Genomic DNA, 57,671 nt, shown 5'->3' with positions numbered 1-57,671 from the left:
TGCGGCGGGCGAGCCGGGTCCAGTCCTCGTCGGTCATCGTGCCGGAGCGCATGTGGTGCAGGGCGACCCGCGCCTCTGCGGACAGCAGACGCATCGCGATCTCGTTGCGGCCCATTTCGAGGGAGAAGATGACGCTGGGCAGGTTGTGCTTGATCGAGGCGGCCCGGGCGAAGTCCAGGGCGAGGGTCGACTTACCCATGGCGGGGCGGGCCGCGATGATGATCATCTGGCCGGGGTGGAGGCCGTTGGTGAGCGAGTCGAGGTCGCTGAAGCCGGTGGGCACACCGGTCATCTCGCCGCTGCGGGAGCCGATCGCCTCGATCTCGTCGAGCGCGCCCTCCATGATGTCGCCGAGCGGCAGGTAGTCCTCGGTGGTCCGCTGCTCGGTGACCTTGTAGATCTCCGCCTGGGCCGAGTTCACGATCTCGTCGACGTCGCCGTCGGCCGCGTAGCCCATCTGCGTGATCTTGGTGCCGGCCTCCACGAGACGGCGCAGCACGGCCCGCTCGTGGACGATCTCCGCGTAGTACGAGGCGTTCGCCGCGGTCGGCACCGACTGGACGAGGGTGTGCAGATAGGAGGCGCCGCCGACGCGGTTGATCTCGCCGCGCTTGGTGAGCTCGGCGCCGACCGTGATGGGGTCGGCGGGCTCGCCCTTGGCGTAGAGGTCGAGGATCGCGCCGAAGACGGTCTCGTGCGCGGGCTTGTAGAAGTCGTGGCCCTTGATGATCTCCACGACGTCGGCGATGGCGTCCTTGGAGAGCAGCATGCCGCCGAGGACGGACTGCTCGGCGTCGAGGTCCTGCGGGGGTACCCGTTCGAAGCCGACGAGGCCGCCGTCCCAGGGGCCGTCACTGCCGCGCTCGTGCTGCTCCTCACGGCCCCGGCCGCGCCCGCGGCCCTCGCCGCGGCCCTCACCGCGCCCTTCGCCCCGGGTGCGGACGGGCAGTCGGTCGCTCGGTCCGCCGTCTGCCCAAGGGTCGTCCATGGGCTCGGGAACGCTCACCCGCCACCTCTTCCCGTCCGCTCAGCGGACCTCGCCGTGCCACTCCTTCTTACGCCACGGCCTTGGTCAAAGAGTGGCTTTTGCGTCCGGTTCTGGCGCGTCGGGCGCCGGTCCACGGTAGGCCCGCGAGGGGCGTCAGCCAATCTGGTTATCCACAGGCTCTGTGGGTGAAGCCCCCAATGCTGTGGATAAGCCGCCGGATCCTGTGCACGGACCGGGGGACAGCCATGTGGACAAACTCATAAGACCCTCCCCGATCACGCTCTGACCTGCACCTTTTCCATCCACGGGCTGTGGGGGAGAAAAACTTTTGCGCCAGGGCCACGATCAGAACAAACAGCCCACACCCGAAGCCCCGATCCCCTTGAAAGTAAGGATCACCCATACATTGCATCACTTACCTGTGGACGATTAGATTGGCCTCATGACCCAGGCCCCCACGAGCTCCAAGGCCACGCTGCGCCGGCACGACCGCGAGATCCTCTCGCTCGCCCTGCCGGCCTTCGGCGCCCTCGTCGCCGAGCCGCTCTTCCTCATGGTGGACAGTGCCATCGTGGGCCACCTCGGGACCCCCCAACTCGCGGGCCTCGCCATCGCCGGCGCCCTGCTCTCGACCTTCGTCAGCGTCTTCGTCTTCCTCGCCTACGCCACCACGGCCGCCGTCGCCCGCCGGGTCGGCGCGGGCGACCTGCCCTCCGCCCTCCGCCAGGGCATCGACGGCATCTGGCTGGCCCTCCTCCTCGGCCTCGCCCTCATCGCGGTCACCCTCCCCCTGGCCCCCTGGCTGGTCGAGGCCTTCGGCGCCTCCGACACCGCGGCCCCCCACGCGACCACCTATCTGCGGATCTCCCTCCTGGGCATCCCCGCGATGCTGATCGTCCTGGCCGCCACCGGAGTCCTGCGCGGACTCCAGGACACCCGCACCCCGCTCTACGTGGCCATCGGCGGCTTCGCGGTCAACGGCGCCCTCAACCTCGGACTGGTCTACGGCGCCGGGCTCGGCATCGCGGGCTCCGCCTGGGGCACCGTCATCGCCCAGTGCGGCATGGCCGCCGCGTACCTCGTCGTGGTCGTCCGTGGCGCCCGGCGCCAGGGAGCCTCGCTCCGGCCCGACGCCGCCGGGATCCGGGCCTCGGCTCAGGCGGGCGTCCCGCTCCTGGTCCGTACGCTCTCGCTGCGCGCCGCCCTGATGATCGCCACCGCCGTCGCCGCCCGCCTGGGAGACACCGAGGTCGCGGCCCACCAGATCATCCTCTCGCTGTGGAGCCTGATGGCCTTCGCCCTGGACGCCATCGCCATCGCGGGCCAGGCCATCATCGGCCGCTACCTGGGCGCCGACGACGCCGAGGGCGCCCGCCAGGTCTGCCGCCGGATGGTCCAGTGGGGCGTCGTCTCCGGAGTGGCCCTCGGACTGCTGCTGGTCCTCACCCGCCCGCTCTTCATCCCGCTCTTCACCGGCGACCCCGCCGTCCAGTCCACCCTGCTGCCGGCCCTGCTCGTCGTGGCCCTCTCCCAGCCGATCTCCGGCGTCGTCTTCGTCCTCGACGGCGTCCTCATGGGCGCGGGCGACGGCCCCTACCTCGCCTGGGCGATGCTGCTCACCCTGGCGGTCTTCGCACCGGTCGCCCTGCTCGTGCCCGCGCTCGGCGGCGGGCTGACCGCGCTCTGGTGGGCGATGACGCTGATGATGACGGTCCGGCTGGCCACCCTCTGGTACCGGATGCGCTCCGGCCGCTGGATCATCACGGGCGCCACCCGCTGACCGAGGGCGGTGTTTCACGTGAAACACCGCAAAGAGCCAGAAGCGCATGTTTCACGTGAAACGGCGGATGGGCCGCCCCCCAGCGGGGAGCGGCCCATCCGTACTGCTGAGCGCAGCGTTACGCGGCAACGACCTCGATGCCGAGCTTCGCGGCAACCTCGGGGTGCAGACGCACGAGCACCTGGTGCGAGCCCAGGGTCTTGATCGGCGAACCGAGCTCGACGCGACGCTTGTCGACCTCGGGGCCACCGGCGGACTTGATCGCCGTGGCGACGTCGGCCGGGGTCACGGAGCCGAAGAGACGGCCGGCGTCGCCGGAGCGAACGGCCAGACGGACCTTCGTGCCCTCGAGCTTGGCCTTGATCTCGTTGGCCTGCTCGATGGTCGCGATCTCGTGGATCTTGCGGGCGCGGCGGATCTGCGCCACGTCCTTCTCGCCACCCTTGGTCCAGCGGATCGCGAAACCACGCGGGACCAGGTAGTTGCGAGCGTAGCCGTCCTTGACCTCGACGACGTCGCCGGCCGTACCGAGGCCGGAGACTTCCTGGGTGAGGATGATCTTCATTTTTCGGTCACCCTTCCCTTATCGCGCGGTGGACGTGTAGGGCAGCAGCGCCATCTCACGGCTGTTCTTGACGGCCGTGGCGACGTCACGCTGGTGCTGCGTGCAGTTGCCGGTCACGCGGCGGGCACGGATCTTGCCGCGGTCGGAAATGAACTTCCGCAGCATGTTCGTGTCCTTGTAGTCCACGTACGCGGTCTTGTCCTTGCAGAACGCGCAGACCTTCTTCTTAGGCTTGCGCACAGGCGGCTTCGCCATGGTGTTTCTCCTGTGTGATCAAGAAGTGTGGGGTACGAGCTGCTTCCGGGGCCAGGCCCTAGAAGGGGGGCTCGTCCGAGTAGCCGCCGCCGGAGTTGCCACCCCAGCCGCCACCGCCGCCGGAGGCCTGCTGGCCGCCGCCGGAGGAGCCGCCGGAGGCCCAGGGGTCGTCGGAGGGAGCTCCGCCGCCCTGCTGCTGGCCGCCGCCGGAGTTGCCACCCCAGCCGCCGCCACCCTGCTGGCCACCGCCACCGCCGCCGCCGAAGCCGCCGCCGCCACCCTGGCCACCGCGGCCGGTGGTCTTGGTGACCTTGGCCGTGGCGTTACGCAGGCTGGGGCCGACTTCCTCGACGTCCAGCTCGAAGACCGTGCGCTTGACGCCCTGGTTGTCCTCGTAGGACCGCTGCTTCAGACGGCCCTGGACGACGACGCGCATGCCCCGCTGAAGGGACTCGGCGACGTTCTCCGCCGCCTGACGCCAGACCGAGCAGGTCAGGAAGAGGCTTTCGCCGTCCTTCCACTCGTTGGTCTGACGGTCGAAGGTGCGGGGAGTGGACGCGACGCGGAACTTCGCGACCGCCGCACCGGACGGGGTGAAGCGCAGCTCGGGGTCGTCGACGAGATTGCCGACGACCGTGATGACGGTCTCGCCTGCCATGGGTGAACCTCTCGGCGTTGCTTCTGGCTGCTTGCTGCTACTCGGACCCGATTACCTCTGAGCGGAAGCTCAGTGGGTCTCGGGGCGGAGGACCTTGGTCCGGAGGACCGACTCGTTCAGGTTCATCTGGCGGTCGAGCTCCTTGACGACCGCAGGCTCGGCCTGCAGGTCGATGACCGAGTAGATGCCCTCGGGCTTCTTCTTGATCTCGTAGGCGAGACGACGACGGCCCCAGGTGTCGACCTTCTCGACCTTTCCGTTGCCCTCACGGACGACGGAGAGGAAGTTCTCGATCAGCGGGGAGACAGCGCGCTCCTCGAGATCGGGGTCGAGGATGACCATCACCTCGTAGTGACGCATGTGGAACCCACCTCCTTTGGACTCAGCGGCCACGGTCGTTCCGTGGCAGGAGGGTCGTGATGCGTGAGCGACGGCGTCCAGACTGGCAGGACCAGGGCAGACACCGGCGCAGACCGTACAGAGTACCCGCACATCGCCTTGCGGTTGAAATCCGGCGGGGAGGGGACGCAATCTGTACACATCGGACGTCGGCGGCGCTAGGATGCGCCGCCCTCCGCACGGCACGCCAGGAGGTGCCCCATGGCACAGGCAATGCGACCCGACCCCGGCCACTCCCTCTTCGCGACGGACGGCAAGCCCCACCCGCTCGTGGACACGCTGCTCGCCGTCACGCTGGCGCTGGGCATCCTGTCCTTCGTCACGGCGCAGTTCCACAACCTGCACCTGCTCAGCTCGTGGTCGGGCCTGATCGGCATCCTGACCGGGGCCTACGGACAGTTCATCTCCGTCACCACCCGCGAACGCTTCTTCCTGATCGTCGGACTCGGCGCCTCGGCGGTGGGCTTCTTCCTCGGGATGGCCCACGGCGGGCTCTTCGGCGGCGTGATCAGCTGACGCCGAGCACGTCAGGGCCCACGTGGCCCTTCGGGGCGCTCCCCGGTCGCAGTAGGCTTCGGCGCGAGAGCCGGAGCCCCTGACCGATGGGGACACACCTGCCGAGGAGCGCCCCGACATGAGCCTGACCCTGAGGACCATCAGCCGAGAGCAGCATCTGGCGTACATCCAGAGCCTGCCCGGCGCGAGCCACTGCCAGGTCCCGGCGTGGGCGGACGTGAAGACCGAGTGGCGCTCGGAGAACCTCGGCTGGTTCGACAAGAACGGCGAGCTCGTCGGCGTGGGCCTGGTGCTGTACCGCCAGCTCCCCAAGCTCAAGCGCTACCTGGCCTACCTCCCCGAGGGTCCGGTCATCAACTGGCACGCCCCCAACCTCGACGAGTGGCTCCAGCCGATGCTGGCCCACCTCAAGCAGCAGGGCGCCTTCTCCGTGAAGATGGGCCCGCCGGTCGTCATCCGCCGCTGGGACGCGGCCGCGATCAAGTCCGGCATCCAGGACCCGGACGTCAAGCGCCTCAAGGACGTGCAGGCCACCGAGGTCATGCCGCAGGCCTTCGAGGTCGCCGACCGGCTGCGCAAGATGGGCTGGCAGCAGGGCGACGACGGCGGCGCCGGCTTCGGCGACGTGCAGCCCCGCTACGTCTTCCAGGTCCCGCTGGCCAACCGCTCGCTCGACGACGTCCTCAAGGGCTTCAACCAGCTGTGGCGCCGCAACATCAAGAAGGCCGAGAAGGCCGGCGTCGAGGTCGTCCAGGGCGGCTACGAGGACCTCGCCGAGTGGCAGCGCCTGTACGAGATCACCGCCGTCCGCGACAAGTTCCGGCCGCGCCCGCTCTCGTACTTCCAGCGCATGTGGACGGTCCTCAACAACGAGGACCCCAACCGGATGCGCCTCTACTTCGCCCGCCACAACGGCGTGAACCTCTCCGCGGCGACGATGCTCGTCGTCGGCGGCCACGTCTGGTACTCGTACGGCGCCTCCGACAACATCGGCCGCGAGGTCCGGCCGTCCAACGCCATGCAGTGGCGGATGCTCCGCGACGCCTACGCGATGGGCGCCACCGTCTACGACCTGCGCGGCATCTCCGACTCGCTCGACGAGACCGACCACCTCTTCGGTCTGATCCAGTTCAAGGTCGGCACCGGCGGCGAGGCCGTGGAGTACGTCGGCGAGTGGGACTTCCCGCTGAACAAGCTCCTGCACAAGGCGCTCGACATCTACATGTCGCGCCGCTGACGCTCCCCGCGGGGCTTGCGTAACCTCGTAGTTCCACGAGTAGTTCCGCGAGTCTCGTACACACCTGCGAAACCCCCCACCGCAGCCATCAGAAAGGTTCCGGGCCGGCCATGGCGCTCTCCCTCTACGTCGACACCGCTCGCTGGCGGGCGCACCAGAAGTCCGTCATCGACCAGTTCCCCGGTCTGATCCCGGTCTGCAAGGGCAACGGCTACGGCTTCGGCCACGAGCGGCTCGCCGAGGAGGCGGCCCGCTTCGGCGCCGACATGCTCGCGGTGGGGACCACGTACGAGGCCGCGAAGATCAAGGACTGGTTCGGCGGCGACCTGCTGGTCCTCACCCCGTTCCGGCGGGGCGAGGAGCCGGTGCCGCTGCCGGACCGGGTGATCCGCTCCGTCTCCTCCGTCGACGGGGTGCACGCCCTGGTCGGCGCCCGGGTCGTCATCGAGGTCATGAGCTCGATGAAGCGGCACGGCGTCCGCGAGGACGAGCTCGCGCGGCTCGCCTCCGCGATCGAGGACGTGCGCCTGGAGGGCTTCGCCCTGCACCTGCCGCTCGACCGCCCGGACGGCACGGACGCCGTCGAGGAGGTCATCTCCTGGATGGACCGGCTGCGCGCCGCCCGGCTGCCCCTGCACACCATGTTCGTGAGCCATCTGCGGGCCGAGGAGCAGGCCCGGCTGCAGCAGCAGTTCCCGCAGACCCGCTTCCGCGCCCGGATCGGCACCCGGCTCTGGCTGGGCGACCACGAGGCCACCGAGTACCGCGGTTCGGTCCTGGACGTCACCCGGGTCGCCAAGGGCGACCGCTTCGGCTACCGCCAGCAGAAGGCGGCCTCGGACGGCTGGCTGGTCGTCGTCGCCGGCGGCACCTCGCACGGCGTGGGCCTGGAGGCCCCGAAGGCGATGCACGGCGTGATGCCGCGCGCCAAGGGCGTGGCCCGGGCCGGTCTGGCCACGGTCAACCGGAACCTGTCGCCGTTCGTCTGGGCGGGCAAGCAGCGCTGGTTCGCCGAGCCGCCGCACATGCAGGTGTCGATCCTCTTCGTGCCGGCCGACGCCCAGGAGCCGCAGGTCGGCGACGAGCTGGTGGCCCACCTGCGGCACACCACGACCCAGTTCGACCGGCTCGTGGAGCGCTGAGCCGGTCGTCCGAGCGTCGTCGGATCACCCCCGGGAGCCCTCGGCCCCGGGGGTTCCCCATGTCACGAGGAGTTCGCCCTCGGCGGGCTCGGGGGCCGCGTGGCGGGCCGGGCGGGCGGCCCCGCCCACCACGAAGGCGTCCCGGGCGCCGTCCAGGACGCCGCCCGAGGGGTCGTCGGCGCCGTCCCTGCGGACCGGGTCCTTCTCGGGCGCGAGGATGTCCCGTACGACCACGGCGCACAGGTACAGCGTGCCCAGCAGGTGCAGCACGATCGCGAAGTGGTAGCCGTCCAGCGGCAGTCCCTGCTTGTTGCCGCTGCCGGTGAACGCGAGGTACATCCAGATCCCGAGGTAGTACAGCACCTCGCAGGACTGCCAGATCAGGAAGTCGCGCCAGCGCGGCCGGGCGAGCGCGGCGAGCGGCACCAGCCAGAGGACGTACTGCGGCGAGTAGACCTTGTTGGTGAGGACGAACGCGGCGACCATCAGGAACGCCAGCTGGGCGAGGCGGGGGCGCCGGGGCGCGGCGAAGGCCAGCCAGCCGAGCCCGCCCGCCGCGAGCAGCAGGAGCAGCAGCGCGTACAGGTTGGCCCGCTCGGGCGGGATGGTCTCCCCGGCGCGCTGGCTGACGAGCAGCCAGACCGAGCCGAAGTCCACGTTCCGGTCGCGGCTGAAGAGGTAGAACTGCTTCCAGCCCTCGGGCGCGAGGAGCATCACCGGCAGGTTCACCACCAGCCAGGAGCCCGCCGCGCCGAGCAGCGCGGTACCGAAGGCGCGCATGCGCCCGGCCCGCCGGCAGAGCAGCAGCAGCGGCCACAGCAGGAGCACCGGGTAGAACTTGGCGGCGACGGCCAGGCCAAGCAGGATGCCGGCGGCGAGCGGCCGGGAGCGGGCCCACATCAGGATCGCGGCGGCGGTGAGGGCCACGGCGAGCAGGTCCCAGTTGATGGTGGCGGTGAGGGCCACGGCGGGCGCCAGGGCGACGAGCAGACCGTCCCAGGGACGGTTGCGGTGCGTCCGGGCCACACAGACCGCGAGGACGGCCACGCAGACCATCAGCAGACCGGAGTTGACGAGCCAGTACGCCTGGCCGCGGGCCTGGAGGTCGCCACCGGGCGTCAGCCAGGCCGCCACCTCCATGAACAGCCCCGTCAGGACGGGGTACTCCAGGAACGGTATGTCGCCGGCGAGCCGGTCGAAGTAGGGCACCAGGCCCTCGGAGAAGCCGCGCCCGGCGAAGAGGTGCGGGATGTCCGAGTAGCAGGCGTGGGTGTACTGGGAGGTGGTGCCGCGGAACCAGGCCCAGTTGTAGCAGGGCAGTTTCTGCACCATGCCGAGGGCGAACATGCCGATGGCCACGAGCGCGATCACCCGCACCGGGGTGAACTGCCCGCCCGCGGGCCCGCTGCCGGGCAGGGCGCGGCGGCCGTACCGCCCGCCGATGAGCGCGCTGCCGGCGGCCGCCACCTCGTCGCGCCGGGTGGGGGCGACGACGGGCGGGACGACGGGGGCGGCGTCGACAGGGGCGTCGTCGAGGGGGCCGTTCGTCTTCTTCAGGCTCGGCATGGGGGACATCCTGCCGTACGCCCCTGGGAATCCGGCCGTGCGCGGGACGGCAACGCGGAGGGCCGCCGCGCTCCGCCCCGTACCGCGTGGGTACGGGGCGGGCGCGACGGCCCTCGTGGCGCCGGTCGCCCGGCGGGTCTTCCCGGCGGGTGGCCGGGTCGGCCGCCTCAGTCGAAGAAGCTTCCGGTGGAGGAGTCGGTCGGGTCTCCGCCGCTGCCTCCGCTGTTGTTGCCGCCGCCGTTTCCGGGGCCGCCCGGATCGGTCGTCGTGCCCGTCGGCGTCGGCTCCGTGCTGCCGGTCGGCGTCGGCTGGGTCGATCCGCCGTCGGCGCCGCCCGTGTCGTTGCAGTCCCAGCCGTCCCAGATGCTGCAGGTGGTCTTGCCGGGCTTCGGCTCCTTGGTCGTCGGACGGCCGCTGTCGGTGGGCGTCGGCGGGGGAGTCGTCGTCGGGGCGGTGGTGGCCGTCTCGGTCGGCGTGGGCGTCTCGGTCGGCGTCGGGGTGGCCGTCGGCTTGGGCGTGGCGCCACCGCCGTAGACCGCCTTGGCGTCCGCGAGCTTCTCCGGCTTCGGGAACTTCTCGACCGGCAGGTCGGCGACGGCGTCCGTCATGTAGTCGTTCCAGATCTGCGACGGGAACGACGAACCGTGGATCGACTTCTGGCCGCCCGTGCCGTACATCTCCAGGAACTCGCGGCCTTCCTTGGTCTCGTCGTCGTCGAAGCGGTACATGTCGATCGCCGTCGCGAGCTGCGGGGTGTAGCCGACGAACCAGGCCGACATGTTGTCGTCGGTGGTACCCGTCTTGCCGGCCACGTCGCGGCCGGGGATGGCCGCGTTGTTGCCGGTGCCGTCCGGGTCCTCGACGACGCTGCGGAGCACGTCGGTGACGTTGGAGGAGATGGCCGAGGAGAACGCCTGCTTGGAGGCCCCCTCGTGCTTGAAGATGACCTTGCCGCCCTTGACCACCTTGGTGACCGAGTACGGCTCGTTGCGCACGCCCTCGTTGGCGAAGGTGGAGTAGGCGCCGGCCATCCGGATCGCGCTCGGGCTGGAGATGCCGAGCGAGAAGGACGGGACCTCGCCCTTGACCAGGGAGTCGGGGCGCAGACCGGCGTCAACGGCCGCCTCACGCACCTTGTCGATGCCGACGTCCATGCCCAGCTGCACGAAGGGGGAGTTGGCGGAGACGATCATCGCCCGGCGCAGGCTGATGTTGCCGTAACTCCGGTCGCCCTCGTTGTCCTGCTCCCACTCCTTCCCCTTCTCGTCGTGCCAGATCTCGCCGTCGTACTTGCGGACCTTGAGGTCGTCCTTGCCGGAGTAACGGCTCTTGTCGGGGTCGAGCAGCGTGCGCGTGGAGGCGTCCTGCACCGCATCGCCCTCCGGGTCGCGCACGCCGTCCCTCATCGCGGCGGCGAGCACGAAGGGCTTGAACGTCGAACCGACCTGGGCACCGGTGGTGTCGGCGTTGTTGGTGTAGTGCTTGGTGGCGTCCTGGCCGCCGTAGATCGCGACGATGGCGCCGGTCTTGACGTCGACGGAGGCGCCGCCGAACTCGACGTGGGTGTCGTCCTCCGGCCGCTTCTTCTCGTCGATGTACTCGTCGTAGACCTTCTTGACCGAGTCCGACATCGCCTCCACCTTCTTCTTGTTGAAGGTGGTGTGGATCTCGTATCCGCCGAGGTTCAGGGCCTCTTCGCTGATGTCGTACTTGCTGCGGAAGTTGGCCTTGGCGGTCGCGACCAGGTAGCCGATCTGGCCGCTGAGCTGCGCGTCCGTCTTCCTCTTCTGGATCTTCGGCAGGGTCTTGTACTTCGCCCGCTCCTCCGCCGTGATCTTCCCGTCCTTGACCATTTCGTCGAGGATCCAGGCCCAGCGCTCGGTGAGGCGCGCCAGGTTCTTCTCGGCGGTGGCGTTGGGGTCGTACTCGGGGTATCCGGCCGGGTCGTAGTACGTCGCGCCCTTCAGCACGGAGGCGAGGACCGCCGACTCGGAGGCGTTGAGGTCCCGGGAGTCCTTGTCGAAGTACGCGCGGGAGGCGGCCTGGATGCCGTAGGCGTTGCGGCCGTAGTAGGCGGTGTTGAGGTAGCCGGCCAGGATGTCGTTCTTCTCCAGGTCGTTGCCGACCTTGATGGAGATGAAGAGCTCCTTCACCTTCCGGGAGAGGGACTGCGTCTGGTCGTTGAGCAGGCCGTTCTTCACGTACTGCTGGGTGATGGTCGAGCCGCCCTGGGTCTCGCCGCCCTTCGCCATGTTCCACACGGCGCGGCCGATGCCCATGGGGTCGACGCCCCAGTCGTCCCGGAAGGTCTTGTTCTCGGCCGAGATCACGGCCTCCTGCATGACCGTCGGGATCTGGTCGATGCCGACGATCTGGCGGTTCGCGCCGGCGCCGGTGGCGACCATCCGCGAGCCGTCGTCCCAGTAGTAGATGTTGTTCTGGGAGGTCGCGGCGTCGGCCACGTTGGGGACGACCACCTGCGAGTACGCGATGACCGAGGCGCCCATGAGGAGGCCCACGAAGAGCAGGAACGTGCCCGTGACGAGCTTCCAGGACGGCATCCAGCGACGCCAGCCGTCCTTGTCGTGCCGCGGGTAGTCGATCAGGCGCTTCTTGCCCGGCGGACGACCGCCCGGGCCCCCGCCGCGTCCGCCGCCACCGCCGCCTCCGCCCCGGCGGCCACCGCCGCCGGGACCGTTCGGTCCTCCGGGGCCGGCCGCGGGCCCGCGCCGGCGGCCACCGCGCTGGGCGGCCCGCCGGGCCTCCGCGCGGCCACCGTACGGACGTGCCTCCTCCCCGGGGGAGGAAGGGGCCCCGTGGGAACCGGACGACCCGTACGCGTCGGACGACCCGTAAGGGGCCGGCGATCCGTACGGGGGCGTCCCGCCACCGGGGTTCTGGGCCGGGGCCGACCTGCGGCCGACCGGCTGCTGGGCGGCGCGTCGTGCCGCCGCGCGGCCGCCCGTCGGCGGCTCCTGCGACGGCATCCTGCGACGGTGCTCGCTCATCGAACGACTACTCCTCGGGCAGGCGCGTACGCCTGGAAGCGGCAGTTGAGTTCCGGTCCCCCCGAAATGCGTACGACCGGAGCCCATCGGAGGCCCCTTTCGTACCGCAGCCGGTCACCCGCTGCACTGACGCCCCAGCGCGGCTCCTGGTTCCCGGTGGTGTGCATGCCGCACAGACTACGCACGGCCAAAACCCCTCTTGCGCCGGAGTTCACCCCAAATCAGGCAAGTCGCACGCTGTGAATTGACGATGTGACGCCGGTCACCACACCTCCACTTGTCGGACCTCTCGGGCCGTTCTATCGTGCTGATGTATCGAGTCGATACATCAGCACGGCATAAGTGTTTCGGACAGGGACCGCAGGGCGGAGGAGGCGACCTATGAGCAGACGCTCCGGCATCCTCGAGTTCGCCGTTCTCGGCCTGCTGCGCGAAGCCCCGATGCACGGATACGAGCTGCGCAAGCGCCTCAACACCTCGCTCGGCATCTTCCGGGCGTTCAGCTACGGGACGCTCTACCCCTGCCTCAAAACGCTGGTCGCCAACGGCTGGTTGATCGAGGAGCCGGGCAGCGCCCCCGAGGAGGCCCTCGCCTCGTCACTCGCAGGACGCCGGGCCAAGATCGTCTACCGGTTGACGCCCGAGGGGAAGGAGCACTTCGAGGAGCTCCTCTCCCACACCGGCCCCGACGCCTGGGAGGACGAGCACTTCGCCGCCCGCTTCGCGTTTTTCGGCCAGACCGAGCGCGAAGTGCGGATGCGGGTCCTCGAAGGCCGCCGCAGCCGGCTGGAGGAGCGCCTGGAGAAGATGCGCGCCTCGCTGGCCCGGACGCGCGAGCGACTCGACGACTACACGCTTGAGCTCCAGCGCCACGGAATGGAGTCCGTGGAGCGCGAAGTGCGCTGGCTGAACGAGCTCATCGAGAGCGAGCGGGCGGGACGCGACCAGCGGCCCGAAACCGACGCTCCGCACGACAACGATTCTGGAGAGACGGGCGGCCTGCCCCGGCACGGGGGCAGTACCCGGCCGGATCCGTCCGACGACACCGCCAAGTGAAACCCTGCGCCAGCAGGGCTTCCACGATCACACAGGGAGCAACCGGAATGGGTTCGGTTCGCGTAGCCATCGTCGGCGTGGGCAACTGCGCCGCCTCGCTGGTGCAGGGCGTCGAGTACTACAAGGACGCCGACCCGGCGACCAAGGTGCCCGGCCTGATGCACGTCCAGTTCGGCGAGTACCACGTCGGTGACGTCGAGTTCGTCGCCGCCTTCGACGTCGACGCGAAGAAGGTCGGCCTGGACCTCGCGGACGCCATCGGCGCCAGCGAGAACAACACCATCAAGATCTGCGACGTGCCCGCCTCCGGCGTCACCGTCCAGCGCGGCCACACCTTCGACGGTCTCGGCAAGTACTACCGCCAGACCATCGAGGAGTCCGCCGAGGCGCCGGTCGACGTCGTCCAGATCCTCAAGGACCGCCAGGTCGACGTCCTCGTCTGCTACCTGCCCGTCGGTTCCGAGGACGCGGCGAAGTTCTACGCCCAGTGCGCCATCGACGCCAAGGTCGCCTTCGTCAACGCCCTCCCGGTCTTCATCGCCGGCACCAAGGAGTGGGCCGACAAGTTCACCGAGGCCGGTGTCCCGATCGTCGGTGACGACATCAAGTCCCAGGTGGGCGCCACCATCACGCACCGCGTGATGGCCAAGCTCTTCGAGGACCGCGGTGTCCGTCTCGAGCGCACCATGCAGCTCAACGTCGGCGGCAACATGGACTTCAAGAACATGCTCGAGCGCGAGCGCCTGGAGTCCAAGAAGATCTCCAAGACGCAGGCCGTCACCTCGCAGATCCCCGACCGCGAGCTGGGCGACAAGAACGTCCACATCGGCCCGTCGGACTACGTGGCCTGGCTGGACGACCGCAAGTGGGCGTACGTCCGCCTCGAGGGCCGCGCCTTCGGCGACGTCCCGCTGAACCTGGAGTACAAGCTCGAGGTCTGGGACTCCCCGAACTCCGCGGGTGTCATCATCGACGCCCTGCGCGCCGCGAAGATCGCCAAGGACCGCGGCATCGGCGGCCCGATCCTCTCCGCGTCGAGCTACTTCATGAAGTCCCCGCCGGTGCAGTACTTCGACGACGAGGCCCTGGCCAACGTCGAGAAGTTCATCAAGGGCGAGGTCGAGCGCTGACCCCGAGCGGTCCGATGCGTTTCACCTGACGAGGGTCCCCGCGGCACTGCCCGGGGACCCTCGCCGTATGTGAGTCTTGCTGCCATGTCCGTCGTACGTGATCTGCGCGTACTGCTGCGCCTGCGCGACTTCCGGCGCCTGCTCACCATCCGGCTGCTCTCCCAGTGCGCGGACGGGGTCTACCAGGTGGCCCTGGCCACCTATGTCGTCTTCTCCCCCGAGAAGCAGGCGACCCCCGCCGCCATCGCCTCCGCCATGGCCGTGCTGCTGCTCCCGTACTCCCTCGTCGGCCCCTTCGCCGGCGTCCTCCTCGACCGCTGGCAGCGCCGCCAGGTCTTCCTCTACGGAAACCTGCTCCGCGCCCTGCTCGCCGGCGGAACCGCCGTGCTGATCCTCGCCTCGGTCCCCGACTGGCTCTTCTACGCCTCCGCCCTCTCCGTCACGGCCTTCAACCGCTTCGTGCTCGCGGGGCTCTCGGCCGCCCTGCCCCGGGTCGTCGACGAGGAACGGCTGGTCGTGGCCAACTCGCTCTCACCCACCGCGGGCACCCTCGCCGCCACCGTCGGCGGCGGACTCGCCTTCGGTGTCCGGCTCCTTGCCGACGAGTCCGACGCCGCCGTGGTCGCCTTCGGTGCCGTGCTGTACCTCTGCGCCGCCCTCGCCTCGCTGCGGATCGCCCGGACGCTGCTCGGCCCCGACCCCGACCCCGACCAGGTACCGGACCGGCTCTCCGCGGCGCTCGCCACCACCGCCCGGGGCCTCGCCGCCGGTCTGCGCCATCTCGCCGCACGCCCACGGGCCGCCCGGGCGCTCATCGCCGTCGGGCTGATGCGCTTCTGCTACGGCGCTCTGCTCGTGACCGTGCTGATGCTCAGCCGGTACGCCTGGAGCACCACCGAGTCCGAGGGGCTCGGGCTGCTGGGGATCGCCGTCGCCGCCTCGGGCGCCGGCTTCTTCGCCACAGCCGTCCTCTCGCCCTGGGCGGTGGGCCGGTTCGGGCCCTTCGGCTGGATGATCCTGTGCTCGGCCGCGGCCGCCGTCCTCGTCCCGGCGCTCGCCCTGTCCTTCAGGCCCACGCCGTTCCTCGTCGCCGCCTTCGTCCTGGGGCTCATCACCCAGGGAGCGAAGATCGCGACCGACACCGTGGTGCAGACGAGCGTGGACGACGCCTACCGCGGCCGGGTCTTCTCGCTCTACGACGTGCTCTTCAACGTCGCCTTCGTGGCGGCGGCCGGGGTCGCCGCCCTGATGCTGCCGCCCGACGGCCGCTCGCCGCTGCTGATCGCGCTGGTGGCCGCCGGATACGCGGGCATCGCCCTGCTGCTGCGCGGGGCCGGGCAGGAACGGTGATGTTTCACGTGAAACACCGCTCGGGGTGTTTCACGTGAATCGGGGTGTTTCACGTGAAACAGGGGCGCGGGGTCAGTCGCGCGCGGCCCACCATTCCTTGAGCGCGGCGACGGCCTCCTCGTACTCCATCGGGCCGTTCTCCAGGCGCAGCTCAAGCAGGAACTTGTATGCCTGGCCGACGGCGGGACCCGGCTTGATCTCCAGGATCTCCTGGATCTGGTTGCCGTCGAGGTCGGGCCGGATCGAGTCCAGCTCCTCCTGCTCCTGGAGCTGGGCGATGCGGTCCTCCAGGCCGTCGTAGGCGCGGGAGAGCGCGGACGCCTTGCGCTTGTTGCGCGTGGTGCAGTCCGAGCGGGTCAGCTTGTGGAGGCGCGAGAGCAGGGGGCCGGCGTCGCGGACGTAGCGGCGCACGGCCGAGTCGGTCCACTCGCCCGTGCCGTAGCCGTGGAAGCGCAGATGCAGCTCCACGAGCCGCGAGACGTCCTTGACCAGCTCGTTCGAGTACTTCAGCGCGGTCATGCGCTTCTTGGTCATCTTCGCGCCCACCACCTCGTGGTGGTGGAAGGAGACCCGGCCGTCCTTCTCGAAGCGGCGGGTGCGCGGCTTGCCGATGTCGTGGAGGAGCGCGGCGAGGCGGAGCACCAGGTCCGGGCCGTCCTCCTCCAGGTCGATCGCCTGGTCGAGGACGGTCAGGGAGTGCTCGTACACGTCCTTGTGCCGGTGGTGCTCGTCGCTCTCCAGACGCAGCGCGGGCAGCTCCGGGAGGACGTGGGCGGAGAGACCGGTGTCGACGAGCAGGCCGAGGCCCTTCCGCGGGTGGGCGGAGAGCAGCAGCTTGTTCAGCTCGTCCCGGACGCGCTCGGCGGAGACGATCTCGATCCGGTCGGCCATCTCCGTCATCGCGGTGACGACCTCGGGGGCGACCTCGAAGTCGAGCTGGGCCGCGAAGCGGGCCGCCCGCATCATGCGCAGCGGGTCGTCGGAGAAGGACTCCTCGGGCGTGCCCGGGGTGCGCAGGACCCGCTCGGCGAGGTCCTCCAGACCGCCGTGCGGGTCGATGAACTCCTTCTCGGGGAGGGCCACGGCCATCGCGTTGACGGTGAAGTCACGACGGACGAGATCCTGGTCGATGGAGTCGCCGTAGGAGACCTCGGGCTTGCGAGAGGTGCGGTCGTACGCCTCGGAGCGGTACGTCGTGACCTCGATCTGGTAGCCGTCCTTCTGCGAGCCGACGGTGCCGAAGGCGATCCCGACCTCCCACACGGCGTCGGCCCAGGGGCGGACGATCTTCAGGACGTCCTCGGGGCGGGCGTCCGTGGTGAAGTCCAGGTCGTTGCCGAGCCGGCCGAGGAGGGCGTCCCGTACCGAGCCGCCGACCAGGGCGAGGCGGAATCCGGCCTCCTGGAAACGGCGGGCGAGGTCGTCGGCGACAGGGGCCACGCGCAGCAGTTCGCTGACGGCGCGGCGCTGCACCTGGCTCAGTTCGGTCGAGGTGTCTTCGTTGGCGTTCGGCACAACAGAAAAGGGTACGTGCCCCGCTCCGCCCCAGCGCCCTCGTTTTCCCGTTGCCCGCCCCGTCCAGGGGGGAGCCCGTCTGTGAGCTTCTTGTGAAAAGGGCCTCTTCCGACGTCATCGGCTGGAGGACTCCCCGGCACTCGGCCCCTCCATGCCTCGTTACCATGCCTGGACACAGCAACCGGGAACCACTGGCATCACGGGCACCACCGACAACGACGAGGACGGGCGAACGCGTGGCTGAGGCGGCAGCTTTCCAGGGAACCGGTCCCTCACCTGCCCGCCGATGGCTGCGGCGCACCCTCACCGTGGCCGTCGGGGCACCCCTCCTCGCCGGTCTGCTCCAGAACCCCTCACCGGCCCAGGCCGCCGAGGAGACCCCGGTCTCCCGAACGGTCGATGTGTCGATCGACACGCTGACGCCGAGCGCCCCCGTCGAAGGGGACACCGTCACCGTCACCGGCACGCTGACCAACCGCGGCAAGCGGACCATCACCGACGCGACGGTGAACCTGCGGGTCGGTCCACGGATGGACAGCCGCAGCGAGATCGATCAGGTCGCCCGTCGGAAGGGCTTCCGCTCCGACAGCGACCCCCAGCCGCTGGACGCCCCCGAGATCAAGGTCCCGCGCCTGGCCGTCGGCGTCTCCCAGGACTTCCGGATCTCCGTGCCCGTCGCCGACCTTGACCTCGACGACGAGGGCGGCGTCTACCAGCTGGGCGTCTCCCTCAGCGGGCAGACCTCGGACGCACGGTGGGACCGCGTCCTCGGCATCGAGCGGACCTTCCTGCCGTACCAGCCCGAGCCGACCGCCAAGCGGACCCAGCTCACCTACCTCTGGCCGCTGATCTCCTCGGCCCACGTCTCGGCCGACACCGCCTCGGACGAGCAGCAGAGCGCCGTCTTCCAGGACGACGAGCTCGTCGAGGAGCTGCGCCCCGGCGGCCGGCTCGACCAGATGGTCACCCTGGGCAAGGACCTCCCGGTCACCTGGGTGATCGATCCGGACCTGCTGGCCTCCGTCGAGGCCATGGCCAAGGGCTACCGGGTGAAGGACGGCACCGGGCACATCGCCGGCACCGAGGCGAACCGCGAGCTGGCCGAGAACTGGCTCGGGCAGCTGGAGAAGGCCGTGCAGGGCCGCAAGGTCGTCGCCCTGCCCTTCGCCGACCCCGACCTCGCCTCCCTCGCCCACCACGGCAAGGCCGTCCCCGGCTCCCTCGGCCATCTCCAGTCGGCGACGGCTCTGTCCGCGTCGACCGTGGAGACGATCCTCCACGTCCAGCCGGCCACCGACTTCGCCTGGCCCGTCGAGGGCGCCGTCGACCCCTCGATCATGGCGGTCGCGACCTCGGCCGGCGCCCGCAAGGTGATCGCCCGCAGCGACAGCATCCAGGACGACGACCTCTCCTACACCCCCACGGCGGCCCGCCCCATCGGTGGCGGCGCCACGGCGGTGGTGAGCGACGCGGAGCTGTCGACCGCCTTCCAGGGCGACATGGTCCGCGCCGAGACGTCGACGCTCGCCGTCCAGGAGTTCCTGGCGCAGACCCTCGCGATCACCCTGGAGCAGCCGCAGGACCGCCGCAGCGTCGTCGTCGCCCCGCAGCGGCAGCCGAGCGTCTCCCAGGCCCAGGCGATGGCGGCCGCGGTGCGCGGGCTCGGCGCCAAGCGCTGGACCGAGCCGCTCGACCTGGTCGCCGCGGCGGCGGCCAAGCCCGACCCCGACGCCTCCACGCGGGTGCCGCGCGCCTCGCAGTACCCGAAGAAGCTCCGCGACAGCGAGCTGCCGGTGGACGCCTTCCGGGACATGAAGACCACGGGCGACGAGCTGGACGACTTCAAGGTCATCCTCAGTAAGCCGGACCGGGTCGTGCCGCCGGTGCTCACCGCGATCAACCGCGAGATGTCCACCTCCTGGCGCGGGCGGACCACCGCGGCGGCGATCTACCGGGTCGACGTCCAGGACGTCCTGCGGCGCCTCACCAAGAGCGTGGTGCTCGTCGACAAGTCCGCGCTGACCCTCTCGGGGCGCAGCGCCACCATCCCCGTCACGGTGCAGAACAAGCTCCTCCAGGATGTGGAGGGGCTCGTCCTGCGGCTGACCTCCAGCAACGGCACCCGGCTGAAGGTCGACGGCGACACCTCCGCCGACCTGCCCATCACGGTCCGCGCCGGGCACAGCCAGTCGGTGAAGTTCCCCGCCTCGGCCAACGCCAACGGCCAGGTCTCGATGACCGCCCAGCTGTACACGGCGGACGGCACGCCCTACGGCACGCAGATGACCTTCTCCGTGAAGGTCTCGGAGATGACCCCGACGGTGATGCTGGTCATCGCCGGCGGTGTGCTGCTCCTCGTCCTCGCCGGCGTCCGCATGTACAGCCAGCGCAAGCGCCTCGCCGCCCGCGCCGCCGAAGCCGAGGCCGACACCCCGGCCGAGAGCGAGGCGGAGGCCGGGACCGAGGGCGAGACCGATGCCGCGGGCGACGCCCCTGCCGGGAGCGGCACGGCGGACGGAGCCGGGCAGCCGAGTGACCCGGACCCGGACACCGGCTCCGAAAGCGGCGACCCGTCGGGCCCGGGTGAGAAAGTGGACCGTTGAGCGATGTCGTGGCCGGTCGGCCGGGGACGATGAGGTGGGGTAACCATGAACGCGCCGTACGACGCTGACCGCGGCCAGGGTGCGGGCGGCGCCGCACCGTCCGGCGGCATGCCCGTTCCCCCCGTCGGGCCGGACGGACAGCCGCTCCCGCAGGGGCAGCACCCCGGGTACCCGCCGCAGGTCCCGTACGGGCAGGAGCCCTACGGCGCGCAGCCGCAGGACCCGTCCGCGCACCCCGGGAACGCGCACGCGGAGAACCCGTACGCCCAGGACCCCTACGTCCAGGACGCCTACGCCCACGACCCGTACCAGGGGCGCGACCTGTCCGCGCAGGACCCGGTGGGCGAGGCGCTCTACGACCGCGCCGCCCACCCGCCGCCCCCGCCGGGCACCTACCAGGACCCCCAGGCCCTCTACCAGCAGCCCGCCACGCCCCAGCACGCCCCGGACCCGCGGGTCTGGGCCCAGACGCCGGCGCCCGAGCCCGACGGCCCGTCCCGCCACCTCCCCTACGGCGACGACGCCCGCACGGTGCAGTTCACCGGCGTCGACGACCTGGTGACCCGGGCGAGCGAGGACGAGCGGCCCGAGCAGGACGCCTTCGCCCACCTCTACCGTGACCAGCAGGGCCAGGGCCAGGTGCCCGCCCCCGCCGCGGAGCCCGACCCGCTGCCCGCCCCGCCGAAGAAGGGCGGCCGTGCCTCCGGGCTGCTGAAGTCGAGCGCCGTGATGGCCGCCGGCACCCTCGTCTCCCGGCTCACCGGCTTCGTCCGCTCGCTGGTCATCACCGGCGCCCTCGGCGCCGCGCTGCTCGGCGACACCTTCACCATCGCGTACACCCTGCCGACGATGATCTACATCCTCACCGTCGGCGGCGGCCTCAACTCGGTCTTCGTGCCGCAGCTGGTCCGCTCGATGAAGAACGACGAGGACGGCGGCGAGGCCTACGCCAACCGCCTGCTCACGCTCGTCATGGTGGCGCTCGGCCTGATCGTGGTCGCCGCCGTCTTCGCGGCGCCCGTCCTGATCCGGCTGATGTCGAACACCATCGCCGACGACGCGGCCGCCAACAGCGTCGCGGTGACCTTCGCCCGCTACTGCCTGCCCACCATCTTCTTCATGGGTGTGCACGTGGTGATGGGCCAGATCCTCAACGCCCGCGGCAAGTTCGGCGCGATGATGTGGACCCCGGTCCTCAACAACATCGTCATGATCGTCACCTTCGGCCTGTTCATCTGGGTCTACGGCACCTCCGCCGAGTCCCACATGGGTGTGCAGACGATCCCCGACGAGGGCATCCGCCTCCTCGGCATCGGCACCCTGCTCGGCCTGGTCGTCCAGGCCCTGGCGATGATCCCGTACCTGCGCGAGACGGGCTTCCGCTTCCGGCCCCGGTTCGACTGGAAGGGCCACGGCCTCGGCAAGACCGTCAAGCTCGCCAAGTGGACCGTGCTCTTCGTCCTCGCCAACCAGGCGGGCGTCCTGGTCGTCACCCAGCTCGCCACCGCGGCCGGCGAGGAGTCCGGCAAGAACGGCGCCGGCTTCCTCGCCTACTCCAACGCGCAGCTGATCTGGGGCATGCCGCAGGCCATCATCACGGTCTCCGTCATGGCCGCCCTGCTGCCCCGGATCTCCCGCGCCGCCAGCGACGACGACCCCGGCGCCGTCCGCGACGACATCTCCCAGGGCCTGCGCAACTCCGCCGTCGCCATCGTCCCGGTCTCCTTCGCCTTCCTGGCGCTCGGCGTCCCGATGTGCACCCTGCTGTACGCCTCCAGCGGCGTCGAGGCCGCCCAGGGCATGGGCTTCATCCTGATGGCCTTCGGCCTCGGCCTGATCCCCTACTCCGTGCAGTACGTCGTCCTCCGCGGCTTCTACGCCTACGAGGACACCCGCACCCCCTTCTACAACACGGTCATCGTCGCCGCCGTCAACGCGGCGGCCTCCGCCCTCTGTTACGTCCTGCTCCCCGCCCAGTGGGCCGTGGTCGGCATGGCCGCCTCCTACGGTCTCGCCTACGCCGTCGGCGTCGGCATCGCCTGGCGCCGGCTGCGCAACCGCCTCGGCGGCGACCTGGACGGCGCCCATGTGATGCGCACCTACGCCCGCCTCTGCATGGCCTCCCTGCCGGCCGCGGTCCTGTCCGGGGCCGTCGGCTTCGGCCTGCTGAAGCTGCTCGGTGAGGGCGCCCTCGGCTCGCTGGTCGCGCTCGTCGTCGGCGGAGCGGTGCTCCTCGGGGTCTTCTTCGTCGCCGCGCGACGCATGCGGATCACCGAACTGAACACCCTCGTCGGCATGGTGCGGGGCCGTCTCGGACGCTGATTCCACCCTCCGGGACAACCTTCGGGGGGACCCGTGTGTCGTGCATAGCGTCCGACTGTGGGCACAATTGGCTTGGCTGTTGGATGTGGCGCAACGGATGGGGAGGCAGGAACGACGGTGGCGGAACGTAGCACGGCTGCCGTCGACGTGGCCGACAACAGCGGTGACGACCCGCTGACCGCGCAGGCGGACACGGCCGCGACCGACGGGGTGGCGGAAGAACGGAAGACGGCGGAGGAGCCCTCCGGGGCCCCCGAGCAGAAGGCGGTCGAACGGAAGAACGGCGAACAGCCCTCCCTCGCTCCACCCGAGTTGCACAGCGGTCACAAACTGGCCCGGCGCTACCGGTTGGAGGAGTGCGTCACCCGTCTGGACGGCTTCAGCAGCTGGCGCGCCGTCGACGAGAAGCTGCGGCGGGCCGTCGGTGTGCACCTGCTGCCGGCCGACCACCCGCGGGCCCGCTCCGTCCTGGCGGCCGCCCGCTCGGCGGCCCTCCTCGGCGACCCCCGGTTCGTCCAGGTCCTCGACGCGGTCGAGGAGAACGACCTCGTCTACGTGGTCCACGAGTGGCTTCCCGACGCCACCGAGCTGACCGCGCTCCTGGCGGACGGTCCGCTGCAGGCCCACGAGGCCTACCAGCTCGTCTCCCAGATCTCCCAGGCCATGGCCGCCGCCCACCGCGAGGGCCTGGCACATCTGCGTCTCACGCCGAGCGCCGTCCTGCGCAGCTCCACGGGCCAGTACCGCATCCGCGGCCTCGCCGTGAACGCCGCCCTGCGCGGCATCACCGCAGACCGCCCCCAGCGCACCGACACCGAGGCCATCGGCGCCCTCCTCTACGCGGCGCTCACCCAGCGCTGGCCGTACGAGAGCGACGCCTACGGCCTCTCCGGCCTGCCCAAGGGCGTCGGCCTGATCCCGCCGGACCAGGTCCGCGCCGGCGTCCACCGGGGGCTCTCCGAGATCGCCATGCGCGCCCTCGCCAACGACGGGGCCACCGCGTCCCGTCAGGAGCCGCCCTGCACCACGCCGGACGAGCTCGCCAAGGCCGTCGCCGCGATGCCCCGCGTCAAGCCGCCGGAGCCGGAGTTCCCCGCCCCCGCCGAGTACCAGCGCACCACGTACCAGCAGGGCACCTACGGACGCCCCCAGCCGCGTCCCGTGGTCACCCAGCCCGTCCCGGCCCCGCCGGCGCCGCTGGAGAGCCGCACGGGCAAGGCGCTGAAGTGGGCCGTCGGCGCCCTCCTCATCGCGGCCCTGGGCCTCGGCAGCTGGCAGATCGCCGACCGGCTCCTCAAGCCGGAGCCCAAGGACGAGACGCCGGTCGTCCAGCCCACGGCCGACGAGAAGCCCGCGCCGCCGAAGCCGGTCACGATCCAGTCGGCGGACGACTTCGACCCGCTCCCCGGGGGCAACGGCGAGGAGTACCCGGAGGCGGTGCAGAACGCCCACGACGGCGACCAGGGCACGGTCTGGCACACCAAGAACTACACGACCGCGCACTTCGGCAACCTGAAGACCGGCGTCGGGATCGTGCTCGACCTTGGCTCGGACCAGAAGGTCAGCGAGGTCGACCTGTCGTTCGTGGGGCACACCTCGGTCGAGATCCGCACGGCACCCGAGGGCGCCTCCTCGGCGCCGTCCACGGCCGACGGGTTCACCACCCAGGCGTCCGACGCCGGCGACGACGTGAAGCTGAAGCTCACCAAGCCGGCCACGACCCGCTACGTTCTGGTCTGGCTGACGGAGCTGCCGCTCACCGACGGCCAGTTCCGCGGCCAGCTGTCCGAAGTCAAGGTCATGGGCTGACGACCACAGGGGAGGGGGCTCACCGTTGGACCGTCCGATAGACGCCGCAGACGACCGGGAACTCCTGGCCCGTCATGTCGCCGGGGACCCGGACGCCTTCGGTGAGCTCGTACGGCGCCACCGCGACCGACTGTGGGCGGTGGCGCTCCGGACCCTGGGGGACCGCGAGGAGGCCGCCGACGCCGTCCAGGACGCCCTCCTCTCGGCCTTCCGGGCCGCCCACACCTTCCGGGGCCAGTCGGCCGTCACGACCTGGCTCCACCGCATCACCGTGAACGCCTGCCTGGACCGCCTCAGGAAGAGCGCCACCCGCAGGACCTCGCCCGTGGACGACACCGCCCGCTTCGAGCAGCTCCTCGAACCGCACGAGTCCGCCGAGGCCCCCGCCGAGCGCGAGGACCTCCACCGGCAGCTGCTCGCGGCGCTCGCCACGCTCGCCCCCGACCAGCGCGCCGCCCTCGTCCTCGTCGACATGCAGGGATACCCCGTCGCCGAGGCCGCACGTATCCTCGGCGTCCCCACCGGCACCGTGAAGAGCCGTTGTGCGCGCGGGCGGGCCCGGCTTCTGCCGATGCTCACTCATCTGCGCGCCGACACGGTGGGTAACGAGCCCCCCGAGGGGGGAAGGAACCGGACGCCGGGGGCATCCGTCCCACCGGTGTCGGGGCCGACGGAAACAGGACCGACTGATCCAACTGCTGTGAAGGGCGGAGGTGGGCGCGCGTGACCACGACCGACAAGGCCGACACAGCACAGCACCCGGACGTCTCGGAGATCTCCGACCTGACCGAGGGGCTGCTCTCCCCGAGCCGCTCCGCGACCGTCCGCAGGCATCTCGACGGCTGCGCGCTCTGTGCCGACGTCCGGAGTTCCCTGGAGGAGATCCGGGGGCTCCTGGGCACCCTTCCGGGCCCTCCGCGCATGCCCGCCGAGATCGCCGGCCGGATCGACGCCGCTCTCGCCGCCGAAGCGCTCCTCGACGCCACCGCCCCCGACGCACCCCGGCGTGTTTCACGTGAAACCCCAGCCGTGGAGAAGACGGCTGTTTCACGTGAAAAAGCCGCCCCGGCTCCCCAGCCCCGCCCCGCCGCAGGGCGTCCTCCGGCTCCCCGGGCCGCCACCGGCCCCGGGCGGGGACGCACCCGTCACCGCGGCCGGATCGCCGCCCTCGCAGGTCTCGCCGGGACCCTGGTCGCCGCCGTCTGTGCCGTCAGCCTCTATGCGCTCACGCAGAACGGCGCGGACAAGAGCGACCGCGCGGCCGACACCGCCGCGAGCGCCCCGCTGAGCGCCTTCTCCGGGGATTCGGTCGAGGATCGGGTCGAGAGCCTCCTCGGCGGCGACGGGCCCGCCGTACGGGCCCCGAGGGGAGAACGGCCCGAGTCGCTCTCGGCGGAGACGACGGAGAGCACAGGCGTCGCCCAGCGGAACACCGACGAGGCTCTTCCCGAGTGCGTCCGCGCGGGCACCGGGCGCCAGGACGCCGTCCTCGCGTCCGAGCGCGGCGAGTACGAAGGCACCTCCGCCTATCTCCTGGTGCTCCCCGACCCCGAGGACAGCAGCCGGGTGGAGGCGTATGTCGTCGACGCCTCCTGCACCGGGAACACCCCCGCGAAGCTGCTCAGGACCGCCTCCTACCCGAAGCCCTGAACCCTTCCCCGTCTCACCGTCCGTCTCACGCACGCGCCGCGCGGCGCTCTCGGGAATGCTCGCCCCTTAGGATCCGTTGGGTGGGGTGGAGAGACCGAGACACCGCCCCCGTAGGCAGTAGGCAGTCTGCAGAGACGAGGAAGAAACCCGTGAGCGACGTCCGTAACGTGATCATCATCGGCTCCGGGCCCGCGGGTTACACCGCCGCGCTGTACACCGCCCGGGCGTCGCTGAACCCGCTGGTCTTCGAAGGTGCCGTCACCGCCGGTGGCGCCCTGATGAACACCACCGAGGTCGAGAACTTCCCCGGCTTCCGTGACGGCATCATGGGCCCGGACCTCATGGACAACATGCGGGCGCAGGCCGAGCGCTTCGGCGCCGAGCTCGTTCCGGACGACGTCGTCGCCGTGGACCTCACCGGTGACATCAAGACCGTCACCGACACCGCCGGCACCGTGCACCGCGCCAAGGCCGTCATCGTCACCACCGGCTCGCAGCACCGCAAGCTCGGCCTGCCGAACGAGGACACTCTCTCCGGCCGCGGTGTCTCCTGGTGCGCCACCTGCGACGGCTTCTTCTTCAAGGACCAGGACATCGTCGTCGTCGGCGGCGGCGACACCGCGATGGAGGAGGCGACCTTCCTCTCGCGCTTCGCCCGCTCGGTCACCATCGTCCACCGCCGTGACACCCTGCGCGCCTCCAAGGCCATGCAGGAGCGCGCCTTCGCCGACCCGAAGATCTCCTTCGCCTGGAACAGCGAGGTGGCCGAGATCCACGGCGACCAGAAGCTCTCCGGTCTGACCCTGCGCGACACCCAGACGGGCGAGACCCGCGAGCTGGCCGCGACCGGTCTCTTCATCGCCGTGGGCCACGACCCGCGGACCGAGCTGTTCAAGGGCCAGCTGGACCTCGACGAGGAGGGCTACCTCAAGGTCGCCGCCCCGTCGACCCGCACCAACCTCACGGGCGTCTTCGGCGCCGGTGACGTCGTCGACCACACCTACCGTCAGGCCATCACGGCCGCCGGTACCGGCTGCTCCGCCGCGCTCGACGCCGAGCGCTTCCTGGCCGCTCTCGCCGACAGCGAGAAGCTGGCCGAGACCCCCGCGGTCTGACCCGAGCTCTCTTCACCTCACACCCCGCGAAGTTAAGGAGGCCGCCGTGGCCGGCGCCCTGAAGAACGTGACCGACGCTTCCTTCGAAGAGGACGTCCTCAAGAGCGACAAGCCCGTCCTGGTGGACTTCTGGGCTGCCTGGTGCGGCCCGTGCCGTCAGATCGCCCCGTCGCTGGAGGCCATCGCCGCCGAGCACGGCGAGATCGAGATCGTGAAGCTCAACATCGACGAGAACCCGGCCACGGCCGCGAAGTACGGCGTCATGTCCATCCCGACGCTCAACGTCTACCAGGGCGGCGAGGTCGTGAAGACCATCGTCGGCGCCAAGCCGAAGGCGGCCATCCTGCGCGACCTGGAGCCCTTCGTCGACGCGAAGTGACCCACCCTGTTTCACGTGAAACGGCCCGTCCCCTGAAGGGGCGGGCCGTTTTCGTTTCCCTCCACGGTTCCGGATTCACAGCGGTCGGAGCGCGGGCTCCTTCTGCACCGCGCCGAGCAGCCGGTCCAGCGCCATCTCGACGTCCTCCTTCCAGGAGAGCGTCGTCCGCAGCTCCAGCCGGAGCCGGGGGAAGGCAGGGTGCGGCCGTACGGTCTTGAAGCCGACCGCGAGCAGATGATCCGCCGGCAGCACACAGGCCGGCTCCTTCCAGCGGGCGTCCCCGAAGGCCTCGATGGCCTTGAAGCCCCGCCGGAGCACGTCCTTGGCGACCGTCTGCACCATCACCCGGCCCAGCCCCTGCCCCTGGTACTCCGGCATGATCCAGGCCGTCATCAGCTGGACGGCATCCGCCGCCACGGGGCTCGTGGGAAAGGCGGTCGAGCGCGGCACATAGGCCGGAGGCGCGTAGAGGACGTACCCGACCGGCACCTCGTCGACATAGACGACCCGGCCACAGGAGCCCCACTCCAGCAGGACGGCGGAGATCCACGCCTCCTTCTCCGCCTCCGCGCGGCCCGCCTTCACGGCCGCCTCGCCGCTCACCGGGTCGAGCTCCCAGAACACACAGGAACGACAGCGCTTCGGCAGGTGCGGAAGATTGTCCAGCGTGAGCGGTACGAGCCGACGCCCCACGGCTGCCCTCGCTTCCCTGGCCGTCGCACGGCCACCGAGCACGGATACGGCTCTCGGAATCGTAACCAGCGGGCCCGCACGGCGACACCGCACACAGACGAAGGGCGGGGAGCCTCCCGGTGGTACCCGGAACGCTCCCCGCCCTGTAGGGCCTGCGGGGGGGGCTTACTCCTCGCCCTGCTCCCACTCCTGGTCGGCCTTCAGCTGGTCCATGACCTTGTTCTCGCCGGGGGCCAGCGTCGTAAGGATCCGGTCGAGGTCCTCCACCGAGGCGAACTCGACGACGATCTTGCCCTTCTGCTGCCCCAGGTCGACCTTCACCCGGGTCTCGAAGCGGTCCGAGAGACGGGTCGCCAGATCGGAGAAGACCGGCGAGACCCGGGCACCCGCCCGCGGCTTCTTGGCCTTCACCACGGCGGGCTCCTCCAGCCCCATGAGCTTCACGATCTCCTCGACCGTGCGCACCGAGAGGCCCTCGGAGACGATCCTGAACGCCAGCTGGTCCTGGGCCTCCGGGTCCTCCACGCCGAGCAGGGCGCGGGCGTGACCGGCGGAGATCACTCCGGCGGCGACCCGGCGCTGGACCGGCGGGGAGAGCCGGAGCAGGCGCAGGGTGTTGGAGACCTGCGGGCGCGAGCGTCCGATGCGGTCGGCGAGCTGGTCGTGGGTGCAGCCGAAGTCCGTGAGCAGCTGCTCGTAGGCGGCGGCCTCCTCCAGCGGGTTCAGCTGGGCCCGGTGGAGGTTCTCCAGGAGCGCGTCCAGGAGCATCTTCTCGTCGTCGGTGGCCCGGACGATCGCGGGGATGGACTCCAGACCGGCCTCGCGGCAGGCGCGCCAGCGCCGTTCGCCCATGATCAGCTCATAGCCGTCGGCGTCGGCCGCGCGGACGACGACGGGCTGGAGCAGGCCGACCTCCTTGATGGAGGTGACGAGCTCGGCGAGGGCCTCGTCGTCGAAGACCGTACGCGGCTGCTGCTTGTTGGGCGTGATGGCGTCGAGCGGGATCTCGGTGAAGTACGCCCCGGCGACCAGCGCCGGCTCGGGCTCCACCGGTGCCGTCACCGGCTCGGGCTGCGGGGCACCCTGGGGGAACAGGCGGGCCGCGCCGCTCCCGGGGAGCGTGGAGACGGCGCCGGTCTCCGGCGCCTGCTGGTCCTGGGGGGTGCCGGCGAACAGCGCGCCCAGCCCCCGCGGGCCCAGTCCCCTACGTCGGTCGCTCACTGAAGTTCCTCCGCCATGCTGTGCTGGTTGTTCTGGTGCCCCACGCGGCCGTGCTGCTGGGGCTCGTAGTGGACCGAGACGCCGCGGAAGGCGATCTCGCGCGCCGCTTCGATGTACGACAGGGCTCCGCTGGAACCGGGGTCGTAGGTGATCACGGTCTGGCCGTAGCTGGGTGCCTCGGAGATGCGGACGGACCGCGGGATGCTGGTCCGGAGCACCTCCTTCCCGAAGTGGGTGCGGACCTCCTCGGCGACCTGCGACGCGAGCCGCGTGCGGCCGTCGTACATGGTCAGCAGGATCGTCGAGACGTGCAGCGTCGGGTTGAGGTGTCCGCGGACCAGGTCGACGTTCTTGAGGAGCTGGCCCAGCCCCTCCAGCGCGTAGTACTCGCACTGGATCGGGATGAGCACCTCGGCACCCGCCACCAGGGCGTTGACCGAGAGCAGTCCGAGGGAGGGCGGGCAGTCGATGAGGACGTAGTCCAGCGGCTGCTCGTAGGCCTGGATCGCCCGCTGGAGCCGGCTCTCGCGCGCCACCATGGACACCAGCTCGATCTCCGCACCGGCGAGATCGATCGTGGCCGGGGCGCAGAAGAGGCCCTCGACGTCCAGGACGGGCTGGACCACCTCGGAGAGCGGCCTGCTGTCGACGAGGACGTCGTAGATCGAGGGGACATCGGCGTGGTGGTCGATGCCCAGTGCCGTGGAGGCGTTGCCCTGCGGATCCAGGTCGACGACCAGGACGCGGGCGCCGTGCAGGGCCAGGGAGGCGGCCAGGTTGACGGTCGAGGTCGTCTTGCCCACGCCGCCCTTCTGGTTGGCCACCACCATGATGCGGGTCTGCTCGGGACGGGGCAGTCCCTCCCCGGCACGACCCAGTGCTTCTACGGCCAGCTGGGCAGCACGGCCAATGGGGGTGTCATCCACCGGGGGCAGCGTTTCACGTGAAACATCTTCCCCAGCCGATTCGGTTCGGGGACCGGGGACCGGATCGGTCATCGGTCCCGCGATGTTGGCGTCGGACCGCAAGGATTCACTCTCCTCGGCATCAAGCTCGCGATGGGAAGAGCCTGCCATGCCTTCGGGGTCCTGAACCAGCGAGGTCGGTGGATCTGTGGGTGAATCCACCTCTGTGGAAAACTCCGTAACCCTCGCGGGTGGCTTCACACGGGGTCTGCGGTCCCGGGGGGTGGCTGCGGCGCGCCCGCGGCTGATGATCCCCTGGAGCAGTGAGCGACGTTTCACGTGAAACACGATGCCCCTGCGCCCGTGCCGGGACCGTCCGACACTCCGTGAAAGCGGACGAAAGCGACGCTCAGCGGCGCCGGCGGGTCTTGCTGGTCCGCGCCGCCTTGGCCCGCTTGGCCGCGAAGCGGACACCGCCGGGGCTCTCGCCGACCTCGACCCGGACCACGGTGGACATCGGATCGACGATTCCCTCGCCCACCTGGAGGACCGAGGTCTCCACCACACCCAGCTTGGCGAGCGCGGCGCGTGCCCCGTCGAGCTCCTCCTGCGCGGTGTCGCCCTTCAGCAGCAGCATCTCGCCGTAGGGGCGGAGCAGGGGCACACCCCAGCCGGCGAGTCGGTCGAGGGGGGCCACGGCACGCGCGGTCACGACGTGCACCGGCGGGACCTTGCCGAGCATCTCCTCGGCGCGTCCGCGCACCACGGTCACGTGGTCGAGGCCGAGCAGCTCCACGACTTCCAGGAGGAAGTTGGTCCGCCGCAGGAGCGGCTCCAGGAGCGTGATCTTCAGATCGGGCCGGACCAGGGCCAGCGGGATGCCGGGCAGACCGGCGCCGGAGCCGACGTCGCAGACCGTGACGCCCTCGGGGACGACCTCGGAGAGGACGGCGCAGTTCAGCAGATGGCGCTCCCACAGTCGCGGGACCTCGCGCGGGCCGATGAGCCCACGCTTCACACCGGCGTCCGCGAGCAGCTCGGCGTACCGCACGGCCTCGGGGAAGTACTCGCCGAAGACCTTCCGTGCCTGCTCCGGCGCCTCGGGGAGCTCCGCTGCCTCCGTCACGGGGACCGTCCTTCCGTACCGCACGCGTACCGTGCGAGCGCACTGTGGTGGCTGAGTGGCTGAACTATCAGGCTGACAAAGATCGGCCCCGTCTGCGAACAGACGGGGCCGACGCGAGGAGAGAGGTCAGGCAGGGAGAACGACGACGAAGCGCTGCGGCTCCTCGCCCTCGGACTCGCTGCGCAGACCGGCGGCGGCGACCGCGTCGTGCACGACCTTGCGCTCGAACGGGGTCATCGGGTCCAGCTTGACCGGCTCGCCGGAGGCCTTGACCTCGTCCGCGGCCTTGGCGCCGATCTGGGCCAGCTCCGTGCGCTTCTGCGCCCGGAAGCCGGCGATGTCGAGCATCAGACGGCTGCGGTCACCGGTCTCCCGGTGCACCGCGAGGCGGGTCAGCTCCTGGAGCGCCTCCAGCACCTCGCCGTCGCGGCCCACGAGCTTCTGCAGGTCGCGGCTGCCGGAGTCGCTGATGATCGAGACCGCGGCCCGGTCCGCCTCGACGTCCATGTCGATGTCGCCATCGAGGTCGGCGATGTCGAGCAGACCCTCAAGGTAGTCGGCCGCGATCTCACCCTCCTGCTCAAGGCGGGTCAGGGTGTCGCCACCCTCGGCGGCGGCGGAGGTGGTGCCTTCCGTCACGGATGGACTCCTTCTAGCTACGTGGACGCTTCTACTTCTTGGAGGACGGGTGCTTGGGCCGCTGCTGGCCCTTGCGCTGGCGCGAGTTGCCCGAGGTGGCGCGGCTGCGGCCGCCACCCTGCGCGCCGCCCTTGGCGGGCGTCTCGGGCTTCTTCTCCAGCGAGGTCTTCGGCTCGGAGTCCTGGGCGGCCTCGCCCTCGGTCTCCTCGGCCGTCTCCTCGACGGTCTCGTCGCCCTTGGCCTGCTGGCCGCCGGACTGGCGCTGGGCCTTGGTCTGGCGCTTGGGCTGCTGGCGCTTGGGGGCGGCGGTGCCCTCGGCCTCGGCGACGGCGGCGTCGCTCTTCACCACGGTGCCGTCGGCCTGGGCGGCGAAGCCGGCCTTGGCGAGACCGCCGATGAAGCGGCGCTCGTTCTCGTTGCGGTCCGAGCCCTTGGCGACGATCGCCTTGACGACGGCCTTGTGGCGACGGCTGCGGATCTCACCGTGGTGCGTGACGCTCTTCAGCAGACGCTGGAGGTAGGAGTCCTGCGCCTTGCTGCCCGGGGTCGGGTTCTGGTTGATCACGTACATCTGCTGGCCCATGGTCCACACGTTGGTGGTCAGCCAGTAGACGAGGACACCGACGGGGAAGTTGATGCCCATGACGGCGAAGATCACCGGGAAGATGTACATGAGCATCTTCTGCTGCTGCATGTACGGGGTCTTCACCGAGAGGTCGACGTTCTTCATCATCAGCTGGCGCTGGGTGAAGAACTGCGAGGCCGACATCAGGACGATCATGATCGCGGTGACGATGCGGACGTCGGTCAGCGAGGCACCGAGGGCCGCGACGGCCTCGGGGGAGTCCATGAACTTCGAGGCGATCGGGGCACCGAAGATGTGCGCCTGACGGGCGCTGTCGACCAGTTCCTGGTTGAGGACACCGATCTCCTTGCCCGACGCGATGTTGGACAGCACGTGGTACAGGGCGAAGAAGAACGGCGACTGGGCGAGGATGGGAAGGCACGAGGAGAGCGGGTTGGTGCCCGTCTCCTTGTACAGCTTCATCATCTCTTCGGACTGACGCTGCTTGTCGCTCTTGTAGCGCTCCTGGATCGCCTTCATCTTCGGCTGGAGCGCCTGCATGTTCCGGGTCGCCTTGATCTGCTTCACGAAGAGCGGGATCAGGCAGATCCGGATCAGCACCACGAGGGACACGATCGACAGGCCCCAGGCCCAGCCCGTGTCGGGGCCGAAGATGGCTCCGTACAGCTTGTGGAACTGGACGATGACCCAGGAAACGGGCCAGGTGATGAAGCTGAACAGACTGGCAATCGTGTCCACTAATCAGGCTCCTTGAGCATTGGGCGAGGTCTCTGCGGCCGGGCTCGTCTCGGCGGAGATCCCGCCCTTGTCGCCGCGCAGCGCGTTCCTGAGCATCTCGTGCCAGCGCGGACGCTTCCGCGGGGGGACATGGTCCACTCCGCCGGGCGACCAGGGATTGCACCGCAGGATGCGCCAGGCGGTCAGGGCGATGCCCTTGATCGCGCCATGCCGGTCTATGGCCGTGAATCCGTAGTGGGAACACGACGGGTAGTACCGGCAGACGTCGCCCAGAAGCGGGCTGATCGTCCACTGGTACAGCTTGATGAGGGCGAGGAACGGGTACTTCATCGCGTACCCCCTCCCAGCAGCCGCTGGAGGGCGGCGTCCAGGTCGCGGGCCAGGTGGGCGTGGTCGGCGTCACCGGCTCCGGGCAACGCCCGTACGACCACCAGGCTACCGGGGGGCAGCGCGGAGAGCCGGTCGCGGACGAGGTGGCGCAGACGACGCTTCACCTGGTTGCGGACGACCGCACCGCCCACGGCCTTGCTCACGACGAAACCCGCACGCGTCGGGGGAGCGCTCTCCCCAGGCGCGTGCGGGTCCGTTGCACCGCTTCGTAGGTGGACGACGAGGAGTGGGCGACCGGCCCGGCGTCCTCGACGTACCGCGGTTGCGAAGTCCTCGCGCCGCCTCAGCCGATTCTCGGTAGGCAGCACGTCATGACCTGTTTAGGTGGATCAGGCGGACAGGCTCGCGCGACCCTTGGCACGGCGGTTCGCCAGGATGGCGCGGCCGGCACGGGTACGCATGCGCAGGCGGAAGCCGTGGGTCTTCGCGCGACGACGGTTGTTCGGCTGGAAGGTGCGCTTGCTCACTCGGGGGCTCCAGAAATGATTCGGGTGGTGGCGGGACATCGCCTGGCTGTCACCGTGCGCCCACGAGTAGCTCGCATACGCTCGAGTGCACCGCTACGCGACCACACTAGGTGATCTTTGCCCATCGGAGGCAGGCGGCAGCAGCCATCGACAACTCGACCTGGTTACGGTACGCGCGGTTACGCCATCCGGTCAAACCGACCCGTCGACGGGCCCGCTTGTGCACAGGCTGTGGACAACAACTTGAACGACCTCATCCGCCGCGACTACCGTGGCTGGACTCGACTATCTCTTCCGTTCTGTTCTTATCGTCCCGAGAACCACACCTTCGTGGGACCTGCGAGAAAGCGTGCCCTGTGGCTGACGTACCTGCTGATCTTGCCGCAGTGTGGCCACGCGTGCTCGATCAGCTGCTCGGAGAAGGACAGCAGGGCATCGAGCCCAAGGACAAACAGTGGATCGAGCGCTGCCAGCCGCTCGCCCTGGTCGCCGACACGGCGCTGCTCGCCGTCCCCAACGAATGGGGCAAGCGCGTCCTGGAGGGCCGGCTGGCCCCTCTGATCAGCGACACCCTCAGCCGTGAGTGCGGCCGGCCGATCCGGATCGCGATCACCGTCGACGACTCCGTCGGCGAGCAGCCCCCGGCACCCTCCCCCGGCCACGCCCCGCAGCCGCCGCACTACGGCGAGCGCCCGCAGCCGGAGCCGTACGAGAAGTACGACGGCTACGGTCACCGCGCGCTGCCCGACGACGGGCTGCCCACCGCGCGCCCGGCCTACCCGGACTACCAGCAGCCGCCGCGCCCCGAGCCGGGCGCCTGGCCGCGCTCCCAGGAGGACCTCTCCTGGCAGCAGCCGCGCCTCGGCGGCTTCCCCGAGCGCGCCCCGTACACCGGCCCGGCCTCGCCCGATCCGTCCGGACGGCCGCGCTACGACGAGCCCTCCCGCGGCTACGAGCAGCCGCAGCGGCCCGAGCGCGCCGAGCTGCCCGAGCCGCCCGGGGCGGGACCGCGCCCCGGCCCGGGTCCCGGCGGCCAGGGCGTGGGGCCCGGCATCGGCCAGGGCTCGCTCGGCGGCACCGGCGCGGGCTCCGGCGGGCCCGGCGAGCCGCACGCGCGCCTGAACCCCAAGTACCTCTTCGACACCTTCGTCATCGGTTCCTCGAACCGCTTCGCGCACGCGGCCGCGGTCGCGGTCGCCGAGGCGCCGGCGAAGGCGTACAACCCGCTCTTCATCTACGGCGAGTCGGGGCTCGGCAAGACCCACCTGCTGCACGCCATCGGGCACTACGCGCGGAGCCTCTACCCGGGCACGCGGGTGCGGTACGTGAGCTCGGAGGAGTTCACCAACGAGTTCATCAACTCGATCCGCGACGGCAAGGGCGACGCCTTCCGCAAGCGCTACCGCGACGTGGACATCCTGCTGGTCGACGACATCCAGTTCCTCGCGAGCAAGGAGTCGACGCAGGAGGAGTTCTTCCACACCTTCAACACGCTCCACAACGCGAACAAGCAGATCGTGCTCTCCTCCGACCGGCCGCCCAAGCAGCTGGTGACCCTGGAGGACCGGCTGCGGAACCGTTTCGAGTGGGGACTCACCACCGACGTGCAGCCGCCGGAGCTGGAGACGCGCATCGCGATCCTCCGCAAGAAGGCGGTGCAGGAGCAGCTGAACGCCCCGCCGGAGGTACTGGAGTTCATCGCCTCCCGGATCTCGCGGAACATCCGCGAGCTGGAGGGCGCGCTGATCCGGGTGACGGCCTTCGCGAGCCTCAACCGGCAGCCGGTGGACCTGGGCCTCACCGAGATCGTCCTCAAGGACCTGATCCCGGGCGGCGAGGACTCCTCGCCGGAGATCACGGCGCCCGCCATCATGGCGGCCACGGCCGACTACTTCGGGCTGACGGTGGAGGACCTCTGCGGGTCCTCGCGCAGCCGGGTGCTGGTGACGGCCCGCCAGATCGCCATGTACCTCTGCCGGGAGCTCACCGACCTGTCGCTGCCGAAGATCGGCGCGCAGTTCGGCGGCCGCGACCACACCACCGTCATGCACGCGGACCGGAAGATCCGCGCCCTGATGGCGGAGCGGCGCTCCATCTACAACCAGGTCACCGAGCTGACCAACCGCATCAAGAACGGCTGACCGGCCTCTCCGCACGGCCTCCAAGGGCGCTCCGGGACACCTCCCGGAGCGCCCTTCGGCGTGCTGGAGGGGGTCCGACGGTGGCGCGCGGACGCCAGGACGGGGCGCTGACCCGGACGGCCCTGTTCGATTACTCCGTTCCGGTGGCGGGTTCTCCACAGATTGGGGGATGATCTCCCGTCCACAGGGTGGGGACTGTCGAGTTATCCGGATTGTGTCCACAGGCAGAACGGGTGACAGTCCATCACTCCAGCTCAGAGGGGTGTGGATTTGTTGGCAAACACTCTCCACAGCCTGTGGATGAATCTTTCGTCCACAGGGGCTCCGGAGAGTTGTCCACTGGCTACCCACAGGGGGAGGGCGGTTGCCCACAGCTTCTCCACACCGCTGTCCACTGTTCGGCAACACAACACCCCCTCTCACCGGCGGGAGTGAAAGGCGTCACACCAAGGGAGACGTTTGGGCTGTGGGGAACCTGGGGAAAGCTGGGGACAGCACTGGGGAGAACTCCCCCTTGCCTGTGCATGGGGTGTGCAGAACTTTCCGGCGTCCACAGAGAACCGTGGTTTTCCACCGGTTCCACCCACAGGGGCAGTGGACAAAAAACCGGCTCTGACCTGCGTGGACGACGTTATCCACGGTTTCCACAGGCCCTACTACTACTGCCACTCATAGTTAGCCCGGGAATCGCTTTGAAGCGGGGGCTGTGCACAACTCGGCGCCGGAGCCCCGACGCGCTCTCGTCGCGACTTGACCCCGAGCCGCACCGAGTGTCGGCGGCGTACGTCAGACTGGATCCCGCAGTCGACGAAGAGCCAGCAACAAGCAGGAGGCGGTTCCGGTGAAGATCCGGGTGGAGCGCGATGTACTCGCGGAGGCGGTGGCGTGGGTGGCCCGCAGCCTTCCGGCCCGTCCGCCGGCTCCCGTACTCGCGGGCCTTCTGCTGAAGGCCGAGGACGGCGCGCTGAGCTTCTCGAGCTTCGACTACGAGGTCTCCGCCCGCGTCTCCGTCGAGGCGGAGGTCGAGGAGGACGGCACCGTCCTCGTCTCCGGCCGTCTCCTCGCCGACATCTGCCGCGCCCTCCCCAACCGTCCCGTGGAGATCTCCACCGACGGTGTCCGGGCGACCGTGGTCTGCGGCTCCTCCCGCTTCACCCTCCACACCCTCCCTGTGGAGGAGTACCCGGCGCTGCCGGAGATGCCCACCGCGACCGGCACCGTCCCCGGCGAGGTCTTCGCCGCCGCCGCCGCGCAGGTGGCCATCGCCGCCGGCCGTGACGACACGCTGCCCGTCCTCACCGGTGTGCGCATCGAGATCGAGGGCGACACCGTCACCTTGGCCTCCACCGACCGCTACCGCTTCGCGGTCCGCGAGTTCCTGTGGAAGCCGGAGTCCCCGGACGCCTCCGCCGTCGCCCTGGTGCCCGCGAAGACGCTCCTGGACACCGCCAAGGCGCTCACCAGCGGCGACACCGTCACCCTGGCGCTCTCCGGCTCCGGCAAGGGCGAGGGCCTGATCGGCTTCGAGGGCGCGGGCCGCCGCACCACCACCCGCCTCCTGGAGGGCGACCTCCCGAAGTACCGCACGCTCTTCCCCACCGAGTTCAACTCGGTCGCGGTGATCGAGACCGCCCCCTTCGTGGAGGCCGTCAAGCGCGTGGCCCTGGTCGCCGAGCGCAACACCCCGGTCCGCCTCAGCTTCGAGCAGGGCGTCCTCATCCTGGAGGCCGGCTCCAGCGACGACGCACAGGCTGTGGAGAGGGTCGACGCCCAGCTCGACGGCGACGACATCTCGATCGCCTTCAACCCGACCTTCCTCCTGGACGGCCTGAGCGCGATCGACTCCCCCGTCGCCCAGCTCTCCTTCACCACCTCCACCAAGCCGGCGCTGCTCAGCGGCCGCCCGGCCGTGGACGCGGAGGCGGACGAGGCCTACAAGTACCTGATCATGCCGGTGCGACTGAGCGGCTGACGCGTTTTCTCCGGGCGCCGGAGGGGTTCGACTGAGCGGCTGACCCCACAGGTGTGCGGCCGGGTCCGGGCGTAGGCTCGGACCCGGGTAGGAACCGCACACGACGCTTAAGGAACACTCTGATGGAGCTCGGTCTCGTCGGTCTCGGCAAGATGGGCGGCAACATGCGCGAGCGCATCCGCCGCGCAGGCCACACCGTCATCGGATACGACCGCAACCCGGACCTCGCCGATGTCCCCAGCCTCGAAGAGCTGGTGAACAAGCTCAAGGGTCCGCGCGTCGTCTGGGTCATGGTGCCCGCGGGTGCGGCGACCCAGTCCACCGTCGACGAGCTGGCGGAGCTGCTCTCCCCCGGCGACATCGTGGTGGACGGCGGGAACTCCCGCTGGACCGACGACGAGAAGCACGCCGAGGAGCTCGCCGCCAAGGGCATCGGCTTCGTCGACTGCGGTGTCTCCGGCGGCGTGTGGGGCCTGGAGAACGGCTACGCCCTGATGTACGGCGGCTCCGACGAGGACGTCGCCAAGGTCCAGCCGATCTTCGACGCGCTCAAGCCCGCGGGCGAGTACGGCTCCGTGCACGCCGGCAAGGTCGGCGCGGGCCACTTCGCGAAGATGGTCCACAACGGCATCGAGTACGCCATGATGCAGGCCTACGCCGAGGGCTGGGAGCTCCTGGAGAAGGTCGACTCGGTGGAGAACGTCCGCGAGATCTTCCGCTCCTGGCAGGAGGGCACGGTCATCCGTTCCTGGCTGCTCGACCTCGCGGTCAACGCCCTCGACGAGGACGAGCACCTGGACCAGCTGCGCGGCTACGCGTCGGACTCCGGCGAGGGCCGGTGGACCGTCGAGGCCGCCATCGACAACGCCGTACCGCTGCCGGCGATCACCGCGTCGCTGTTCGCGCGGTTCGCGTCCCGGCAGGACGACTCGCCGCAGATGAAGATGATCGCCGCGCTGCGCAACCAGTTCGGCGGCCACGCGGTCGAGAAGAAGTAGCAATCCACAGGCTGTGCACCACCCGGTGCACAGCGACCGGGGGAAGGCCGGCGCCCACCATGCACGTCACGCATCTCTCGCTGGCCGACTTCCGCTCGTACGCCCGGGCCGAGGTACCTCTCGACCCGGGCGTCACCGCGTTCGTGGGGGCGAACGGCCAGGGCAAGACCAACCTCGTCGAGGCCGTCGGCTATCTCGCCACCCTCGGCAGCCACCGGGTCGCCTCGGACGCCCCGCTGGTGCGGATGGGCGCCGAGCGGGCCGTCATCCGGGCCGCCGTCACCCAGGGCGAGCGCTCCCAGCTGGTCGAGCTCGAACTCAACCCCGGCCGCGCCAACCGCGCCCGCGTCAACAGGTCCTCGCAGGTCCGGCCCCGTGACGTGCTCGGCATCGTGCGGACCGTCCTCTTCGCGCCCGAGGACCTCTCGCTGGTCAAGGGCGACCCCGGGGAGCGCCGGCGCTTCCTCGACGAGCTGATCACGGCGCGCGCGCCGCGCATGGCGGGCGTGCGCTCCGACTACGAGCGCGTGCTCAAGCAGCGGAACACCCTGCTGAAGTCCGCCGCCATGGCCCGCCGGCACGGCGGCCGCGGCATGGACCTCTCCACGCTCGACGTCTGGGACCAGCACCTGGCCCGGGCCGGCGCCGAGCTGCTCGCCCAGCGGCTCGACCTCGTCCACACCCTCCAGCCGCTCGCGGACAAGGCGTACGAACAGCTCGCGCCCGGAGGCGGACCGATTCTGCTGGAATACCGGCCCTCCGCGCCCGGCACCGGACTGACCCGCGAAGAGCTGTACGAGCAGCTGATCGCCGCCCTCGCCGAGGCCCGCAAGCAGGAGATCGAGCGCGGGGTCACCCTCGTCGGCCCGCACCGCGACGAGCTGCTGCTGCGCCTCGGCGACCTGCCCGCCAAGGGGTACGCGAGCCACGGCGAGTCCTGGTCGTACGCGCTGGCGCTGCGCCTCGCCTCGTACGACCTGCTGCGCTCCGAGGGCAACGAGCCGGTCCTCGTCCTCGACGACGTCTTCGCCGAACTGGACGCGCGCCGGCGCGAACGGCTCGCGGAGCTGGTGGCCGACGGCGAGCAGGTCCTGGTCACGGCGGCGGTCGACGACGACGTGCCGGACGTCCTCAAGGGGACGCGGTACGCGGTGACCGGAGGGACGGTGGAGCGGGTATGAACGCTGCCGACGAAACTTCCCCACAGGGTGTGGACAAGTCCGCGGCTCCCGAGCCCTCGGGTGTGGACCTGGCCCGGGTCGCGCTGCGCGCCGCCAAGGAGCAGGCACGCGCGCGTGGGGCGGCCGCGCAGCAGAAGAAGCAGGCCAGGCGCGGGGGCGGGCTGCGCTCCGGCGCCCGTGCCGACGGGCGCGACCCGATGGCGCTCGGCGCCGCGATCAACCGGCTGCTCGCCGAGCGGGGCTGGGAGACGCCGGCGGCCGTCGGCGGCGTGATGGGGCGGTGGCCGCAGATCGTCGGGGAGGACCTCGCGAAGCACTGCGTACCGGTGCGGTACGAGGAGGAGCCGGACGCGCGCGTGCTGACCGTCCAGTGCGACTCGACGGCTTGGGCCACGCAGCTGCGGCTGCTCGCGCCGACGCTGGTCGCTCGGCTCAATGAGGACCTCGGGCACGGGACGGTGCGGTTGATCAAGGTGCTGGGGCCTGGGAGCGGGCCGCGGCGGGGGTACGGGCCGTTGCGGGCGCCTGGCTCCGTGGGGCCCGGGGATACGTACGGGTAGTACGGGGACGGTCCTCGGAGCGCGGGTCCAAGCAGTCGGGCGCCGTGCGCGGGGCGTTGTGCCCACCCGCCCCCGGACTCCGTCCGGGGGGACCCCCAGCCCCGGCGGAACGCATGCCCACGACGGGGCGGAACACCTGCCCACGGCCGGGTGCCACGGGCCGTCACCGCTCGAAGCGCTAGGTGGCCGTCAGAGGGCTCTGGAGACCCTGTCCGGATATGGGGAGTCGTCTCGGGGTCGCGGAGGGCGGCACATGCGCATTCAGGTACCGGCAAACCCCCATGAGTGTCGGCGGTACCGGTAGACTGGAAGACAATCCCGCCACACTGCGGAACTGTCGAACGACGCAGCCGGCTCCCCTATGCCCGGAGCACGGCCTGTGCTGTGCCAGAAAGGGCGCTTCGTGGCCGATTCCGGCAACCCCAACGAGAACACTCAGTACACCGCCAGCAACATCCAGGTCCTGGAAGGCCTGGATGCGGTGCGCAAGCGCCCCGGCATGTACATCGGCTCGACCGGAGAGCGCGGCCTGCACCACATGGTGCAAGAGGTCGTCGACAACTCGGTCGACGAAGCGCTGGCCGGTCACGCGGACACCATCGACGTGACGATCCTCGCCGACGGCGGCGTCCGCGTCGTCGACAACGGCCGCGGCATCCCCGTCGGCATCGTCGAGTCCGAGGGCAAGCCGGCCGTCGAGGTCGTGCTGACGGTCCTCCACGCGGGCGGAAAGTTCGGCGGTGGCGGCTACGCCGTCTCCGGCGGTCTGCACGGCGTCGGCGTCTCCGTCGTGAACGCCCTGTCCACGAAGGTCTCCGTCGAGATCAAGACCGACGGCCACCGCTGGACGCAGGACTACAAGATGGGTGCTCCCACCGCGCCCCTCGCGCAGCACGAGGAGACCTCCGAGACCGGCACCTCGGTCACGTTCTGGTCCGACCCGGACATCTTCGAGACGGTCGAGTACTCCTTCGAGACGCTCTCCCGCCGCTTCCAGGAGATGGCCTTCCTCAACAAGGGCCTGACGATCACGCTCACCGACGAGCGCGAGTCCGCCAAGGCCACGGTCGGCGCCGACGACCCGGACGCCGAGGCCGCCGCCGAGCCGGCCGCGCGCACGGTGACGTACCACTACGAGGGCGGCATCGTCGACTTCGTGAAGTACCTCAACTCGCGCAAGGGCGAGCTGATCAACCCGACCGTCATCGACATCGAGGCCGAGGACAAGGAGCGCCTGCTCTCCGCCGAGATCGCGATGCAGTGGAACTCGTCGTACAGCGAGGGCGTGTACTCCTTCGCGAACACGATCCACACCCACGAGGGCGGTACCCACGAGGAGGGCTTCCGCGCCGCGCTGACGACGCTCGTCAACAAGTACGCGCGCGAGAAGAAGCTGCTCCGCGAGAAGGACGACAACCTCACGGGCGACGACATCCGCGAGGGTCTGACCGCGATCATCTCGATCAAGATCGGCGAGCCGCAGTTCGAGGGCCAGACCAAGACGAAGCTCGGCAACACCGAGGCGAAGACCTTCGTCCAGAAGGTCGTCCACGAGCACCTGACGGACTGGTTCGACCGCAACCCGAACGAGGCCGCGGACATCGTCCGCAAGGGCATCAACGCCGCCACCGCGCGCGTGGCCGCCCGCAAGGCACGCGACCTCACCCGCCGCAAGGGTCTCCTGGAGTCGGCCTCCCTCCCGGGCAAGCTCTCCGACTGCCAGTCGAACGACCCCACCAAGTGCGAGATCTTCATCGTCGAGGGTGACTCCGCCGGCGGCTCCGCCAAGTCCGGCCGGAACCCGATGTACCAGGCCATCCTGCCGATCCGCGGCAAGATCCTGAACGTCGAGAAGGCCCGCGTCGACAAGATCCTCCAGAACACCGAGGTCCAGGCGCTGATCTCCGCCTTCGGCACCGGTGTGCACGAGGACTTCGACATCGAGAAGCTCCGCTATCACAAGATCATCCTGATGGCGGACGCCGACGTCGACGGCCAGCACATCAACACCCTGCTGCTCACCTTCCTCTTCCGCTTCATGCGGCCGCTGATCGAGCACGGACACGTGTACCTCTCCCGCCCGCCGCTCTACAAGATCAAGTGGGGCCGGGAGGACTTCGAGTACGCGTACTCGGACCGCGAGCGCGACGCCCTGGTCGAGCTGGGCAAGCGGAACGGCAAGCGGATCAAGGACGACTCGATCCAGCGCTTCAAGGGTCTCGGCGAGATGAACGCCGAGGAGCTGCGCGTCACCACCATGGACGTCGAGCACCGCGTCCTCGGCCAGGTCACCCTGGACGACGCCGCGCAGGCCGACGACCTGTTCTCGGTGCTGATGGGCGAGGACGTCGAGGCGCGGCGCTCCTTCATCCAGCGCAACGCCAAGGACGTTCGCTTCCTCGACATCTGAGTCGGTCTCAGCTGACCGTACGAAAGGACTGACGACCAGCAATGGCCGACGAGAACCCCCCCGTGACCACCGAAGAAGAAGAGCCGGTGCTGCGCATCGAGCCCGTCGGGCTCGAGACCGAGATGCAGCGCTCGTACCTCGACTACGCGATGTCCGTCATCGTGTCCCGCGCGCTGCCCGACGTCCGGGACGGCCTCAAGCCCGTCCACCGGCGCGTGCTGTACGCGATGTACGACGGCGGCTACCGGCCCGAGAAGGGCTTCTACAAGTGCGCCCGCGTCGTCGGCGACGTCATGGGTACGTACCACCCGCACGGCGACACCTCGATCTACGACGCGCTCGTCCGCCTCGCCCAGCCCTGGTCGATGCGGATGCCGCTCGTCGACTCCAACGGCAACTTCGGCTCCCCGGGCAACGACCCGGCCGCCGCCATGCGCTACACCGAGTGCAAGATGGCGCCGCTGTCGATGGAGATGGTCCGGGACATCGACGAGGAGACCGTCGACTTCCAGGACAACTACGACGGCCGCAACCAGGAGCCGACGGTCCTCCCGGCGCGCTTCCCGAACCTGCTGGTCAACGGTTCCGCCGGCATCGCGGTCGGCATGGCGACCAACATCCCCCCGCACAACCTCCGCGAGGTCGCCGAGGGCGCCCTGTGGTACCTGGCCCACCCCGAGGCCGGCCACGAGGAGCTCCTCGACGCGCTCATCGAGCGGATCAAGGGCCCCGACTTCCCCACCGGCGCGCTCGTCGTCGGCCGCAAGGGCATCGAGGAGGCGTACCGCACCGGTCGCGGCTCCATCACGATGCGCGCGGTCGTCGAGGTCGAGGAGATCCAGAACCGCCAGTGCCTGGTGGTCACCGAGCTGCCCTACCAGGTCAACCCGGACAACCTCGCGCAGAAGATCGCCGACCTGGTGAAGGACGGCAAGATCGGCGGCATCGCCGACGTCCGCGACGAGACCTCGTCCCGGACCGGCCAGCGCCTGGTCATCGTGCTCAAGCGGGACGCCGTCGCCAAGGTCGTCCTCAACAACCTGTACAAGCACACCGACCTCCAGACGAACTTCGGCGCCAACATGCTGGCGCTCGTCGACGGCGTGCCGCGCACCCTCTCGCTGGACGCGTTCATCCGCCACTGGGTGACGCACCAGATCGAGGTCATCGTCCGCCGGACGAAGTTCCGGCTGCGCAAGGCCGAGGAGCGCGCCCACATCCTGCGCGGCCTCCTCAAGGCGCTCGACGCGATCGACGAGGTCATCGCCCTCATCCGGCGCAGCGACACGGTCGAGGTCGCCCGCGAGGGCCTGATGACCCTCCTGCAGATCGACGAGATCCAGGCCAACGCGATCCTGGAGATGCAGCTCCGCCGGCTCGCCGCCCTGGAGCGCCAGAAGATCGTCGCCGAGCACGACGAGCTCCAGACGAAGATCAACGAGTACAACGCGATCCTCGCCTCGCCCGAGAAGCAGCGGGGCATCGTCAGTGAGGAGCTGACCGCGATCGTCGAGAAGTTCGGCGACGACCGGCGCTCCAAGCTGGTGCCCTTCGACGGTGACATGTCCATCGAGGACCTCATCGCCGAGGAGGACATCGTCGTCACCATCTCGCGTGGCGGCTACGTCAAGCGGACGAAGACCGAGGACTACCGCTCGCAGAAGCGCGGCGGCAAGGGCGTGCGCGGGACGAAGCTGAAGCAGGACGACATCGTCGACCACTTCTTCGTCTCCACCACCCACCACTGGCTGCTCTTCTTCACGAACAAGGGCCGGGTCTACCGGGCCAAGGCGTACGAGCTGCCGGACGCCGGCCGGGACGCGCGCGGCCAGCACGTGGCCAACCTGCTGGCCTTCCAGCCGGACGAGCAGATCGCCCAGATCCTGGCGATCCGCGACTACGAGGCCGCGCCGTACCTGGTCCTCGCCACCCGTTCCGGCCTGGTGAAGAAGACCGCGCTGAAGGACTACGACTCGCCGCGCTCCGGCGGTGTCATCGCGATCAACCTGCGGGAGCGCGGCGACGGCGCCGAAGGCGTCGCCGACGAGCTGATCGGCGCCGAGCTGGCCTCCGCCCAGGACGACCTGCTGCTGATCTCCAAGAAGGCGCAGTCGATCCGCTTCACCGCCACGGACGACGCGCTGCGTCCGATGGGACGCGCCACTTCGGGCGTCAAGGGCATGAGTTTCCGCGAGGACGACGAACTGCTCTCGATGAATGTCGTCCGGCCCGGTACGTTCGTCTTCACCGCGACGGACGGCGGGTACGCGAAGCGCACCCCCGTCGACGAGTACCGCGTCCAGGGCCGCGGCGGCCTCGGCATCAAGGCCGCCAAGATCGTGGAGGACCGTGGTTCGCTCGTGGGCGCGCTGGTGGTCGAGGAGACCGACGAGATCCTCGCCATCACGCTCTCCGGCGGTGTGATTCGTACGCGAGTCAACGAAGTCAGGGAGACCGGCCGTGACACCATGGGCGTCCAGCTGATCAACCTGGGCAAGCGCGATGCCGTCGTCGGCATCGCGCGCAACGCCGAGGCCGGCAGCGAGGACGAGGACGGCGAGGACGTCGTCGACGCCGAGGGTGCCGTCGAGGCAGTCGAGGCCGAGGGATCGGTCGAGGGCACGGAGCCTGCGACCGGGGATCACGAGGAGTAGAGCGTGAGTGGAGCCACGGGCGCCGGTTCGGCGGCTGCCGGAGCTTCTGCAGGTGCCGGCGCGTACGGCGCCCGTGGCTCGGCCACGGACTCCCAGGGGGGTGCGGTGACGGACGGACGGGGGCAGCAGCCCCCCTACGAGGCCTACAGCGGGCCGCTGCCGGGCGAGCGGCAGGGCGGGCAGGAGCAGGGCCCGTACCACCCGCCGCAGGCCTACGGCGCCCCGACACAGGGCGGTCAGGCGCGCGGCGGCACCACGGGTGCCGTACGCCGGCCGCGGACCGGGGCGCGGACCACGCCCCGGACCCGCAAGGCGCGGCTGCGGGTGGCGAAGGCCGACCCGTGGTCGGTGATGAAGGTGAGCTTCCTGCTCTCCATCGCGCTGGGCATCTGCACGGTCGTCGCGGCGGCGGTGCTGTGGATGGTCATGGACGCCATGGGCGTCTTCTCGACGGTCGGCGGGACGATCAGCGAGGCGACGGGCTCGAACGAGTCCAACGGCTTCGACCTGCAGTCCTTCCTCTCGCTGCCGCGGGTCCTGATGTTCACCTCGGTGATCGCGGTGATCGACGTGGTCCTGATGACGGCCCTGGCGACCCTCGGCGCGTTCATCTACAACCTGTCCGCCGGCTTCGTCGGCGGCGTCGAGCTGACGCTGGCCGAGGACGAGTAGGGCGCGAGGGGGCCGGGCCACGAACCGATTTTGGGACTGGCCCCCACGTGCGCTAATGTTCAGGAGTCAGCGCGGCGGGAAACAAACCGTGAAGCGCGGCGGGGCTATAGCTCAGTTGGTTAGAGCGCATCCCTGATAAGGATGAGGCCACAGGTTCAAATCCTGTTAGCCCCACCAGTTCGAAGACCCCCGACCATAACGGTCGGGGGTCTTCGGCGTAGAGGGCCTGCGCCGGCCGGGCGGGTCCCGGGTCGGTGCGTCCGCGCGGCGGGTCCCGGGTCAGTGGCCGCCGTCGGTTCCGAGGTGGAACCTCGTCAGCGCGAAGATGATCGCGAGGTCGAGCACCATCACGGTGATCGCCCATGCCGGGTAGTACGGAATGAACATGAACTGGGTGATCAGGCTGATGCCCGCCGCCGCCACGCCCGCTGCGCGCCCCCAGCTCTGGTTGCTCACCACTCCCATGCCGGCGACGACGAGCACCAGCCCGACCACGATGTGGATCCAGCCCCAGGCGGTCAGGTCGAAGCGATAGACGTACCGGGACGCGACGAAGATGTTGTCCCGTGCGATGCCGGCGGCCCCCATGAGGATGCTCAGCGGCCCGCTGAGCAGCATCACGGCCCCGGCGAACACGGTCGGGCCGCTGAGCCTGTCGCCGCTGTCCGGCCCCCGGTGTCCTTGACGTGTCCCGTTCGGCATCGCCGCCATGGCCGTCACCTTCCTGTTCCGCGCGGTCCGTGCGACGCCGACCGCGCTCCCCTGACAGGATCACCGCCATCCCCCGGCACCGCGACCCCAGGCGGCGCGGGCCGTAGCGGTGCTTCCGCCGTCCTGGCCCCCGGGGCCGGGCCGCGGGGGCGCCCGGCGCCGCGGCGGTTCGTCGGTCCGGGTCGATCTCGGCGTGTGAGGTTTGGCGCTCGTACAGGTCACCGATTGGTATCGGTCGATGTGTAGAGTGGGCGTCAGAAGTCTCCTACGTCAACGAAAGACGAGGTCGCGCGGTGAAGAAGCTGCTCCTGGTCGCACTGGCCGCCATCGGCGGGCTCCTCGTGTACCGCCAGATCCAGGCGGATCGCGCCGAGCAGGACCTGTGGACGGAGGCGACCGACTCGGTCCCGTCCGGTTCCGGTGTCTGAGACCCACCCCCTCTGAAGTCCGAAGATCCCGGCCGCGCCTCGCGCGGTCGGGATCTTCGCGTCTGCCGGCCCCGCCGCCCTGCCCGCCGTGCCGGGGCCGTGCCACGAAGCCTTGAATTCACGTAAGCAAATCACAAACTTGCAGTGGCAAAGTCATGTGCTCGCGTACGGACCGGGCCCGAGCACCACGCGCGCGTGCCGACCCCCGAGGAGGCCGTGAGGCGGGGTGAATCCGGCCCCGGTGCGGACACCGGAGCCGCCGGCGGGGCAGGATGGTCCGGCACGACGGCCCTGGCGGCCGACGGGGCAGGGCGCGGTGACGGACACGACGAGGAGAAGCGCGTGAGCACGCAGGCGGGGGCCACGAGCGGGAACGGGGCCGGGCGCGGGTCCGGGCGTCGGGGGAGGACCGCGGCCCGGACGCGGAAGGCCGCGGCGCTCCTGACGGCCGCGGCCGCGGCCGGCGCGGTCACCGCGCTGCCAGCCGGGGCGGCCGAGGCGGCCCCCCTGCCCGCGTACTCCTTCGACCCCTCGGCGCAGCGGATCGCCGGCGCCGCCTCCAGCGCCGACGCCAAGCCGCTGGCGCCGGGCGGGACCTACCGGGACACCCTGAAGAAGGACGGCAAGCTCTACTACCGGCTCGACCTGGACACGTCGAAGAACACCTACGTCTCCGCGGTCGCCGTGCCCAAGCCGGGCGGGACGGCCGCGTACGGCGACGGCTTCCGGATCTCCGTCCAGGACGGCTCCGGCATCGAGTGCGGCTACCAGGACGTCAACTTCGCGTCAGGGGAGTACGTGCGGCCGCTGGCCGCCTACGCGCGCCGGATCGTCCACCCGGACGTCTCCGGCTGCCAGGAGGCCGGCACGTACTACGCGGTCGTCGAGCGGGAGTCGGACGCCGCCTCCACCCCGGACGACTGGGAGCTGGAGCTCCAGCACGTCACCGAGCCGCTGCTGACGAAGAACGGGCCGGACAAGCTGCCCGAGTCCTGGCCGTCCGGGACGCCCGCGCCGCTCGCCGCCGAGCAGAAGAAGCGGCAGGGCGGGAACGGCTTCCACGACGCCGTCTCCCTGGACAAGGGCGAGTGGCGGGCGGACATCAGGCCCGGCCAGACCCTCTACTGGCGGGTGCCGGTCGACTGGGGCCAGCAGCTCTTCACCACCGCCGAGCTGGGCAGCAGCGACGCGGGCGACGAGTCGGTCGGCAACGCGCTCGCGCTCGGGCTCGCCAACCCGGCGCGCGGCTTCGTCGACCTCCAGACGGTGAGCTACAGCGGCGACCCGGCCAGGACCGCCCTCGACCCGCAGCGGCCGGTCGACCACAAGAACCGCTCCGCGTACGACACCGGCACGAGCGGCATGCGGTTCGCCGGCTGGTACTACGTCACCGCCACCCTCAACCCGGAGATCGCCGAGGAGTACGGTGACCAGCCGCTGCCGCTGATCCTGCGGGTCGACGTGACCGGGACGAAGCAGAGCGGGCCCGGCTACGCCGGGGACCCGGGCATCTTCCAGGTGACCACCGACGACCGGGAGGCCGCGGCGAGCGGCGCGACGGGCGCGGAGGCCGCCGGCGACTCGACGATGGCCGTCGTCGCGGCGGGCGGCCTCGGCCTCGGCACCGTCCTGCTCGTCGGCCTCGGCGCCTGGACGCTGCTGGCCCGCAGGGCGGCCCGCTGACCTACACCTGGGTCAGGGCCCAGAAACCGACCGCCAGCGACACCAGCGCGAGCAGCAGCACCGGGACCGCCACCTTCGGGGGCGGTCCCGGACGGCGCCCGGGGACCGCCTGCGCCTGTGCCTGTGCCTGCGTGGGCGCCTGGGCGGGCGGGGCGGCGGTGTACGGGTTCGTCGCGGTGAGCGGGGCGGGGTGGGGCGCCGGCGGGGGCAGGTGGAAGCTGCCCGTCTCGGAGGCCGCGGGCACCGGCTGGTGGGGCTGCGGATACGGCTGCGGGTACGTCCCCGGGGCAGGCTGCGGGGACGCCTGCGGATACGCCTGCGGGGCCGGCGCGGGCGGTACGGCGCCGGGGGCGGCGGCCGGGACCGGCGGGGCCTGCGCGGCGTCCCGCACCGGCGGCGCGGCGTCCCGCACCGGCGGCGCGGCGTCCCGCACCGGGCGGGCCACCGGGCCCTCGGGCCCGAAGCCGGCCGGCAGCGGGCCGAGCTGGTCGAGGATCTCCACCGGCTCCTCGCCGGCCGCCGGCTCGGGCAGCATCTCCACGGCGGCGCTCAGCGCCTTCCGCGCGCCCGTGGCCGTCCGGAAGCGGGCCTGCGGATCGGGCTGCAGCAGCCCGGCCAGGACCTGCCACAGCGGCTCCGGCACGCTCTGCGGGGCCGGCGGGGTGCCATGCGCCAGGAAGTGCTCCACGAGCGCCTGCGAGTCCGGCCGGGTGCCGTGCAGCAGATAGAGCCCGACGAGCCCGACCGCGTACAGGTCCGCGGTGAAGTCGGGCTCGGCGCCGAGGAGTTGCTCGGGCGCGAAGTAACCGGGCGTGCCCACCACGTAGTTGGTCTCGGTGAGCCGGGGTTCGCCCTTGCGCATCGAGATCCCGAAGTCCGACAGGCGCAGGTGCGGGCGGCCCGTGCCGGTGACCTCCATCAGGATGTTGGCCGGCTTGATGTCCCGGTGGACGACGCCCTCCGCGTGCACCGTCGCCAGGCCCGAGAGCAGCTGGTCGAGGAGGGTGCAGACGAAGCGGGGCGGCAGCGGGCCGTAGTCGCCGATGACGTGGGCGAGCGAACCGCCGGCGAGCAGGTCCATCGTGAAGAGGACCTTGTCGTCGTCGGCGGCCCAGCTGGCCGGGGCGAGGACGTGCGGATGGTCGATCCGCAGCGCCTGCTCGCGGACGAAGCGCAGCAGGGTGTGCGCGTCGCTCTGCTGGAGCACCTTGGCCGCCACGTAGCGGCGGCGGCGGTGGTCCCAGGCGCGCCAGACCGCGCCGGCCCCGCCCCGCCCGATCGGGTCGATCAGCTCGTACCTGCCGGCGAAGACCTCACCCATCGCGCTGCGCCGCTCCCCGTCCGTCGTCCGTCGTGCGTGTGCCGTGTCAGTTCTGGTGCGACTCGTAGTGGGCGACCGCGTCCGCGGTGCGCCCGGCTCCGTACACCCGGAGGAACTCTGCCAGCTCCGGGTGGGCCGGGGCGAGGGAGTCGGCGGCGTCGATGATGTCCCCGGCCGCGGCCACGGAGCGCAACAGCGACTGGATCTCGCGGACCACGCGGCGCACGGTGGGGGCGCCCGAGCCGTTGGCCGACTGGCCGCTGGCGGCGGTCAGGACCGAGCCGCCCTGGGACTTCTTGATCTCGTCCATGCGGTCGGTGGCCTCGGCGGCGCTGACGCTGCCGTCGGCGACCTGCACGGCGAGCTCCTGGAGGGCCTGGACGCGCTGGACCACGGCCGGGTTGCCGATCTTGGCCCGCTGGCCGCTCATCAGCTGGGACAGCATGGGCGCGGAGAGCCCGAGCACGGCGGCCAGACGGGCCTGGTTGAGCCCGAGATCGTCGATCAGCCGACGGAAGAGCGCCCCCAGCGGCTCTCCGTACCAACTGCGCTGAAGCTCTCTGGCTCTTGCCGTGGCTTCCTGCTGCGCTGCGTCCATCACTTCTCCCCATCCCTTGGTTCGCCACTGCGAACCCCGGTCAGCATCTTACGGAGCGTGGTCGTTCACCGGGAGTCCCCACCTTTTGCCCGGCACCGGGGGAGAACCGGTACGCTGTCCTCGTTCCGGGGCCTTAGCTCAGTTGGTAGAGCGCTGTCTTTGCATGGCAGATGTCAGGGGTTCGACTCCCCTAGGCTCCACCCGTGAAATGCCCTCTGACCTGCGGAAACGCAGTTTCAGGGGGCATTTTTGGTGCGTTCGTCCCCTCGATTCGGGGACGGTGCACGTCCGTGCAGCTGCACTCCTGTGACCCTTATGGCGGCCCGTCGGGCGGGCGCACAGTCTCTCTGGCCAGAAGTGTGCCCCTTTCCCCAGGGAGGTCAGAGAGTTGGACACGAAGGAGAGCGCGCTGAGCGCCGCTCAGCTGCTGGAGACCGCCCACAAGGCGGTCCAGCAGGGTTTTCCCTGTGATGACCGGCTGGCCCGGGCGGCGCTGCACCTCATCGAGTGCGCCACCGACGTCGTCGTACGGCTGCCCGAGCGCGACCTCGACTCGGCGCGCGAGGCGCTCAGCCTGGCGCGGGCCGCGGTGGTCACCGCCACGACCGCCGTCCGGGAGGTCCACGACCGGGACCGGACCGGGCCCCGGGAGAATGTCCCCGCAGAATCCGGTATTCCGCTCGGAAGCGGGAGGGTGTTCTGCGGAATTGACCGATAGGAGCGCCGCTCCGCCCGGCCCCGTGCCCGCCGTCGACTTCATGTCAACGGCGGGCACGGGGCTTTGTCATGTGTGCCGTGCAGATGTGCAAGCGGAATGCCGTCTGCTGCATGTTCCCGCAGTGGATTCAGACTTGTGCACTGCACAAGTCTGACCTTATTCGGCTCCTGTCGATTTCCAAGAATGAACTCGTGAGCGGACGAGCCGCCCACACACCGGGAACAGGAGCCCTGAGCATGTCGATCACCGCCCTGACGACGAAGACCTCCGCCGCCCGCCGCATCGTGCGGACCGCGGCGATCGCCACCGCCGCCGGCCTCGCCGTCCTCACCTCGGGCGGGATCGCGGCTGCCGGCGAGCCGGTCGTCTCGTCCACCCCCGTGGTGGTGACCACCGACACGCCCGCGGACCACGGCTGGGACTGAGCGAGGCCGCCGGAAAGCCGAGCTCCAGCCGATATTTCCCCCACACACCTGTCCCGTCACCCGGAGGACACACCATGACGATCAGCCCCGCCCTCGAAACCGAGACCTCCACCACCGCCCTCCTCGGCCCCGAGATCGAGCTCCGCAGCCAGATCTCCGTGGAGCTCGTCGACCACACCGCGTCCGACCTGGGCGTCGTACGGGCGGCCCGGGTCTCCACCGCCGGCGAGGAGGCGCACCGGGAGGAGCGCGGCGACGAATACATCGGCGGTCTCATCCGGTATTTGATGCGCAGCCGGCACGGCAGCCCCTTCGAGCACAATTCCATGACCTTCCTGGTCCACGCGCCGATCTTCGCGATCCGCCACATGATGCGGCACCGAATGTGGTCGTTCAACGAGGAAAGCGCCCGGTACAAGGACCTCAAGAACGTCTTTTACGTGCCGGACCGCGACCGCGCGCTCAAGCAGGAGGGAAAGCCCGGCCACTACCGTTACGTGGCGGGCAGCGAGCAGGATTACGAGCTGATGAGCGAGGCCACCAGCGAGGCGTACCGGTCGGCCTTCCGCGAGTACCAGCGCATGCTCGACGCGGGCATCTCCCGTGAGCTGGCGCGCATGGTGCTGCCGGTCGCGACCTTCTCCACCGTCTACGCCACCTGCAACGCCCGCTCCCTCATGCATTTCCTGGGCCTGCGCACCAATCGCGCGGACGCCGCGTACGTCTCCCACCCGCAGCGCGAGATCGAGGTCGTCGCGGAGCAGATGGAGGCGGACTTCGCCCGGCTCATGCCCCTGACCCACGAGGCGTTCGAGAAGTTCGGGCGCGTCAGCCCCTGACCGGAAACCGGGAAAGAGGAGGTGGCCGTGCGCGTCACGGTCTACGCGGGATCGGCCCTGGGAAACCGGGCCGTCTATGAGGAGGCTGCCGCCCTCTTCGCCAAGGAACTGGTCGCGGCAGGACACGACATCGTCTACGGCGGGGGCGCGGCCGGCCTCATGGGTGTGGTCGCCGACTCCGCCCTCGCGGCCGGCGGCCGGGTCACGGGAGTGATCCCCAAGCACCTCGTCGACGCGGAGGTCGCCCATCAGGGCCTGACCGAACTGCACGTCGTCGACACCATGCACCAGCGCAAGCAGAAGATGGCCGACCTGGCCGACGCCTTCGTGGCGCTGCCGGGCGGCGTGGGCACCGTCGAGGAGATCCTCGAGGTCTGGGCCTGGCTGATCCTCGGCCGGCACGGCAAGCCCATGGCGCTGCTGAACGTCGAAGGTTACTGGGACCGCATGCACCGCATGATCTGCCGCATGTCGTCCAGCGGATTCCTGCGCGAGCAGGAGGTCGGGACCCTCGCCTCCGTCGGCGACGCGGCCGGCTTCCTGGAGCTCGTACGGGACTGGGAGCCCCCGCCGCCGCGGTGGGGTTGAGGGAGAGATGAAGCCATGTCGGTACTGAACATGGAGAACGCGGCCGACACGGCTGCCGAAGTGACCGTGGTGGACGGCTACGTCCCGGTCATCGACCTGAGCTCGGCGAGGACGAGCGAGGCGGCGGACGGCCGGCTCGCCGCGGTGATCGACGAGGTGTGCCGCACCAGCGGCTTCCTCGTGATCGTCGGGCACGGCGTCGCGGAGTCCACCATCGCCGAGATGTACCGTGCCACCCGCGAGTTCTTCGCGCTGCCCGCGGAGGTCAAGAACGGCGTGCTGGCCGACCCGGCCGACCCGCTGATGCGGGGCTTCGGGCGCAAGGGCAGCCTGGCCGCCTCCAACGCCGACGCCGAGGTCGAGCAGGAGCGCGCCCTTCCGGACATCTCCGAGACCTTCACGGTCAACCGGCTGGGCGAGCCGGACGGCCGGCGGGCCCTGCCGGCCGACGCCGACGAGGCCCTCGCCACCCCGAACCAGTGGCCCGCGCTGCCCGGATTCGCCGAGGCGTACCGGAGCTACTACGCGGCGATGGAGGTGCTCGCCGACGACATCATGCGGCTCTTCGCCCTCGCCCTCGGCCTGCCCGCGGACTGGTTCGAGGACAAGATCGCGAACCACATGACCAACCTGACCGCGAACTACTACCCGGCGCAGCCCGAGCCGCCGGCCCCCGGTCAGCTGCGCAAGGGCGTCCACAGCGACTGGGGCAGCCTCACGATCCTCTACCAGGACCAGGGCGCCGGTGGTCTGCAGGTCCTCGACAAGGCGGGCGAGTGGCTCGACGTCCCGTACATCGAGGGCTCGTTCGTCGTGAACATCGGCGACCTGATGGCGATCTGGACGAACAACCGGTGGGTGAGCACGGTCCACCGGGTGGTCAACCCGCCGCGTGAGCTGGCCGGTCAGGAACGGTACTCGGTGCCGTTCTTCCACCAGCCCGCGTACGACGCGCTCATCGAGTGCATCCCCACCTGCGCGGGCCCGGACGACCCCGCCCGCCACGAGCCCGTCCGCTCCGGCGCGTACATCACCGGCAAGTTCAGCCGGGCGTACGGGAACTGACGCAATGAGCAGGTCTGTCCTGCTGCTCGGCGGTGCGGGAGGAGCGACGGCACAGGGCCTGCTGACGGCCGCGCGGTCGCTGGGTGTCCCGGTCCACCTCGCGACACACCGCGCCGGGGCCGAGCAGTCGGCGTACGCGGGTGTCGTCGTGGCCGATTTCCGACGGCCCGCGCAGGCCGTCGGCCGGCTCGCCGAGTACTGCCTCCGGCAGGGCATCGGCGGGGTGGCGGCCGACGGGGAGCCCCTGGCCCCGCTGGCCGCCTCGGTGGCCGACGTGCTCGGGCTTCCCGGTCATCCCCCGGGCGCGGCGGCCGCCGTCCGCGACCGCCGGCGGACGGCGCGGATCCTGCTGGCCCACGGGGTGCCGGGCCCGCGCACGCTGGCCGTCCGCGTGCCCGGGGCGGCCGAGACGCGGCGCCGGGCCGCGGGCCTCGGATACCCGGTCGTGGTGCGGCCCGCCGAGAGCCCCAGCGCGGCGGGCGCGGCCGTCGTGTGGAACGCGCGGGACCTCCCGGAGGTCGTACGGCGCGTCCTCGAACGGCGCGAGGACCCGGTCCACGGGACGACCCCCGCGCCGGTGGCGCTCATCCAGGAGTACCTGGAGGGGACCGAGTACCGCGTCGAGTCCGTGTCACGGGCCGGCCGGTTCGGGCACCTGGCGATGCTGCGGTCCGCCGACGAGGACGGCCCGGTGCGGCGGGCGGCCGGGTACACCCTGCCCTCCGGCCTGCCGGACGCCACCACCTTCGCGGTCCTGTCCGTGGTGGAGCGCGGCCTGGCCGCGCTCGGCCTGCGCGACGGGCTCGCGCACACGGCGCTCAAGCTGACGGCGGACGGGCCGCGGCTGCTCACCGTCGGCACCGCGGCCCCGGAGGGGCCGGTCACGCAGCTGATCGAGCACGCGACCGGGGTCAGCGCGGCCAGGGTGTACCTCCAGGTCGTCCTGGGCGAGCGGCCGGAGATCAGCCCCCACGGGCTCCGGCCCGCCGCCCTCCGCTACATCACCACCGCCCGGCACGGGGTCTTCCACGGACTGCGCGGAATGCTCTCCAGCCCGTACGTGGCGGCCGCCCGCTCGTACGTGGACCTCGGCGCGCGCGTGGGCGGCGGGCAGGACGGTCCGGCGGGCGGAGTCCGCACCCGGCTCGGTCACGTGATCGCCACCGCGGACGGTCCCGACCGGGCCGACGTACGGGCCGACGAGGCCCTGGCGGGGATCACCGCCCACGTCGGGGTCTGACCCGCCCTTCCCGCCACAGCGCGTCCCCCCACCCCCATCCCATTTCTCTCGAACCCATCCCTATCGAGCGTCAGCGACCGGAGGAACGACCATGAAGGGAACGCAGGGTCCGCTCCAGCGGATCCTCGGCATTGGCTGGCGGCTGCACGGTGACGGCCGGGCCCCGCGGCCCGGCGCGGCCGTCATGCCGGACGAGCGGCTCTCCTGGCCGCGCACGGTGGGCCTCGGGGCCCAGCACGTCGTCGCGATGTTCGGTGCGACCTTCGTGTTCCCCGTCGTGATGGGGCTCGACCCCAACCTCGCGATCATGATGTCGGGCATCGCGACCGTGGTGTTCCTGCTCGTGGTGCAGGGCAAGATCCCGAGCTACCTCGGCACGAGCGCGTCCTTCGTCGGCGCGGTCGCCGCGATCCGGGCGGCCGGCGGCAGCTCGGCGACCGTGACCGGCGCCATCCTCGTCGCGGGCCTGGTCCTCGCCGCGGTCGGCCTGCTCGTCCACTTCGCCGGGCCCGGCCTGGTGAACAAGGCCTTCCCGCCGGTGGTCGCGGGCGCCGTGGTGCTGCTGATCGGACTCAACCTGGCCCCGGTGGTGGCCGACATCTACTGGCCCCAGGACCAGTGGACGGCGCTCGCCACGATGGCCGTCGTGATCGCCGCCGGGGTCCTGCTGCGCGGGTTCTGGAGCCGTCTCGCGGTGCTCGCCGGCCTCGTCTTCGGCTACGTGCTCTCCTGGGTGCTCGACAAGACCCTCGGGCAGATCACCGCGCCCGGCCCCACCGGCGAGGTCACCACCCACGCGCGGGTCCAGCTCGACGCGGTCGCCGACGCCGACTGGTTCGGGCTGCCCACCATGCACGCGCCGAGCTTCAGCACCTCGGCGATCCTGCTCGTCCTGCCGGGTGTCATCGCGCTGCTCGCCGAGAACACCGGCCACTTCAAGGCCGTGTCCGAGATGACCGGCAAGGACCTCGACCCGGTCCTCGGCCGCGGCATCCTCGGCGACGGTCTCGGCACCGTGGTCTCCTCGGCGGTCGGCGGCGCGCCGACGACCACGTACGCGGAGAACATCGGCGTGATGGCCGCGACCCGCGTCTACTCGACCGCCGCGTACTGGATGGCGGCCGCGGCGGCCCTGGTCTTCGGCCTGTGCCCGAAGTTCGGCGCGCTGGTCGCCGCCACCCCGGGCGCGGTGCTCGGCGGCATCACGGTGGTGCTCTACGGGATGATCGGCCTGCTCGGCGCCAAGATCTGGATCAGGGCGGGCGTGGACTTCTCGGACCCGGTCAACCTGGTTCCGATCGCGGCCGGCTCGGTGCTCGGCATCGGCGGGGTCACCCTCCAGGTCACCGATACCTTCTCCGTCAGCGGCATCGCGCTCGGCACCCTGGTCACTCTGATCGGCTACCACGCCCTGGCCCTGGTCCGCGGCCCTGGCCGGACGGCCGGGACGAAGGACGCCGCGCCGGCCACGGAGACGGACGCCGTGCCGCAGGCCGCCGCCACGCAGGCCGCCACGCAGCCCGCCGCCACGAAGGCCGCCGTGATGTAGGTGTCCCCCCCCACCCCCACCACCACCACGGGCGGGGCGTGAAGTGATCAGCGGACCGAGGCCGCCGGCGCGGGCGCGGTTCCGCCTCATCGGAGGCCTCCCCGGCGGTC

The 57,671-nt window shown here is 70.6% G+C and carries 51 protein-coding genes and 2 tRNA genes (1 of these 53 running past the window's edge); 33 read left to right on the top strand and 20 right to left on the bottom strand.

The window, feature by feature from the left end; genetic code table 11:
* On the bottom strand, window positions 1-1,006 hold the 5' portion of the coding sequence (dnaB, locus tag ABZ621_RS14605; RefSeq protein WP_169094051.1) for a replicative DNA helicase. Its footprint begins 500 nt before the window's first position; the window shows 1,006 of its 1,506 coding nt (coding positions 1-1,006); the start codon lies at window positions 1,004-1,006; its stop codon lies beyond the left edge, outside the window.
* A gap of 424 nt (window positions 1,007-1,430) precedes the next feature.
* On the opposite strand from dnaB, the gene ABZ621_RS14600 reads away from it, so the two are divergent.
* On the top strand, window positions 1,431-2,768 hold the full coding sequence (locus ABZ621_RS14600; protein ID WP_360604252.1) for an MATE family efflux transporter: 1,338 nt from the start codon (window positions 1,431-1,433) through the stop codon (window positions 2,766-2,768).
* A 118-nt stretch (window positions 2,769-2,886) separates the two neighbouring features.
* On the opposite strand, the gene rplI is transcribed toward ABZ621_RS14600, so the two are convergent.
* From rplI to rpsF, 4 genes are all read right to left on the bottom strand, one after another.
* Complete coding sequence (rplI, locus tag ABZ621_RS14595) at window positions 2,887-3,333, bottom strand: 50S ribosomal protein L9 (protein WP_360604251.1); 447 nt, start codon at window positions 3,331-3,333, stop codon at window positions 2,887-2,889.
* Between the two features lie 18 nt (window positions 3,334-3,351).
* Entirely contained in the window at window positions 3,352-3,588 is a 237-nt protein-coding gene (gene rpsR / locus ABZ621_RS14590) for a 30S ribosomal protein S18 (protein ID WP_005315025.1), read from the bottom strand.
* Between the two features lie 58 nt (window positions 3,589-3,646).
* Window positions 3,647-4,246 carry a single-stranded DNA-binding protein gene (locus ABZ621_RS14585; RefSeq protein WP_360604249.1) on the bottom strand — a complete coding sequence of 200 codons (600 nt, stop codon included), beginning with the start codon at window positions 4,244-4,246 and terminating at the stop codon, window positions 3,647-3,649.
* Between the two features lie 69 nt (window positions 4,247-4,315).
* Window positions 4,316-4,606 carry a 30S ribosomal protein S6 gene (rpsF, locus tag ABZ621_RS14580; protein WP_004950685.1) on the bottom strand — a complete coding sequence of 97 codons (291 nt, stop codon included), beginning with the start codon at window positions 4,604-4,606 and terminating at the stop codon, window positions 4,316-4,318.
* Window positions 4,607-4,846: 240 nt separating this feature from the next.
* Between rpsF and ABZ621_RS14575 the strand changes: the two genes are divergently transcribed.
* The 3 genes from ABZ621_RS14575 to ABZ621_RS14565 all read left to right on the top strand — a co-directional run bounded on the left by ABZ621_RS14575 (window position 4,847) and on the right by ABZ621_RS14565 (window position 7,540).
* Entirely contained in the window at window positions 4,847-5,161 is a 315-nt protein-coding gene (locus ABZ621_RS14575; RefSeq protein ID WP_360604247.1) for a hypothetical protein, read from the top strand.
* A gap of 118 nt (window positions 5,162-5,279) precedes the next feature.
* Window positions 5,280-6,398, top strand: a complete 1,119-nt coding sequence (locus ABZ621_RS14570) for a peptidoglycan bridge formation glycyltransferase FemA/FemB family protein (RefSeq protein WP_360604245.1) — start codon at window positions 5,280-5,282, stop codon at window positions 6,396-6,398.
* A gap of 110 nt (window positions 6,399-6,508) precedes the next feature.
* Window positions 6,509-7,540: an alanine racemase gene (locus ABZ621_RS14565; protein ID WP_360604243.1), complete on the top strand. Its 1,032-nt coding sequence runs from the start codon at window positions 6,509-6,511 to the stop codon at window positions 7,538-7,540.
* A 24-nt stretch (window positions 7,541-7,564) separates the two neighbouring features.
* Here the strand turns inward: ABZ621_RS14565 and ABZ621_RS14560 are convergent, their stop codons facing one another.
* Together ABZ621_RS14560 and ABZ621_RS14555 are read right to left on the bottom strand one after the other, a co-directional pair.
* Entirely contained in the window at window positions 7,565-9,106 is a 1,542-nt protein-coding gene (locus tag ABZ621_RS14560) for a glycosyltransferase 87 family protein (RefSeq protein ID WP_360604241.1), read from the bottom strand.
* Between the two features lie 167 nt (window positions 9,107-9,273).
* Window positions 9,274-12,114 (bottom strand): transglycosylase domain-containing protein, encoded by a 2,841-nt coding sequence (locus ABZ621_RS14555; protein ID WP_360604239.1) that lies wholly within the window; start codon window positions 12,112-12,114, stop codon window positions 9,274-9,276.
* A gap of 381 nt (window positions 12,115-12,495) precedes the next feature.
* Here ABZ621_RS14555 and ABZ621_RS14550 point away from each other — a divergent pair, with 381 nt between their 5' ends.
* The 3 genes from ABZ621_RS14550 (at window position 12,496) to ABZ621_RS14540 (ending at window position 15,650) form a co-directional block, all read left to right on the top strand.
* Window positions 12,496-13,170: a PadR family transcriptional regulator gene (locus tag ABZ621_RS14550; RefSeq protein ID WP_169094060.1), complete on the top strand. Its 675-nt coding sequence runs from the start codon at window positions 12,496-12,498 to the stop codon at window positions 13,168-13,170.
* A 47-nt stretch (window positions 13,171-13,217) separates the two neighbouring features.
* Window positions 13,218-14,300 (top strand): inositol-3-phosphate synthase, encoded by a 1,083-nt coding sequence (locus tag ABZ621_RS14545; RefSeq protein WP_360604236.1) that lies wholly within the window; start codon window positions 13,218-13,220, stop codon window positions 14,298-14,300.
* Between the two features lie 84 nt (window positions 14,301-14,384).
* Window positions 14,385-15,650 (top strand): MFS transporter, encoded by a 1,266-nt coding sequence (locus tag ABZ621_RS14540; protein WP_360604234.1) that lies wholly within the window; start codon window positions 14,385-14,387, stop codon window positions 15,648-15,650.
* 72 nt (window positions 15,651-15,722) lie between these two features.
* On the opposite strand, the gene ABZ621_RS14535 is transcribed toward ABZ621_RS14540, so the two are convergent.
* Window positions 15,723-17,165 carry a CCA tRNA nucleotidyltransferase gene (locus tag ABZ621_RS14535; protein ID WP_360604232.1) on the bottom strand — a complete coding sequence of 481 codons (1,443 nt, stop codon included), beginning with the start codon at window positions 17,163-17,165 and terminating at the stop codon, window positions 15,723-15,725.
* 236 nt (window positions 17,166-17,401) lie between these two features.
* On the opposite strand from ABZ621_RS14535, the gene ABZ621_RS14530 reads away from it, so the two are divergent.
* The 7 genes from ABZ621_RS14530 (at window position 17,402) to trxA (ending at window position 27,043) form a co-directional block, all read left to right on the top strand.
* Window positions 17,402-19,768, top strand: a complete 2,367-nt coding sequence (locus tag ABZ621_RS14530; RefSeq protein WP_360604230.1) for a DUF6049 family protein — start codon at window positions 17,402-17,404, stop codon at window positions 19,766-19,768.
* Between the two features lie 45 nt (window positions 19,769-19,813).
* Window positions 19,814-22,090 carry a murein biosynthesis integral membrane protein MurJ gene (murJ, locus tag ABZ621_RS14525; protein WP_360604228.1) on the top strand — a complete coding sequence of 759 codons (2,277 nt, stop codon included), beginning with the start codon at window positions 19,814-19,816 and terminating at the stop codon, window positions 22,088-22,090.
* Between the two features lie 117 nt (window positions 22,091-22,207).
* Window positions 22,208-23,899 carry a protein kinase family protein gene (locus tag ABZ621_RS14520; protein ID WP_360604226.1) on the top strand — a complete coding sequence of 564 codons (1,692 nt, stop codon included), beginning with the start codon at window positions 22,208-22,210 and terminating at the stop codon, window positions 23,897-23,899.
* A gap of 25 nt (window positions 23,900-23,924) precedes the next feature.
* Window positions 23,925-24,626, top strand: a complete 702-nt coding sequence (gene sigM, locus ABZ621_RS14515; protein ID WP_360604224.1) for an RNA polymerase sigma factor SigM — start codon at window positions 23,925-23,927, stop codon at window positions 24,624-24,626.
* Window positions 24,623-25,549, top strand: a complete 927-nt coding sequence (locus tag ABZ621_RS14510) for a hypothetical protein (RefSeq protein ID WP_360604222.1) — start codon at window positions 24,623-24,625, stop codon at window positions 25,547-25,549. The genes sigM and ABZ621_RS14510 overlap by 4 nt, the downstream gene beginning before the upstream one ends.
* 149 nt (window positions 25,550-25,698) lie before the next feature.
* On the top strand, window positions 25,699-26,664 hold the full coding sequence (gene trxB / locus ABZ621_RS14505; protein ID WP_360604220.1) for a thioredoxin-disulfide reductase: 966 nt from the start codon (window positions 25,699-25,701) through the stop codon (window positions 26,662-26,664).
* Between the two features lie 46 nt (window positions 26,665-26,710).
* On the top strand, window positions 26,711-27,043 hold the full coding sequence (trxA, locus tag ABZ621_RS14500) for a thioredoxin (protein ID WP_308436639.1): 333 nt from the start codon (window positions 26,711-26,713) through the stop codon (window positions 27,041-27,043).
* A 75-nt stretch (window positions 27,044-27,118) separates the two neighbouring features.
* On the opposite strand, the gene ABZ621_RS14495 is transcribed toward trxA, so the two are convergent.
* From ABZ621_RS14495 to rpmH, 9 genes are all read right to left on the bottom strand, one after another.
* Window positions 27,119-27,736 (bottom strand): GNAT family N-acetyltransferase, encoded by a 618-nt coding sequence (locus tag ABZ621_RS14495; RefSeq protein WP_360604218.1) that lies wholly within the window; start codon window positions 27,734-27,736, stop codon window positions 27,119-27,121.
* Window positions 27,737-27,901: 165 nt separating this feature from the next.
* Complete coding sequence (locus ABZ621_RS14490) at window positions 27,902-28,957, bottom strand: ParB/RepB/Spo0J family partition protein (protein WP_360604216.1); 1,056 nt, start codon at window positions 28,955-28,957, stop codon at window positions 27,902-27,904.
* Window positions 28,954-30,033 (bottom strand): ParA family protein, encoded by a 1,080-nt coding sequence (locus tag ABZ621_RS14485; RefSeq protein ID WP_360604214.1) that lies wholly within the window; start codon window positions 30,031-30,033, stop codon window positions 28,954-28,956. The genes ABZ621_RS14490 and ABZ621_RS14485 overlap by 4 nt, the downstream gene beginning before the upstream one ends.
* Window positions 30,034-30,271: 238 nt before the next feature.
* Window positions 30,272-30,988, bottom strand: a complete 717-nt coding sequence (gene rsmG, locus ABZ621_RS14480) for a 16S rRNA (guanine(527)-N(7))-methyltransferase RsmG (RefSeq protein WP_360604212.1) — start codon at window positions 30,986-30,988, stop codon at window positions 30,272-30,274.
* A gap of 126 nt (window positions 30,989-31,114) precedes the next feature.
* A complete protein-coding gene (locus tag ABZ621_RS14475; RefSeq protein ID WP_360604210.1) occupies window positions 31,115-31,627 on the bottom strand; it encodes a R3H domain-containing nucleic acid-binding protein in 513 nt (170 codons plus the stop codon).
* Window positions 31,628-31,658: 31 nt separating this feature from the next.
* Window positions 31,659-32,951, bottom strand: a complete 1,293-nt coding sequence (gene yidC / locus ABZ621_RS14470) for a membrane protein insertase YidC (RefSeq protein WP_360604208.1) — start codon at window positions 32,949-32,951, stop codon at window positions 31,659-31,661.
* A gap of 3 nt (window positions 32,952-32,954) precedes the next feature.
* Window positions 32,955-33,281: a membrane protein insertion efficiency factor YidD gene (gene yidD, locus ABZ621_RS14465; protein ID WP_030493766.1), complete on the bottom strand. Its 327-nt coding sequence runs from the start codon at window positions 33,279-33,281 to the stop codon at window positions 32,955-32,957.
* On the bottom strand, window positions 33,278-33,649 hold the full coding sequence (gene rnpA, locus ABZ621_RS14460; RefSeq protein ID WP_043222725.1) for a ribonuclease P protein component: 372 nt from the start codon (window positions 33,647-33,649) through the stop codon (window positions 33,278-33,280). The genes yidD and rnpA overlap by 4 nt, the downstream gene beginning before the upstream one ends.
* A gap of 21 nt (window positions 33,650-33,670) precedes the next feature.
* Window positions 33,671-33,808, bottom strand: coding sequence for a 50S ribosomal protein L34 (gene rpmH, locus ABZ621_RS14455; RefSeq protein ID WP_015659252.1), 138 nt, complete (start codon window positions 33,806-33,808; stop codon window positions 33,671-33,673).
* Window positions 33,809-34,164: 356 nt separating this feature from the next.
* Between rpmH and dnaA the strand changes: the two genes are divergently transcribed.
* The 9 genes from dnaA (at window position 34,165) to ABZ621_RS14410 (ending at window position 46,573) form a co-directional block, all read left to right on the top strand.
* Complete coding sequence (dnaA, locus tag ABZ621_RS14450) at window positions 34,165-35,949, top strand: chromosomal replication initiator protein DnaA (protein WP_360604205.1); 1,785 nt, start codon at window positions 34,165-34,167, stop codon at window positions 35,947-35,949.
* Window positions 35,950-36,790: 841 nt separating this feature from the next.
* Window positions 36,791-37,921 carry a DNA polymerase III subunit beta gene (gene dnaN / locus ABZ621_RS14445; protein ID WP_189953483.1) on the top strand — a complete coding sequence of 377 codons (1,131 nt, stop codon included), beginning with the start codon at window positions 36,791-36,793 and terminating at the stop codon, window positions 37,919-37,921.
* A 122-nt stretch (window positions 37,922-38,043) separates the two neighbouring features.
* Window positions 38,044-38,919 carry a phosphogluconate dehydrogenase (NAD(+)-dependent, decarboxylating) gene (gene gnd / locus ABZ621_RS14440; protein ID WP_360604204.1) on the top strand — a complete coding sequence of 292 codons (876 nt, stop codon included), beginning with the start codon at window positions 38,044-38,046 and terminating at the stop codon, window positions 38,917-38,919.
* Between the two features lie 59 nt (window positions 38,920-38,978).
* The gene (gene recF, locus ABZ621_RS14435; protein ID WP_360604202.1) at window positions 38,979-40,100 is read left to right on the top strand and encodes a DNA replication/repair protein RecF; all 1,122 of its coding nucleotides are present in this window, start codon (window positions 38,979-38,981) and stop codon (window positions 40,098-40,100) included.
* Window positions 40,097-40,660 (top strand): DciA family protein, encoded by a 564-nt coding sequence (locus ABZ621_RS14430; RefSeq protein ID WP_360604200.1) that lies wholly within the window; start codon window positions 40,097-40,099, stop codon window positions 40,658-40,660. Before recF ends, ABZ621_RS14430 begins: the two co-directional genes overlap by 4 nt.
* Window positions 40,661-41,039: 379 nt before the next feature.
* On the top strand, window positions 41,040-43,070 hold the full coding sequence (gene gyrB / locus ABZ621_RS14425; protein WP_360604198.1) for a DNA topoisomerase (ATP-hydrolyzing) subunit B: 2,031 nt from the start codon (window positions 41,040-41,042) through the stop codon (window positions 43,068-43,070).
* Window positions 43,071-43,111: 41 nt separating this feature from the next.
* Window positions 43,112-45,724, top strand: coding sequence for a DNA gyrase subunit A (gene gyrA, locus ABZ621_RS14420; RefSeq protein WP_360604196.1), 2,613 nt, complete (start codon window positions 43,112-43,114; stop codon window positions 45,722-45,724).
* Window positions 45,725-45,829: 105 nt separating this feature from the next.
* Entirely contained in the window at window positions 45,830-46,396 is a 567-nt protein-coding gene (locus ABZ621_RS14415; protein ID WP_360604194.1) for a DUF3566 domain-containing protein, read from the top strand.
* A 100-nt stretch (window positions 46,397-46,496) separates the two neighbouring features.
* Window positions 46,497-46,573 (top strand) — tRNA-Ile (locus ABZ621_RS14410).
* A gap of 102 nt (window positions 46,574-46,675) precedes the next feature.
* Here ABZ621_RS14410 and ABZ621_RS14405 read toward each other — a convergent pair.
* Complete coding sequence (locus ABZ621_RS14405; protein WP_360604192.1) at window positions 46,676-47,107, bottom strand: hypothetical protein; 432 nt, start codon at window positions 47,105-47,107, stop codon at window positions 46,676-46,678.
* Between the two features lie 293 nt (window positions 47,108-47,400).
* Between ABZ621_RS14405 and ABZ621_RS14400 the strand changes: the two genes are divergently transcribed.
* Window positions 47,401-47,535 (top strand): DLW-39 family protein, encoded by a 135-nt coding sequence (locus ABZ621_RS14400; RefSeq protein ID WP_208809277.1) that lies wholly within the window; start codon window positions 47,401-47,403, stop codon window positions 47,533-47,535.
* Between the two features lie 342 nt (window positions 47,536-47,877).
* Window positions 47,878-49,218: a hypothetical protein gene (locus tag ABZ621_RS14395; RefSeq protein ID WP_360604190.1), complete on the top strand. Its 1,341-nt coding sequence runs from the start codon at window positions 47,878-47,880 to the stop codon at window positions 49,216-49,218.
* Window position 49,219: 1 nt separating this feature from the next.
* On the opposite strand, the gene ABZ621_RS14390 is transcribed toward ABZ621_RS14395, so the two are convergent.
* Complete coding sequence (locus ABZ621_RS14390; protein WP_360604188.1) at window positions 49,220-50,539, bottom strand: serine/threonine-protein kinase; 1,320 nt, start codon at window positions 50,537-50,539, stop codon at window positions 49,220-49,222.
* Window positions 50,540-50,585: 46 nt separating this feature from the next.
* Window positions 50,586-51,137, bottom strand: coding sequence for a DNA-binding protein (locus ABZ621_RS14385; RefSeq protein ID WP_360604186.1), 552 nt, complete (start codon window positions 51,135-51,137; stop codon window positions 50,586-50,588).
* A gap of 127 nt (window positions 51,138-51,264) precedes the next feature.
* On the opposite strand from ABZ621_RS14385, the gene ABZ621_RS14380 reads away from it, so the two are divergent.
* The 8 genes from ABZ621_RS14380 to ABZ621_RS14345 all read left to right on the top strand — a co-directional run bounded on the left by ABZ621_RS14380 (window position 51,265) and on the right by ABZ621_RS14345 (window position 57,561).
* Window positions 51,265-51,337 (top strand) — tRNA-Ala (locus ABZ621_RS14380).
* Window positions 51,338-51,525: 188 nt separating this feature from the next.
* Window positions 51,526-51,855 (top strand): hypothetical protein, encoded by a 330-nt coding sequence (locus tag ABZ621_RS14375; protein ID WP_360604184.1) that lies wholly within the window; start codon window positions 51,526-51,528, stop codon window positions 51,853-51,855.
* A 236-nt stretch (window positions 51,856-52,091) separates the two neighbouring features.
* Window positions 52,092-52,280: a hypothetical protein gene (locus tag ABZ621_RS14370; protein ID WP_360604182.1), complete on the top strand. Its 189-nt coding sequence runs from the start codon at window positions 52,092-52,094 to the stop codon at window positions 52,278-52,280.
* Between the two features lie 74 nt (window positions 52,281-52,354).
* Window positions 52,355-53,119 (top strand): FAD-dependent thymidylate synthase, encoded by a 765-nt coding sequence (gene thyX / locus ABZ621_RS14365; protein ID WP_360604180.1) that lies wholly within the window; start codon window positions 52,355-52,357, stop codon window positions 53,117-53,119.
* 27 nt (window positions 53,120-53,146) lie between these two features.
* Complete coding sequence (locus ABZ621_RS14360) at window positions 53,147-53,707, top strand: TIGR00730 family Rossman fold protein (RefSeq protein ID WP_360604178.1); 561 nt, start codon at window positions 53,147-53,149, stop codon at window positions 53,705-53,707.
* A 15-nt stretch (window positions 53,708-53,722) separates the two neighbouring features.
* Window positions 53,723-54,772 carry a 2OG-Fe(II) oxygenase family protein gene (locus ABZ621_RS14355; protein ID WP_360604176.1) on the top strand — a complete coding sequence of 350 codons (1,050 nt, stop codon included), beginning with the start codon at window positions 53,723-53,725 and terminating at the stop codon, window positions 54,770-54,772.
* Between the two features lie 4 nt (window positions 54,773-54,776).
* Window positions 54,777-56,012, top strand: a complete 1,236-nt coding sequence (locus ABZ621_RS14350; RefSeq protein ID WP_360604174.1) for an ATP-grasp domain-containing protein — start codon at window positions 54,777-54,779, stop codon at window positions 56,010-56,012.
* A gap of 91 nt (window positions 56,013-56,103) precedes the next feature.
* Complete coding sequence (locus tag ABZ621_RS14345) at window positions 56,104-57,561, top strand: solute carrier family 23 protein (protein WP_360604172.1); 1,458 nt, start codon at window positions 56,104-56,106, stop codon at window positions 57,559-57,561.
* Window positions 57,562-57,671 lie beyond the last annotated feature (110 nt).

Source organism: Streptomyces sp. NPDC007863, assembly GCF_040633895.1.
Classification (GTDB): domain Bacteria; phylum Actinomycetota; class Actinomycetes; order Streptomycetales; family Streptomycetaceae; genus Streptomyces.
The sequence above is the reverse complement of the archived record's forward strand: the minus strand, read 5'-3'. Positions and strand labels throughout refer to the sequence as shown.

Coding starts and splice junctions, on each gene's coding strand:
- ABZ621_RS14600 (WP_360604252.1), top strand. CDS start 1,431: ATGACCCAGGCCCCCACGAGCTCCAAGGCCACGCTGCGCCGGCACGAC.
- rplI (WP_360604251.1), bottom strand. CDS start 3,333: ATGAAGATCATCCTCACCCAGGAAGTCTCCGGCCTCGGTACGGCCGGC.
- rpsR (WP_005315025.1), bottom strand. CDS start 3,588: ATGGCGAAGCCGCCTGTGCGCAAGCCTAAGAAGAAGGTCTGCGCGTTC.
- ABZ621_RS14585 (WP_360604249.1), bottom strand. CDS start 4,246: ATGGCAGGCGAGACCGTCATCACGGTCGTCGGCAATCTCGTCGACGAC.
- rpsF (WP_004950685.1), bottom strand. CDS start 4,606: ATGCGTCACTACGAGGTGATGGTCATCCTCGACCCCGATCTCGAGGAG.
- ABZ621_RS14575 (WP_360604247.1), top strand. CDS start 4,847: ATGGCACAGGCAATGCGACCCGACCCCGGCCACTCCCTCTTCGCGACG.
- ABZ621_RS14570 (WP_360604245.1), top strand. CDS start 5,280: ATGAGCCTGACCCTGAGGACCATCAGCCGAGAGCAGCATCTGGCGTAC.
- ABZ621_RS14565 (WP_360604243.1), top strand. CDS start 6,509: ATGGCGCTCTCCCTCTACGTCGACACCGCTCGCTGGCGGGCGCACCAG.
- ABZ621_RS14560 (WP_360604241.1), bottom strand. CDS start 9,106: ATGCCGAGCCTGAAGAAGACGAACGGCCCCCTCGACGACGCCCCTGTC.
- ABZ621_RS14555 (WP_360604239.1), bottom strand. CDS start 12,114: ATGAGCGAGCACCGTCGCAGGATGCCGTCGCAGGAGCCGCCGACGGGC.
- ABZ621_RS14550 (WP_169094060.1), top strand. CDS start 12,496: ATGAGCAGACGCTCCGGCATCCTCGAGTTCGCCGTTCTCGGCCTGCTG.
- ABZ621_RS14545 (WP_360604236.1), top strand. CDS start 13,218: ATGGGTTCGGTTCGCGTAGCCATCGTCGGCGTGGGCAACTGCGCCGCC.
- ABZ621_RS14540 (WP_360604234.1), top strand. CDS start 14,385: ATGTCCGTCGTACGTGATCTGCGCGTACTGCTGCGCCTGCGCGACTTC.
- murJ (WP_360604228.1), top strand. CDS start 19,814: ATGAACGCGCCGTACGACGCTGACCGCGGCCAGGGTGCGGGCGGCGCC.
- ABZ621_RS14485 (WP_360604214.1), bottom strand. CDS start 30,033: ATGGCAGGCTCTTCCCATCGCGAGCTTGATGCCGAGGAGAGTGAATCC.
- yidD (WP_030493766.1), bottom strand. CDS start 33,281: ATGAAGTACCCGTTCCTCGCCCTCATCAAGCTGTACCAGTGGACGATC.
- gnd (WP_360604204.1), top strand. CDS start 38,044: ATGGAGCTCGGTCTCGTCGGTCTCGGCAAGATGGGCGGCAACATGCGC.
- recF (WP_360604202.1), top strand. CDS start 38,979: ATGCACGTCACGCATCTCTCGCTGGCCGACTTCCGCTCGTACGCCCGG.
- ABZ621_RS14430 (WP_360604200.1), top strand. CDS start 40,097: ATGAACGCTGCCGACGAAACTTCCCCACAGGGTGTGGACAAGTCCGCG.
- gyrA (WP_360604196.1), top strand. CDS start 43,112: ATGGCCGACGAGAACCCCCCCGTGACCACCGAAGAAGAAGAGCCGGTG.
- ABZ621_RS14405 (WP_360604192.1), bottom strand. CDS start 47,107: ATGGCGGCGATGCCGAACGGGACACGTCAAGGACACCGGGGGCCGGAC.
- ABZ621_RS14390 (WP_360604188.1), bottom strand. CDS start 50,539: ATGGGTGAGGTCTTCGCCGGCAGGTACGAGCTGATCGACCCGATCGGG.
- ABZ621_RS14385 (WP_360604186.1), bottom strand. CDS start 51,137: ATGGACGCAGCGCAGCAGGAAGCCACGGCAAGAGCCAGAGAGCTTCAG.
- ABZ621_RS14370 (WP_360604182.1), top strand. CDS start 52,092: ATGTCGATCACCGCCCTGACGACGAAGACCTCCGCCGCCCGCCGCATC.
- thyX (WP_360604180.1), top strand. CDS start 52,355: ATGACGATCAGCCCCGCCCTCGAAACCGAGACCTCCACCACCGCCCTC.
- ABZ621_RS14355 (WP_360604176.1), top strand. CDS start 53,723: ATGTCGGTACTGAACATGGAGAACGCGGCCGACACGGCTGCCGAAGTG.
- ABZ621_RS14350 (WP_360604174.1), top strand. CDS start 54,777: ATGAGCAGGTCTGTCCTGCTGCTCGGCGGTGCGGGAGGAGCGACGGCA.
- ABZ621_RS14345 (WP_360604172.1), top strand. CDS start 56,104: ATGAAGGGAACGCAGGGTCCGCTCCAGCGGATCCTCGGCATTGGCTGG.